The following is a 53,080-nucleotide window of genomic DNA, read 5'->3' on the forward strand; positions in this document are numbered from 1 at the left end:
GTTTTCCGGGGTCGGATCGAGAATGGCGCGGTGTTTCAGCTCATCCGCGTATTTGCGGAATGCCTCGATCTCTTCCGTCGCTGTCATTTCCTTTGGCTCTTCGGGATCCTGCGGTTGCTTCTTGGCTTCCGGTTCAGGCGGCGGTGGCGCGGGTTCCGGCTCCTTGGCAGGTTCGGGGTCGCAGTAAAAATGCCAGCCGTCCACTTCGGCCCCATTGCAGGTAAGCCGGGCTTGTACCGGGGCTGCGACGGAGGCCAGCAGGAGGGCAAGAGTTGCAGGCTTGAGCATTATCCCTGCCCCCCTGCAGCTGCGAGAATGGCCGCTTTGACGGACTGCGCATAATGGCGCGCGTTGCGGTAGCCCGAGATCTGTCCCGTCACGGTTCCGGCCTCCTGCGAATAGATCATGGTTGTGGGAAGCGCCTTGATTTGCGAGGCGATGGGATGCGTGCGGGCATCCACCATTTCCGCAAAGGGCGGGATGGGGCGGGCGTCATGCGAGGCCACAAGAACCGGAATACCCGCCGGTTGCGTCATGGCGGCCAGAACCGGGGCGGCAGATTTGCAGAACGCGCACCAGGATGCGCCCACGAAGATGACCCCAACATTTCCCTGCGCCACGACCAGCGCAGGCATTGTCACCAAGGAGAAGGAAGACAGGAGGAATATGCGCCGGTTCATTGGCCAACCTCCTCGAATGCGCCAGACGCATCGCCCTCGGCATCAGGAAAGCGATCTTCGAAGAAGTCCTGAATGCCCTCAGACACCGGGAGCTGGATGGTCCCCATGATGTCGCCAAACACCTCGGACAGATCCATCTCTTCAATGTCCACATTGCCGAAATCTTCGATGGTGACAGAGCCACAATCCGAAGCATGAGGCGTGCCCCAGCCTTCCTCGACCTGCTTCTTGAACTCTTCGACGAAGACGCGACCAAACTTCGAGTTGAAGGTGCAGTAGTGGTAGCGCTTCTTGACGCAGTGGCCCAAAACCTTCTGCTGACAGGTTACACCGACATAGTGGGTCGATCCGGCAGCCCGCTTGTCTCGAAGAATGGCCGCCGACTCCGGACAGGTGCTGCCGAAGATACCACCCGTCGAACAGCAGTTCCGGCCGGGGGCCTTACTGCAGGTCATTTTGGTGCCTGTGAAGAAACGAACATCGTTCGGATCGGTCGCAGCCTGCGCGCGGTAGTCGCGCTGCATCTGTGCCAGTACGTTCAGCCAGGCGGCGGAGCTGCCGAAGTCACTGGAGGTTTCCTGCTCGATGCCCATGCAGTTGTCACCGACACAGACGTTGATCGGCTCGCAGCTGGTCTCAAGATCCCCGGACTGGACGCCGCAGGTGTAGTGGAACTCGCGGTTGCTGCAGACGCCGTTGGCATTCTCGACCAGACAGGTTGCGCCTTGCAGGGTGCAGGTCGGATCGCTCTCAAGCGGCCCACAGGTGTTGTCCCCTTCACCCGGAGCCAGACAGGAATACGTCCGCTCACGTTTCCACCAGCTGCGCGAGAAATCCTTGCGATTGATGTCGCGGATCTCTGCGCCCTCAGTGGTTCTGGTGTTAACAAGCTCACACTCACTTCGCCCCTCGTACTCGGAGCATTGGTTGATGATATTCTCTTGTGTCGGCCCAAACTCGGTGCCGGTCAGCACCGCAGGAGCTATATTCTCATTCTCGTTGAGACAGCTAAAGCGTTCACGCCACTGGCGGCAGGCCCCGTTCTTGTAATCGACGCATTCGCGGTTGGTCCGCTCACATTTTGCGCTGGCTTGGAGCGCCGTACATTGGTTGATGGGATCGCTGTCTACGCAGTCTTGCCGCCCAGCATAGCGCGCGCAGTGGCGCCCAATGTTGATGCCGCCCACCAGCTCACCATCAGACCATTCAACACAGTCATAAGTTGGATCCGTGCAGGTGATTGCAGCGACAGCCGGGCTGACCCAGACCTGAAACAGGCTCAGAAGCAGGGAAAGGGTGCAAATCACTCGCATGTTTCGCCCCCCGTATCCGTGAAACTGTCACAGCACGCCCCCTCAAACTCGAAAGTGAGCTGTGCCGCGCCATTTGCCGGGGTCGCGTTGTTGTAGACGACGCGGGCCGTCATCCGGTTTTCGCGGAAGCGCTCGGCCCCTGCTGGGTTGGTTTCCGTGAAGTGCTCTAGTTCCAGAAAGCGCAGGACGTTTCTGGTAACTGAGGTGTTGTGAACGACATTCGCATAGACCGAGTAGTTCGTGACCCACCGCAATGCCCATTCCACGGGGGCATCCCTGCCAATGTCCCAGCCAGATTCAAAGACATTTGATGTGGCGTTGTAGTCGATCCGATGGTTGCAGTAGGGGTCAAACTGGCAATCCACTGACAGTGGGAATTTTACAATCCAGGCTTCCAACCACGCTTGTACGCCGCTTCCCCTATCGTGCCATGCAGTCATGGGCACGAGCAGGCCATCTTCTGAGTTCACGGGAAAATATTGGCTCCACATCCCGGTGGGATTTCCGAACGTGCTGATGATTGATGAGGCGACGGTGGTAATCGGGCGCCCGTCGTCACCAATGATCTGGACCGGGCCACCGGCAGTCACGGTCTTCAACATTACACTGGACGGCTGAAACCTGTCGGAGAAACTAATCGAGAACTCGTGCTTCGCGAGCGTTGCATAAGCTGTAAGGTCTGGGCTTTGCCAGTGGATCGGAGCGGCAGGCTTTTGATCTGGCTCTGGCAGTGAAATCGTTGCCTCATTGCCGTTCCATGTCACATCCCCACCTTCAAACCGTACCTTGCGGGAGATGCAGGCGTTTGCATTGGTGTTGACGTTGCAGGAGTAGCTGGAGACTTTTTCGCAGACCTTCACGAAGTTGGCCGCGCGCTTGTCGCATCTGTAGCGGTCGGTGCGATCCACCCAGATATTGCGGATCAACTCACAGGTATGGTTCTGGCGGCGCGGCAGACTCTCGCAGAACTCATCGCGAATGTTCGAAACCGGCACGTCCGGCGTTGTGCAGCTGCCGCTCTCGCTGGTGAAGTATTGGCTGGCGATGTCGTCGGCGTTTTCATGCGCCCAATTTGCGTCATCGAACAACTCACCCTGCCCGTCGATGTCAACGTCCGGACGGATCTCGGCACTGTCCTCAGTGGCGCGCAGAACCCGCCCCTGATTGTTGTCCGCGTCCCGCATCTGAAGGATCCGATCCTCAAAGCTGGTATGGCTCATGCCAGCCTCGTTTGGATTTGAGGTTTCAAAGGGCGTGACCACCTCGTTGATCTTGCCATCCTGAAACGTGCTGTCCGTATCCACCGCGGCGCCGGCCGCCGCGGCCGCACGATCCATGGCGGATTGCGCAACTGCCATCGGAGCAAGAACGCAAAGCAGGGTGGAGGCGGTGATAAGCTTACTGCGCATCGTGAGCCTCCTGCAGCAGTCGGGCCGCTTCAGCTGCCGCCACATCGCCCTGGTCCGCGATCATGCGCAGGGCAAACTCCACAGGTACGTTGCCGCCCACTCGGTCGTGCGGAGGCACAGGATCGTTTTCGCAACCGGGTGTTTCGCAAACATCCACGGCCTCCCCCATGGCGATCACTTGCGGTACAGAGGTGACGCCAAAGCGGGCAAAGACAGTCGGGTCGATGGAAAAGCCAACCGCGTCATCCATCGAGCCGAAGGTTTCTTCCAGCGCGGCCCGCGTTTCATAGACCGAGTTGTTGACGAAGCCACGGAACACGATGGGAAGCCCATAGGTGCTGGCTTCTTCCATCATCTGCCGCAGGGAGGCTTTGGGCATCGAGAAGGAGGCCAGCAGGAACACAGTGGACCCGTCATAGCGCACCTCCTCTCCTTCAGCGCCCGACACCCCTGCCACATTGGCTCCAAGAAGCGCCTTCACCCGAGGGTGCGAGAGTGCCTTGGTCCGGAGACCTTCGAAGTCCACACCGGAAAATGCACCCTCTGCCGCATCTTGCGGGATCAGGGTCTCGCGCAGGGCTTCGCCCTGACGCTTGGCGTCATCCACGATGGTGGCCAGCGGGGCTGTGATGCGCCCGGTGCTGCCGGGTGCATATTCGATCACCTTGTCCTCATCATCCTGTGCCAGGACCGGAGACGTCAGAGCGGCGCTTGCCGCCAATGCAAAGCTCAGAGTGCGCAGCAATTTCTTTTCCTCCACAGCAGCCAGCCGAAGGATTCCCCTTTGAAGGGGAACTCCCGCAGGGTGTCGACAAATTGAGATGAGAAGCCGATGGGGCCGCAGCCATAGCGTCCCGAGGTTTTGGGGCGCGGGCGGGTGATCTGTATCCGGTACTGGCTTTTCTTGATCACCGGCTGCGACCGCGTTTGACACAAGGCCCGGTCGGAGGCCGTCTGGCGGGCGATCAGAAGGCGATGCATCCGCGCAACCATCTTGGTGGCAACAACCTGACTGGCCATCACCCCACCGACATGCGCGCTGACATCGCCTTGAATAGGATAGATCGAGCCGCCACAGCCGGTGCACCAGAACAGGCTGTCCATCGGCAACCGGCCCGAGGATGACTGGACGCAATCTGCAGAACACGCGGCCTGCGCGATCGGATTGGCAAAGAGAATGGCTTCCGGGTTGATCAGGTTATTCAACTCGGCGTCCTGCCAGAGCGGGTCGATTTCCGAGATATAGGCGACGTCAAACTGCGCATTCTGCATGCAGAGGCCGTCCACGATCACACCGAGCCATGAGATCAGCGGATAGAAGTAATAGTGAGCCTGCCAGCTCGATCCGGTGCTGCCGCCGTTCTGTTGGCTCGCGCTGGATTTCCCGAGCGAAAGCAGCCCGAAATCCATGTCAAAACCCATATTCACAAAGCAGCCGGGTTCATTGGCTACATCGACGAGCCGAGCCGGTTCCCACAAGCCAATGGCCAGTCCAGGGCGCGGAGGGACGCCCGGGCAGATGCAAAGAGGAAAGGACTGATTGTCCGTATCGGGGCGGCTGGCGCCGATGCTCAGGCTCAACCCGCCGATGGAGATCGGAAAGATGCAGTCCCAGCAGATTTCTGTGATCGGGTTCAAGAACCGCTTGTTGCAGATGGCGGCCGCCTGCGTTGCAACGAGGCTGAACGTCAGGACGAAGAGCAAGGAACGGAATGTCATTGTGCAATCTCCCCGCCCTTCCCGAGGGCGATTTCTTCCACTTGCATGAAGGGATCGGCGCGCTGGACGACAGCCGGCACGTTCTGAACGCCGAAGCGTTTCACAAGCACAGCGTCCTGATCGAAATAGAACCGGCGACCATGTTCCCGCATCAGCCCGAGAGGATCCCCGTTCACCAGCACAAGAAGCGTGTCCAGCTCATCGCCATCTGAGAGGGCAAAGGAAACCTGATCTGGATCGTCGCCGTCCAGCAGCACGATCCGCTTGTTGAACCGTGAATAGGCCATTGGGTTCACGACGGTGCCCGCATGCGCGAAGATCTGTCCTTGGTGGTCGGCCAGATCCTCGGTGAGCGTGATCGACATATCGGCTTCCCAAATCGCGTAGTCTTCAGCCTTGCCGAGGCCCTGCACCGGGCGCGGACGATTGACATAGGCGCGGGTGGTGTCCTGCATTTCTTGACGCATCGCATCCAGCTCACCCGCCGCCTCCATGTCCTTGAGGCGCGCTTTGATGGTGTCCAGAAGCGAGGGTTCTGCGACCTCGAATAGAGGTCCATGGGTGCCGAGATCCTTGGCCACCCCCTGCCCTGCAGCAGCAAGCGAGCACAGGAGAACGGTATGGAAGAGACGATGTGCGATCATTTCCAGCGCTCCGCGAGTTCAGTCCAATGGGGAAAAGCAATCTCGATGCCGGTGGCGATCACGTCTTCAACTGGACGGGGCCCGATCACCGCATAGCGACTGTCGAGGCTGTCAGCGCTGTCACCGAATATTGCGATCATGCCGTCCGGAACCACGTCACCCTGCCAGAGCGGAGACACGAGTTTGCCGTCCTTCAGCTGGCCCTCTACACAGGTGGCGTTGACGCAGAAGGTGTTGCCTTTGACCGAAACAGGATCTCCGGCGATGCCGACAATACGCTTGGTCAGGTAAAGCTCGTGCCCGTCAAATTTGTCGCGCAGCACCTCTGGGAGTTTGATTGCAGCGATGGTGCCGGGCCGAATATCCAAGGGCCAAGTGACCATGGCGTAAGCGTTGCCCTGCAGGCTGTCTGACGCATTAAGGGTCAGGCGACCAAACGCCAGCCCGTAGTAACCTGCAGCGCAAAACGCCAGAGAAGGCACGATCCAGAGAAGATTAGAACGCCGCATCGGTCAGCACCTTTTGCATGATGGTTTCGGTGACATCGACGGAGGCCGCGCGGCTTTGCGACAGGATGGCGTCCTTGCGCACGACCAACTGACCTGTCTCGGCCGTCAGGCGGTTGATTTCCATCTGGACCGACTGCTGGAACACCGGCAGGGTTTGCTGGAATTTCGCGTCATCCACCCGCCCATTGGACCAGATGACAAACATCGTCAGGCTGCGCTCGGGATCGAAGACAGCCACGGATGGCTCTGAGCGAAAAAGATCCGGCAACACCATGACGGCAAGGGCAGTCAGCTGAAGGGCAAAAACCGCACAAAGCGCGAAGAGAACTTTCTTGGTCCAGCTCATGACACTTCTCCCCGTTCAACGAGGGTCTTGATGGCTTCGACCGTGGTCATGCCTTGGGCCTTGTAGTGGTTCATCCGCTCCACCGTGCTGCCTTTGGAGGAGAACACCGCCAGCGAGAACGGATCGAGCAGCAGCCGGCCATACGCAAAGCCTTCGGGCATTTGGATCGCAAGTTCAGAGAACCGCCCAGGAACCGACGTGATGGACTTGAGAAGCATCTTCACAGGTGGGTCGATACTGCCCAGAGCGTCGATGCTTTCTGGCTTCTGCGCGAGAAAGATCCGAAAGTCCGAGTTTTCCAGACAGACGTTTGCGGCCGGGTTGGCCTTGTAGTCCTGCATCGACTGCGTGCCGGTGATCAGGGCACCGGTGTATTTCCGGGCCCGGCGCACAACGCCCTCGATAAACTTGGCGGTTGCCTCGCCTTTCAGCAGATCCCAGGCCTCGTCGATCACGATAGCGACCGGGACCGAGCGCGGCGTCTTGTACATAAGCTCAGTGCCCAGGAACATGACGATCTGCAGGATGGTGGCCTCAAGGCCCGCCTGCCCTTTGATGTCGCTCAGTTCCACCACGGTGAAGGGAGCATCGAGCGCGATATTGGCTTCGCCCTCGAAATACGGCCCATATGCACCGCCTCTGGAATATGCATCGAGCTTGCGCACCACATCCGGCAGGCGCGACTCTTCTTTTGCCGCTTCTTTCAGGTGATCCCGAACATCGGTGATTTCTCCCGCACTGCCTTTCTCATCCCAGACTTTTGAAATGGCGGCACGAATGTAATCCTCTTCCACGCCCTCGACGCGGCCTGAACTGTTGCTGCCCAGATCCGCCATGGTCGCAACCACACGGGTCACAAGCTCGATAGCGTCAGTCCGATAATCGTCACTGACCATTGAATCCACGTCCAGCAGCGAGAACGGGTTGAGCCGATTGCGGGTCTGGCCATCAAAGGCGATGAACTTGCCCCCGAGGATTTCCGCAGTGGTCTTGAACGAGTAGCCGTCGTCGATCACCAGGACGCGGCCACCAGCAGTGTAGATGCCAACGGACAGCTCCTGCATGAACACCGATTTACCGGCACCGGACTTGCCGACCACTGCGACATTGTAGTTGCCAGCAGATACAAAGTTGTTCCACTGGAACATCTGTCCCTGACGACCAGCCAGAAGCATGCCTTGGCCGCGACCGTTGCCCATCCACTCACCGTGCAGAGGCAGGAATGACATCGAGGCGGCGGATTTCATCAACCGCATCCGCATCTGGCGCCCGAAATCAGACATCATCTTGTCCGAGCAGCCAAAGGGAAGACTGGCCATGAAGAGCGGCAGCTGAAGATAGGTATCTTTGGAGAGCTTGACCCGCTGGCGACGATAGATTGACTCTACCTCGCTTGAGGCCATCTGCGCATCGGTCGCGCCACCTTTGGCGTAGGAAACCACCGTGTACAGGGTTTCGAACAGGCGTTCCCCGGCGTTGATTTCCCCGGCGAGGTTATCAATTTCCCGCTTCTTGTCGGCAAAGTTGGGAATGAACTTCCCAAAGGAGGTCGTTGACGCATGCTCGGCGGCACCGCGCTTTTTCACGATGTAAGCCCCGGCCTTCTGCACCGACATCGCTTTCAGGGTGAAGGACGTCAGAACAGGACCAACGGGCCGATCCATCAGGCGTGCGGGATCACCATTGAGCGCCATGCCAAGACCAAAGACCCATTCCGGCGGGTAGGCATTGACCGAGGCAACCGTGGCCGACATTTCCGGGGTGCCGGAAAAGGTCAGCGCATCACTGCTGACGCGCAGGGTCGCGCCCGGCATCTGATAGTTGAGCGGCATATGTTCGTCATAGGCTTCTTCGTTCCAATCTCCGTCGCTCCCGGCCGGCCGTGCGGTGTGGAACAGCTCGCGAAGAAAGGCGAGGAAGCGGCGTGGTTCCACATCCTCGGCCCAGCTCACCGTATTGAAGACGTTGCGCAGACCGGACCGCATGGAACTCAGTCGCTTTTCGTCTGCAATGCTCAGATCATCATTTTCCAGCCAGACTGCGATGAAGATATGGCGATCAAAGGGGATCGCCCGAGCGCCATCCTCTTCCATGCCAAAGCGCAGGTTTTTCAGATGGGCTTCTCGCTGGCGCACCATTTCATCCACCAGGGGCGTGCGACCAAGACGGGCCTTCTTCCAATGTCCTGTGATGGGATCAATGGCGGGAGAGGTCCAGTTCAGCACCTGAAACGTGGCATCAGACGGTAGGTTGGCCGCAATGACGCCACCGACGTTTTCCGCCATATCGCTTTGACCAATGGCGGCACCCACCTCAATGAGGAAGCCGTTTCCATGCTGAAAGTGATAGATCTTCTTTTCCGGATCATAGACCCGCCACGGCAGGATGTCGGAAAGCACATCCCCGCCCATCAAATCCGGAACATCTTCGGTCCAGGGCACATCCCCAAAGAGACCGGACATTACATCACGAAAGAACATCATTTCTTGCTCCTTTGACGGCTATGCTGGCCATCTGGTGCGCGGTGCGGAAAGCTGCGCCCGCAGGCTTCCACCGCCTGCCAAGCAAGGTCACGGAAGGTGCGCACCTCTTCTTTTGGCACCCAGATCGTGACCTCGTTAAAGCCTGCATCGCGCCGCGCTTTACGGATTTCGGCCATGCGGGAGGCGATCTTGCTCAACAATTTGTCGGCCATCACTGACGCCAATGGCCTTCTTGAATTACAAAATGGACGAAGCGTGCCTCATGCATGATCCCTCCCTCGTCGAGGATCGGGGCGATCCAGAGCGTGCCGACCACTTCAGGAGAGCGATAGGCGGCTGCGTTATAGGGAAAACCACCATCTGGCGCGCCAGTGACGTTCCCTTTGCCTGCGAACAGCGGGTTTTGGGCCAGGCTTTTGACTGCCGTATCTTCGGGGCGTTCCTGCACTGAGGTCACGCCAGCAGCACCAGTGCCATCGACAGCAGAAATCGTGGTGCACGGCGATCCGGCCTGCGCTTCACAGAGGAAATCTTTGTCTGTGTTGGACGCGACGCATCCGGTGACAAATGTTGCGAACATCAAAATTGCAATGGATCTCATTGGCCCAGCTCCACCCCTTCAAGAAACACGAGCTCGACCTTGGTGCCGCCGTAAAGGGAGACCACCGGCTGATATTGTTCGGCTCGTTTGATGTAATAATCGGCCAGTGTCGTGGCCGCGTTCTCTGCGCCACCGGCCAGTGTTCCGACACCAGCACCCCGCAGGATTTGGTCTACAGAAGCGTTTTCCTGAGAGATCGAGGCATTGCCTGCAGCACTGATGCCTTTGCCAAGTCCGCCAAGCGCACCTGCGATCATCGCATTGGTCACGGCTGGACCTTCGCGGCTTACAACTTTGCCGCGCACGCCTTCCTTGCCAGAGCCCGCCATATAGCCCGCAACTTTGGTTTCCAGAATATCGCCCTGCCCGTTCACACAGGTCATCGAGATGAGGCGGACCTTGACCCGCTCAGACGACAGATCTCCGGTTGCAGATCCTTGCACCGTGCAGCCCTTGAGGTTCACCCGAGCGGGGCGGCTCTTTCCGAGTGCAGCGGTGACGGCCGAGCCGGTGATCCGGAATAGAACCGGGATCGGATTGTCCCGGTTTGAAACATTGGTGGCGGCGTCAGCACCAGACAGCACAACCGCTGGCGCGTAGCTCCCTGCAGGCAGGTAGTTTCCGAGGCGGCGGATTTCGCGTTCGTCAGTTTCTGGCTGCTCAAGTGCGGCGAGCGTGAAGCTTTGGCCAAAGTTGCCGCCAGTGCTGGCCGGTGCTTCGCTTGTGCCACCCTGTGACGACGGCGTGCTGGTGCGGGACAGAGGTCGGCGCTGAACGAAATCGCTACCCGGGCCAGATGCGCGCGGTGGTGTGAGGTCCGCTCCTGGTCGTTCAGCAGCCGCGTTGAATGTTTCTTCAGGCCCGGTGCTGGATGCAGGCGCGCTTGTATTGGCCCGTTCCGCTTCTAGTGCGGCGATCTTTGCAGTCTGTTGGATCAGAAGTTCGTCATATTCCTGTCGAATGGTCTCCGACTGGTTTTGTGCTTCCTTGCGGGCCTGATCGAGCAGCTGGCGCAGCTCTTCGGTTTCTTTCGTCAGCCGTTCCATCTGCAGACGGCCAGACGTGATCCACGACATTTCCGGAGAGGCCGCAGCGGTGCGATCAGAGATGATAGTTTCATCGACCGTAGGAGATGAGCGGCTAGGAAGCCCCCCAGTTGGATCGCTGTTGTTCAGCAGCGCCCCCATCAGGATAAAGCCAACGAGGACGACACCACCGACGAGACCAATTGCGATGATCTGGTTTTTCTTGCGATCTGACTGCGCCATCACTTCGACCTCACAACAACAACCCAAGAGCGCTCGCCAGCCGCGAGGCTCTTTTTCTGAACCCAAACCGAGAGAACACCCGAGCGATAGAACTCCTGTTCCCGTACCTGCCGTGCGTCTTTGCCGGCCGCTGCAACGCGCACCTCGCCGACCAGCTCACCTAACCGATGGGTCGTAATCAGCGCTCCGTTGCGACCACTGCGTGGCAGCGAGCTTTTGATTTTCGTGCGAATGGTGTCGCGGGTGGCAGAGGTCAGCTGGTCAGCCAGTCCGTCGCCTCCCCCGAAAGAGGTTTCTGCAAAACCGCCACTGGCGGTGCCGCCGGATGGTGCGTCTGCTTCCGGCGCGTTGCCGCGAACCGTGATCAGCGCGGTTTGGGTTTCGGAGCGGATCGGCAGGATCTCGTAGGCCACTGTGCGGCCTTTTTCGGTGACGATATATCCGCCCTCTTTGGACGGCATTTCATCCGGTCCGGCATATTTGAGGAAGAGATCACCGGTCTTTTCGTCGTTGCGGACCTGGTAGACCGAGGACTCGTTGTCATTGATAATCGAGGCAATTCGGTCCCCGACCACGCTCACACGGGTGATGCCGGTGGTCGATGCTTTGAAGCGGACCAGACCATCTTCTTTGACAGTAAATCGCTGCTCTACGGCATACGCTGGGCAAGCCACGGCCAGCCCGGCTGCGAGGACCGCAGCCAGCTTCATAGACTTCAGCATGGTAAGGTTCACTCCTGCGCTGAGATTTTCCCGATAGCGGCGAGCCGGACAGAACCAGCTTGCGGCTTGAACCGGATCAAAATCCGGCGATCTTCGCGGGTGACTTGAGTTGTTTCGAGGTAAGTGGCGAGGTCGCCTTCAACCACAACTTCATACTTGGCGAAGTTGTGTTCGATCTTGCGAGGGAAGAAGACAGTCGAGATCTTCCGTTCGGTGATGTCCTTGGAAATACGGTCGTAGGTATCAAGGATGGATGCACGTTCCGCAGGGCCGCTCAGTCGCTCAAGGACACTGCGACCATAGAGGATGGTGCGGGGCGAGCTGTTATACATTGCGTAGACTGCATCCAACGCCAGTGCCTCGACATATCCTTTGTCCACCGAGCCGCGCGCAACCATGCCATCGCTGACCACCGTAGGCACAAGTACCACCTGATTGGATTGCGAGTACATCTTTGCGGCCATCAGGACGTTTGAGCCAACAAGCGCGACAGCAGAAACACCGACGACCATCAGGGCACGGCGGGATTTGCGGAGCGCTTTATCCATGTTCTGGAAGTTCATCACGCCCTCCAGGCGCATACGGCGCTATCTGGGAAAGAGCGATACACGGACATCTCTTTCGGCGTGATCCAATAGATGAGTGCCAGCAAGCCTTGCAGTCCGCGCTCACCTTTAACTCGTTTCCAGATGAAATAGAACACCACGCCGGCGATGATCCCCGGGATCGCATGCTGCGTAAACAACCCCATCAGCATCGGAAATGCCCCTGCGATTGCCTCGTCAGCGGGCACGATGAAGAACATCGGTGGATCTTGCAGCCTCTGTTCGATTTTGATGACTTTGCTCATAAAAATTCCCTACAGACGATCCTCCCGCGCCTAGCGGCGCGGGAGGAAGTGGCGCTTAGTGAGTGGTGGATTCCACTGCCGCAATATCGACAGTGGACTGCGCCAGCAGGTCGGTGCTCGCCGTTACGCCGCCGAGGCTCGCAAGGGTATCAACACCGTAGCCAAGGAAGATCGAGACGCCAAAGGCAACGGCCACATGGGTCCAGCGCCCCGAGACGGCAAGAGTAATGCCGCCAATGACAACGGCCATGATCATCAGAAGATAACCACCCGCGCCGGACAGGATGGTGGAGATATCCGCCGCAATCGCGAAGAAGCCAGCTTCAACGCCAGTGTCCGTGCCTGCAGCCATGGCGCCAGTTGCGCTCATCGCGAGTGCAGCGGTCGCCAATGCAACTTTGGCCCCCCGCTTCAGGTTGTTCGAAAAGTGCATGTCCCTCGTTCCTTCTATTGATGTAGATGCACAAAATTGCCCCGCGGTCCCTCAACCGCAGGGTTTTCACCCCATCACGGGGCGAAACTCGGAATTCTCAAATGATCGGCGTGCTGTCGTCCCGATAAAGGGGCGCACGCGATAGTGGCCTAGTTCGCGATGCGAGCTGGCCTCTGGTGAATAAACTTGATCGTGGCTTAGCGGATGATCACAAAGAAAGTAGCAATCAGACCTCTGTAAGGTTCTTCCCTTGAGTATGAAGCGCAGCCGTTCCGTCTGGAAGCAGCCGCCAAGTCGCAATTGTCTGAGCTTCCGGATCGAGAACAAGCATAGTGCCATCACCGTATTGATGATGATGCCTGTGCACACCGGGCCAGAGGCTAATTTTGCGATCTTCAATGAAGCCTGTAGGGCGCGCATTTGTGGCGACAAGAACAAACTCTTGGTCATCCACGATGTATACGCAGTTGTAGGACGGATCACCGCTCTTAATCCCTAGTTTCACTAGGTCATACCTGACTCGAAAGAGTTGTCCTTTTGCCTTCCAGCTAGTGACACCAGCTACAGTGACCAAGGATTGATATCTTTCTATCGGCATGTGTCGTCCCCATCAGGTGACGACTTCCTAGCAAGTTGACTGACACACGAAAAGTGGACGCTTCCCGTAACTCATATTTGACACGAATATGATTTTTGTGTCAATCACGAAATCGGTTTAGGGGTGTTATCGGCTTTTCTGGCGCGTCTGGATTCGTTCAATAGCGTTACAGAAGGGGTTCATTGCAGCCAGAGCGCGTACCGCGCGTCTCAAACCGTTGCGCTGTCATTGCCTACAGGTTCTGGTCAATGGTTGGGCTCTGCGACTGTCTGTAGGCTGAGCATTCGTCAGTTTTAGAAGGAGAGACAAAAAGAAAGACGCTAAAAAGCAAAACCCCCGCAAGGCGGAGCCTTTACGGGGGTGCATAGAAAAATAGTTGACACCCTTTTTCTACTGCATTCCCCACATCGCAGGCAAGAAAAAAACGCATTTGTGCGAACACAGAATTCTTGTTTGCAGATTAGGATCAAATCCGCCTTGCTTCACACGACATGGAGCAAGACCTTGAGCAGTATTTCCCATGCCTACCGCGAGGAGGCATATTCATTCCCTGTACTACCAGGAAACATGCAGCGCAGTGATGTGCAGAGACTTATGAGGCGTATAGCGCCGGCAATCGGCATTAACGACGGGCAGTTGACCGTCATGCTCGCAATGATTGATGAAACGCGACCCTCGGACTGGGTTGATCCAACCATCGAACCGGTCTGCTTCGCGATGCAGTCCAACATCGCAGCGCTCACCGGAAAAGATGAACGCACAGTACGCCGCGTGGAAGCAGTCCTTGCAGGCGTGTTCAACTTCATCCGCAAAGATGTGGCGATGAATGGGCGGCGTTGCAGGTTTCGGCGGTCCGATGGTTCAGAGTACCGTCAGGGGATCGTGTTCTCCCCACTGATCGAAGCGATGCCTCGTTTGATCAAGCTGGAAGCCGACCTGAACTCAGGACGCATTGATCGCTCAATCTTGAAGCAAAAGATCAGTGCTGCGAAGCGACTGGTTAAAAGCAAGCTAATGGATCTTCAGCCTCGGTTCCCTGAAGACGGCTTTCTTAGAGCGGCTGCAGATACTTTCCTGTCATGGCCAACTCGCTTCTACGCGTCGGTATCTGTGGATGAGTTGCGTGAACATCTGACCGAGGTTTCAGAGGTTGTGGATAAGATGGAGGCTTTTTCTCAATCTAAGCAAAAAATGTCCGCTCGACCGGGCACAGGTGACCTCCAATATATACAAGATACAACTCAAGAGACTTCTGTATTCTGTAACAAACCGGTGGATATGCAGGCTGCCCGCAAGCGGGCAGACATAAATCATGTGACTGTACAGCCTAACGGCTGCACAGTGAGCAGAGAAAAAGGTGATCGTGATCCGCAACCGGTGGACAAGACCGATTTTGGCGACCACCTGACGCCAATGCGCTTGTTCTACCTCTGCACGGAGGAAATGCAGCTCCAGGTCCAGATCTCGCAAGGAGATCGTCCCTATCCTGATGGGCGCGATTTCGAAAACGCTGCAATAGATCGACTGCATCCGTTGGGAATTCATCATTCAGCATTTAACGATGCCGTCGATCAGATGGGTAGTATGGCAGCAAGCCTTTGCATCTTGATTATTGACCGAAACCGCTTCCATCCAGTCACGCCGATCAAAAACCCAGGCGGGGTGCTCAGAGCCATGACCAAGAGGCAGGCAAGTGGGCAACTAAACCTCAATCGTAGCATCTTTGGGCTGATCAAACGGATGGATGATGCTTAGGTGCTTCGAACCACTATCGTATCCCCATTGTTCCACCGATAGACTGTTCCGATAGGCACGCCGTTTTCAACCAATGCGCATATCGGCGAAGCCACCTCCCAAGATAAGGGGTGGGCCTCTGTCTCATTTCCAAATGGACAACAGGCTGGCAGTTGGCCTGTTGAATGGATTGAAGACGGTAGCACTTTGCCTCGTTCATCGCTTGTGAGCTGGACATTGATAGGATTTTGACAGTCAAATTTCGAAGAATCAAATCTATCAGGTGTCATGTTAAAGGTGATTTTCTTGGAAGGTATCATGGGGCGAAACACCCTAAAGTTGCGTTCGCGTGTTTATGGTGTTAGTCCTAATGCCCAGCACGAAGCGAAACGAAGCAGAACGAAGCAAGGCCTTGCAGTATTTTGATTATAAACCGTAAATATTTTGTCCCTCCACCCTGTGCAGATGAGACAATTAAAGAAATTCTTAAATTGGAAGCTATGAAAGGGGCTGGACAACCTGTTGACCATGACGGAATGTCGCCTGGACCTTGGTCTCCGGATCTACTTACGGATGCAATTTCTTAAATGGATAGGAATGGCGTGGGTGTCAATCTTCGAACGGTGCAGCTTTGGTTTCAGGAGAACGACAAGGGTATCAGCATGGACAACATTCGTTGGTTGGCAAGAGTTTTCGGCTGCGGCGACGTCTCGGCTACTTCTTCGGAAGGGCAAGTGGCTGTTCTCGGCGCGGTTATTGAGCCCTTTGTGGGACCAAATGATCAAGGCCAGGCGCGACCTCGCGCTTGGCGGCCCCATATGAGCGCAGTTTGTCCGTAATGATCCTTCTCGGCATGAAACCCCAACGTTTCATGAGCTTGAACAGAAGCCGCTTTGCAGCGCGCTTGTTTCGCCTCGATTGAAGGATTGCTTCAAGAACGACGCCGTTTTGGTCGACCGCGCGCCAAAGCCAGTATGACCGCCCCGCGATATTCACAACGACTTCGTCCAGATGCCAGACATCACCGGGGTGCGGCTGTCGCCGCCGCAGAACGTGGGTAATCAAGGGGCCGAACTTGACAGTCCAGCGTCGGATCGTCTCGTACGAAACATCAACCCCACGTTCGAGCATCATCTCCTCAACCTCGCGCAGGCCCAAGTTGAACCGGGCGTAGAGCCAGACAACGTGAGCGATGGTTTGCGGCGGAAACCGGTGGCGTTTGTAGCTGACGTTCTGTGTTTGCATCAGCACCGCCTACGCCCAGAGAAATGAACCAGCAACCTCAAGCCCGGTAACGTGACAACACCTATTTGGCGCCTTGTCACCAACGTATAGCTAGGGTGGCATCGACGGAATTCTCTTCACCGTGGCTGTTCCACGTTCGGGCAAGACCGATGCCGAAAGTGGTGCTGTCATTGATATAGCCAGTTCCGCCCAGCCCCAAGGTCAGGCTCTGTGCGCCGCGGTTTTTCCCCACTTGAACGAACTTTCCGAAAAACGGATTGGAAAACGAAATTTCGTGCTCGCTGTTTCGATCAGCGAATACGTCATAGTGATAACGGGCCAGTCCAAGCAACGTGAAACTACCGTTTCGGGCGTAGATATCGTGTTCCACTTCTACGCCTACAGAGGCCACAAGGGCTTCTGCCTGTGCCTGCGCAACATCGAAATTCAGGTCTGTAGCGCCGATTTCTCTGAATTCGTCCTGGTGCAGATACGAATAGGAGAGGCCGCCGGACAGGTTTAGCTCTGTTCTCGCCGAAAGGGCGACATTCCTCGACGCGACAACGCCAGCGTAGACACCATAGCTATCGAAATCCGCTCGTGCCACTCCCCCTGTGAAAGCCCCGACACTATTGGCAACACGCGTCGACACATTCTGACCGAACATGTAGCCGCCCACAGCAGAAACCTGCCAATTGGATTCCAAATGCCACGTCCCATAGAGGCCGAGATGGACTACATCGGACGCCAATTCGTGGTCTATGCTGTCATGCTCGTTGAGCTCCGATGTTCCATATCCGAAATACCCGCCAACCCTACGGCCTTGATCTGCCAACACATCGACACCCGCGACAAAACCGGTAAGATCGTACTGGAACCCCCCAAGGTCCGCTTGTCCTTCTACATCGCCGCGCGCATAGGCGACATCGACCCAAGTATTGGGTCCGCTGGTTTCGGCAATGTCGTCTGACGCGGAAAACCTTGACGCGATCAAAGTATCGGGCGCACGGAATGCTTCTTTTACCGCTACGGACGATAGGTCAAGTCCACCAACGGTGCCCGATACGTGACGCTGGACCATATCGAATACCAATTCCATATGCTCTAATCCGACAGTCAAAAACGAACTATAGGCCTCGCCGTGCAGAAAGCTAAACTGAGAGAGTTGCTGCGGTGTCAAACTGTTAAGCGCCGTACCGAGACTTGTTCCGTTGGTCAGGTACGGGCCGCCAGCCGGTGTCCCGTTCCCAGCAACACCTACTGTCGACGTCAGTATGCTCTGGGGATTGCGGCCTGTTGGTCCCAAACTTGGCAATACCGCGACAGGTTGGGTGCTTGCGACGAGCGTGATGTCATCATGCCCGTTTGTGCGCCGATCAACCACTGTGAAACCCACAAGTGCAGGGACGCTGAATGGATCCACTACGATATCGACACTTTGACCGTTCAAAAAAATGCCGCCGGCTGCGGCTGCGTCTTGAGAGCGAACTATCGTGAATTCCCGACCGGACAGCTCTGCAGCGGTTGCTTGGTCAAGTACCCTAACGTATACGTCCTCCATGAGCGACAGATCCACTTCACCGTCTCCGTAGGCTAGAACGTCGTTGCTCGGGGTCCCACCCGAGACGCTGATATCCGCGATATAGCGAGAGCCATCAAAGAGCCCAGTAGATGCAAGGATCGGGTCGCGCGTATAAACGTCTCCGTAAAGGGAGAGATCGCCATTGGCTGTAATTTCTCCAATTTGGTCGGCAGACCTTGAACCCCGGTCAACGCCAGGAGAAATCGCGGCTTGAAACTGATTCCGACTTGGTGTGTTCAGCTGCGTGATCGCCTCGCCAAGATCACCTGTTCCAGACACCTGCCCCTGCACCTCGAGAACCGAATTCTCCGCAAATCCGAGGTTGAGCAAAGGGTTCAACGTGAGATCTGTATTCTGGCTTACAAACATCGCACCACCTTCGGCGAGGTTGATTGTTCCCTCGAGAGATGGGTTGTCGATCTGAGAGAAAAAGGACAGCGTGCTGCCGGCGTTAACATTAACCGTAGCACCATCAAATATTGTGATCGACCGCTCTGGAAAAACCAGCGTGCTCTCGTCAAGTTCTACAGTCAGGTTGGATCGACCGATAAAGCTCGTGATGTCGAGGCGGCTCACCCCATCCAGCGTAAATACTGTTGGGTCAGAATTTGCGGTGTCAAAAAGATCGACCGACATGTTCTCACCACCGCCGGTTCCTCCGATGATTGTACCTATGTCCTCGATCTGCAACCTGTTGACTCTCAGGCGCGATGTCGACGAAAGGTTGACCGATCCGCTGTCCAGTTGAAGCGAGCCCACAACAATCTCGCTACCTGATGACCCGACGGCGAGCGTCGATCCATCCTCGACTACGACATTGGGCAAAATCAAATAACTATCCGCCCCCGTGGCTGTCAATCTGCCACCATTTCGGATAGTGGTCGTGCCATTGCCAACCTGCACATGGCTGCGGTCAAACGTTAGTGACCCGCCATCGATATCTATTGTAGTCGGCCCTCGGAACCAAAGCGCATCGTTCGGATCCGTCGACTGCCGCGAGCCGGAAAGCTCAAATGTAGCACTGGCACCGGATCGCACGGAAATCGACGTTGCGCCTGCAAACGAGGTATTAAAATTGGTAACTGTACTGTCCCCACTGTCAAAGGACAGAGCCATCGGTGCCGTTGATAGGATCAACGGGTCGGTGCCCAGCCGCAGCGATGCGTTGTCAAAGGAAAGACGGTTGTCTCCCCCTCTGAAGAACAGCTGAACTCTTTCCGACCGAAAGTCGACATTGGACAGGTTCAGGTTTTCTAGTGAAAAACGATACTCGGCCTCGTCGATTGCGAACCCCGTGCTGAGATCAAGGGTCTGAAGGTTGAGAACCGGTCGCGCGTTTGCCCCGGCTGGTCCGGCGATACGCGTCGTTCTCCAGGCCGAGTGGAACGTCTCCGAGAACGAGTCTATATCACCTTCCATGGTGGCACGGCTATCGCCGGTGATCCGTATGTCCACCGAGTCAAAACGGGGATCAAAGCTTCCCACGCTGCTCCAAAATGACCCCGCCAAAAGCGGGTCTGCGACACTAGGTGTCACAATCATGGCACTCCACGCCGCGCCTGAAAGGAACGCAAGAGTCGCTTTCTTCACAGCTGACCGCGAATGACATGTACCATGCATTTCTCCAATTCTTGTGAGGCGAAATTGAAAAAAGGAAAGAGCGACTAAGATATCAACGCTCAAACCACTAAAAGTCCGGTTTTTGCACAGCTTAAAGACGAGTATCACTTCGAAATGTTAAGAAACGGTAATTCGCTCGTGCGTCAGGGCTTTGATGGGTGGTGTCACGTTACCGGGCTTGAGGTCGCTGGTTCATTTCTCTGGGCGTAGGCGGTGCTGATGCAAACACAGAACGTCAGCTACAAACGCCACCGGTTTTCGCCGCAGATCATCGCTCACGTTGTCTGGCTCTACGCCCGGTTCAACTTGGGCCTGCGCGAGGTTGAGGAGATGATGCTCGAACGTGGGGTTGATGTTTCGTACGAGACGATCCGACGCTGGGCTGTCAAGTTCGGCCCCTTGATTACCCACGTTCTGCGGCGGCGACAGCCGCACCCCGGCGATGTCTGGCATCTGGACGAAGTCGTTGTGAATATCGCGGGGCGGTCATACTGGCTTTGGCGCGCGGTCGACCAAAACGGCGTCGTTCTTGAAGCAATCCTTCAATCGAGGCGAAACAAGCGCGCTGCAAAGCGGCTTCTGTTCAAGCTCATGAAACGTTGGGGTTTCATGCCGAGAAGGATCATTACGGACAAACTGCGCTCATATGGGGCCGCCAAGCGCGAGGTCGCGCCTGGCCTTGATCATTGGTCCCACAAAGGGCTCAATAACCGCGCCGAGAACAGCCACTTGCCCTTCCGAAAACGAGAGCGGGTGATGCAAGGCTTCCGATCGCCGGGTGGATTGCAGCGCTTCGTATCTATGCAGTCTGCAACCCGCAATCGTTTCTCCGTTCCAGCCCGTCGCCGCTCCGCCCTCACCATCCGTTACCACCGACTGGAGGCACTCGAAGCATAGAAAAACGCGGCAAACGTCGCTTGATGTATGATCGGTGCCCTAAATTGCATCCTGGGCTAGTTAAAGTGACAACACCCTCGAAGGCGAATGGCCATACCTGTGGCTCGATGCCAATTACATCAAGGTGCGTCGCAGCGGTCGGATCGTCAGCGTTGCTGCCATAGTGGCCGTGGCGGTCAACCTGGATGGCCGCCGCGAGGTTCTCGGCATCGCCGTCCAGCCCAGCGAGGCAGAGGTTTTCTGGGATGAGTTTCTTCGCTCGCTCGCAGATCGCGGGCTTTGCGGAACCCGTCTGATCATAGCCGACGATCACAAGGGCCTGAAGGCTGCCGCGGCCAAGGTGCTCGGAGCGACCGTCCAGCGCTGCCGCGTTCATTTCATGCGCAACGCGCTCGCCTGCGTCGGCAAGAAGGACCGCCCGACAGTCACCGCGGCGCGCAGAACCGCCTTCGATCAGGACACGCCCGCGGCATCGAAAGACCACTGGGCAAAGCTGATCGACGCGTTCGAACCGCGCCATTCCAGGCTCGCGGAACTGATGCGCCGCGCCGAGGATGACGTGTTGGTGTACAAGAGCTTTCCGCGCGACCACTGGGCGATAATCCACAGCACGAACCCACTGGAGCGCCTGAACAAGGAGATCAAGCGCCGGACCAACGTGGTCGAGATCTTCCCCAACGAAGCTGCGTTCACGCGCCTCGTCGGCGCCCTGATGCTGGAGCAGAATGATGAATGGGCGATCACGCGGCGCTACATGACACTGGAAACCGTCGCCGCCATTTACGACACTGCCCCCATGTACCCGGCGGAAATCGCCGCCCTGTGACTGCGGCCCAGCCAAGGCCGAAGAGCAAAGTTCAACCAGTTTCTGGGACACTATCCGTCGAAAGCTTTGGGTAAAGACGCCATCCATTCCATCCGCATCTTGACTATTCCAGCACCGGGCAGCGAAATTGCGTTTTCGATTTGAAGTCATGGGCCTATGTTGAGTGACCGCCTCGGCAACATGAGGTGCAATACGGCGATATGCATGCCGCAAGCGCGAAGTGATGCTGCGTCTGCGGGATGAGAAAAAAACGAATGACCGCAACGTTCGCATCTCACCTGTTCAAACAACGCGTAGCGAATGGTCACGGCACCGTGTGTTCTTCTTGTGTTCCTCATAACCCCCATCTGTGCACGTTCGGGGCGGTTGGGCCAACTAAAAGATCAAGAATTCCAAACCACAGAAGTTTCTCCGTTGTTCCAACGATAGGCGGTTCCTAAGCGTTCTTTATCATCACAAACCCTTGCATAAGGTACTGCAATATCACGAGAAGTGCCCGCTTCGAACAGAGATGATGAGGCCAAATCAGACCCAAGGAGATCGAGAATTTTAAAGCGCGGATGATTTTCAAAATTGCACATTTGTGCAAACCCCTTCTCTTTCCAAATCAAAGGTCGCCGGGATGTGAGGCGAACTCGTTAGGAATCGATCTGCCTTAGGTAGAGTGCTCAAATCTAGGGACAAGTTGTCCCTTACCGAGGGGAAACTGTACTTTTTTGTCCCATCAAGGGCGGGCTAACGGTTTCGTTCTCAAGAGGTAAGACGATTTCAACGCAAGTTCCTTGACCACCGACACGTGCAGAGATGCGGATCGTTCCGCGCATCGCTTCTACCATTGATTTGATACTGGTAAGCCCAAGGCCGGCGTGTCCCTCGCCTGAGGTTGAAAAGAACGGATCAAGAACCATTGGAATGTTCTGAGAGGGTATCCCAATGCCATTATCGGCTATCGTTATCCGCAAATCAGCTTTACCAGTCACCTCTGCATCGATCCAAACATTTGGTGGTACATGGCGAGAAGCATGGTGCTTAGAATTACTAAGAAGCTCTGAAATGATCGTAGAAACAGCTAGTTGAGGTACAAGTATACCCGATACGTCATGTGAAACACCAAGGTGATAAGTCACTGGATGGTCAGGATCGCTCGGATGATCAACGCTTGCATTGATCGTTTCCCCTAGCGGCGCAAGTGAATCGTTAATGGGATGGCCTCGCGCTATGAGCGAGAGGTTGATGTTGAGGCTACGCATTCGTTCAATTCCTATTTCGAACTGATCGAAGGCAGCAAGATCCCTCGGGTTTCTCTGACTAACTCTTAGGCTATCTAAGATAATTTGTAGACCACCGATGATCGACGAGATCGCGTGACTATATCCCGCAGCCAAGGCACCCAAAGCCTCCAACTTTGTTTGCTTTGCCCGCTCCTCTTGAATGATTCCGTGCCTATAAATAGCGATAGCACTGATAGCCAGAATGAACAGAAAGCTGAGGAAAAAGAGGGAACGAACCATCAAGTCACGCTTGATCGGAGCCTGAAGGCTCGATGGACCAAAATAAACATACTGAAATGTACCGAGGCTGGCAGTGAGAGCGATGACTTCCTTCTTGATGCTATCAGCTTCATCTCGAATTTCCGCTGTGATGGAGCCGACTTCATTGATTTTGTTATGTAGTGCTTCGGTTCTCTCTAACACAGCTCCAAGCTGGTCCAGGGCTACTTGAGCAATCTCGATCACATCCCCTTCCAAGGCCAGTGCATCATTCAGGTTCTGCTTGAAAAATTGATACTGGAGCGAGAAGTCAACCTCAGATGCATCGGTGTCAGTCAAATAGCTTATATGAACCTGATGATTGTATTCGAGCCACCAGCGGCGAGCTGATGTCACCCGCCACATAACCTCACCATAGGACCGGCCGAGCTCAGCGATCTGGTCTTGTTGATCGTCGATTTGATTGAGCTGACGATACCAGTCGTGACCGATCAACCACAGCAGAGCTAGCGCAGAAGCTACGACACCATATAGAGCAAGCCGTAGATAACTCTGCATATACACCTCAATCAGCAGTGATTGAGATCAAGTACCACAACCAGTACCCATCTTGCGCTGCGCCGATTTCGTCTGGATACTTTGATCTCGGCCATACCATTCGAGCAGGGCCTTTTTCTGAAAAGCCAATTCGTTTCCCATCAACACGTATCGCGATGATTGTATTAAACTTTTCAGCCTCGTATCTCGGAACAGTGACGGCATATTCGTCTGCCGATGTAAGCTTCAAACCAGTCAGGTTTCCAAGCCCTGAGCGATCCGCAACTTCAAGCAATGAAGGCCCCGAGTATTGGATCACTTCATCCTGCGTCCAGGTCGAAACCGTATGTATAGTAACTTGCTCGAAGTCGCTTTCTAGTTGATCGACGGTGTAGCTTGTGTCACCGACTGTCAATGCAAAGGATGTCTCTGAAGCATACAAAGTATTCAATGGTAGCAATGTGATAGCGGATACAAAAGCAAGTCTCAGCATGGAACACATGACCTTCGAGAAGAAACTAAGTTGGAAGAATCGTACAATGCGTTGTCCGGTTTGTTCAAGTCTGAGTTGTCCGATACTCGCCAGATCATCAAATCACTCATGTGGTGTCCGATTCGGTGGACGATCTAGTTCTGATCCTGGCGAACAAGCGGTTTATGGAGAGTGTAAGGTATGTGGGCACGTAGCCACTGACTATTTCGATGGTTGGCCAGATCGCCGATTTAAAGAACAGATCTATAACGCCGACTATCACATACATGATCCAGGGTATGTTGCCCGTAGGCCAAAATCTACTGCCGACGCCGTTACTCGATTTTACTCCACCTCGACGAGAGTCCTTGACTATGGATCTGGTTCCGGACTTCTTCCTGAGCATCTTTCGGAAGTTGGTGTCGATGCTGTAGCGTTCGATCCAATGACACTCGAACTAACTGCCATCAGTGGGCAGTACGATTTGCTTCTCTGCATCGAGGTTCTTGAACATGTCCCCAACCCTCAGGCGGCTGCAGAAACACTTTTGCGTCTAGCAGCGGACGAAGCAGACATAGTAGTGACAACGCTACTTCTTCCAGAGGCATCGGAGCACGACTATTGGTGGTTAGGACCACGAAACGGACATATTCACGCGTTCTCACCTAATTCATTAGCGAAACTATTTCCGGGCATCCGTTCATTCAGTCCAGGCGTTCATTATCTGGGAAATCCGTCGCACCAATTCCTCGAACAGATGGAAGCTGCAGTGTTGTGCGAGCGAGTATGAAGTTTCTATTGCGGACCAGGACTATTGATCAGGTCACGTTCGCGTTTTTTAGCTCTTGTCACATATCGACGAATGCTCTCCACATCCAAATCAAGAGCTCTTGAAACTAAATTCTCATCATACATTTTTTGATGGACAGCTAGGCCAATTCTTTCTTTTTCAGTTAGGCCACTGAAAAATCGTTCAGTCCTCATTTCTGTATCCGGTCCAACAGCTTGTGGAGACCCTGAAGCTGTATCTATGTGATTACGCAGTTGCATGAGATCGAGGCTGTCTTTCGATAAATATTTGGAAACTCCCATTTGCAACATTACTTTGGATTCTGCCTCACTGTACGAGCCAGTCAGAACAAGAACGCTACAATCGTTTCGTAAAGCGGATATTATCGTCGAGATCATATCTATTCGCTCTTCACGGCTCGATGATGGCGAGACTGGAGGAACACCCGGATCCAGCAAAGCTACATCAAAATCCGTCATCGCGATTTCGCCGTCATTTTTGATAGTGGACTGCAAACCATCGTATCGGTTGAAGCTAAATATCTCGGCTTCTCCGAACAGCGTATGAACATTCATCGCAATTGCGTGACGAAGGATGCCCTCGTCCTCTAATAGAAGTACCCTTATCAATGTATTGCGCCTTAGTTAGTTTTACCTTAATCAGTTCGACTTTAATGTTCCGGGCCTCGTGTGTCGTTAAGGCGACATGATGGCCGATCAGATCCAATAGCTTGGGTCAGTCATCAAGCCAACTCCTTGCTTAGGTGTTTAGTCCCGGCATTTTGTGGATCGGATTTAGGATGAATCGATCTGGCTCTGAAGTCCAGATTTTGCAGATGTATTCGTAGGGTGTGAGGCCGTTGAGCGTCTTGAGGCGGCGTGCGAAGTTGTAGGCTGCCATGAAGTCCGCGAGGTGCGTGTGCAACTGGTCGTGACTGCCGTAGTGGTATCGTTTGACGGTCGCCTCCTTGATCGTGCGGTTCATCCGCTCGACCTGGCCATTGGTCCAGGGGTGGTTGGGCTTGGTAAGCCGATGCTCAATCTCATTTGCCTCGCAGATCATGTCGAAGCGCATCTGCCGGGAATAGGCTGTGTTCCGGTTGCGAGGCTGCTCGGCGAACTGGATGCCGTTGTCGGTGAGGATCGTGTGGATGCGATAGGGGACGGCCTTGAGCAGGTGTTCGAGGAACTCCCAGGCGATCTTGCGGTCTGCCTTATCCACGAGTTGTGCGACTGCGAACTTGCTGGTGCGGTCAATCCCCACGAAGAGGTAGAGCTTGCCCTCCGCTGTCTGAACCTCGGCGATGTCGATATGAAAAAAGCCAATGGGATAGCGCTTGAACTTCTGACGCTTCGGCTTGTCGCCTTCGATTTCAGGTAGCCGAGAAATATCATGCCGCTGCAGGCTGCGGTGCAATGCCGATCGCGTCAGTTGCGGAATCGATGGCTGAAGAGCGTAGAGGCAATCATCCAGCGGCAGCAGCGTATGCCGTCGGAATGCGACGATCATCGCCTCCTCAGCTTCAGTGAGAACGGTCGAACGCGGCTCCCTCGGCCCAGTCTTCAAGTCCTCCACCGTCGCCCGCTTGCGCCACTTCGCGACAGTCTTGGGATTGATGCCCAATTCCTTGCTCAACTGCGTGAGCGAAGCTTGCGATCGCTGTATTGCAGCTCTGACGGCGTGCGTTGTCGTGGCGCTCCCGTGACGAACTTGTCCCATAATGCTTCCTTCCAAGCCTGAGAAAGGATCGCACCATTAAACCGTGGGATCAAACAGTCTCCGGCGAGATGGCCGAGCGGATGAAGGCGCCGGAACGCGAGAACCGCCAACTGCGCCTGGCGAACGAAATCCTTCGTAAGGCGTCAGCGTCGATCACGCCACTAGAACCAGTGGCGTGACGTGCTCGACTTTACGATGGCGGAGCTCTACCGCCGGTCAAAGTGATGGTGGGTTTCATCGACGCGCAACGAGATGCGCACGGGGTCGAGCCGATCTGCAAGGTGCTGCTGATCGCCCCTTCCACCTACTACGATCACTTGGCGAAGCGGGCCGATCCGGCGCGGCCGTCGGACCGTGCCCGTCGTGATCGCGCCCTACAGTCCGAGATCGAACGCGTCTGGGAGTAAAACTACAAGGTCTATGGTGCCCGCAAGGTCTGGCGACAGCTCGTCCGGGAAGGCTTCTCTGTCGCGCGCTGCACTGTGCAAGGCTGATGAAAGACTAGGACATTCAGGGCATCATCCGCGGCAAGCTGCACCGGACAACGATCCCAGACAAGAAGGCCCCGTGCCCCTTGGGCAAGATGAACCGTGAGTTCCGCTTTCCGGCGCCAAACGTGCTTTGGGTCAGCGACTTCACCTACGTCGCCACGTGGAAGGGCTTGGTCTATGTTGTCGCTCGACCATTGTTTTCGAACCAATGGCGAACAAGACTTCGCTCATCGATGTCTATGCGCGCAAGATCGTCGGCTGGCGCGCCAGCACTCCGGCACAGACCGGTTTCGTCCTTGATGCGCAGGAGCAGGCTATCCATGATAGGAGCCCCACGAAGGCCATGGGGCTGGTGCATCACAGCGACCGCGGCTCGCAATATCTGTCCGTTCGCTACACCGAGAGACTGGGCGAAGCTGATATCAAACCTTCGGTCGGTAGGTTGGTGACAGTTACGACAACGTTTTGGCCGAGACCATCAACGGTCTCTACAGGGCTGAGGTTATCCATCGTCGCGGTCCATGGCGCAGCTTCGAAGCTGTGGAGTACGCTACGCTGGAATGGGTGGACTGGTTCAACAACCGCCGCCTGCTCGAGCCCATAGAGAACATCCCGTCGGCGGAAGCAGAGGCAAACTTCCACGCAGCTTTGGAAGCTGAAGACATGGTCGCGTAACTAAGACAAATCAGCCTCCGGCAAACCCGATGCGGTTCAACTGGCGATCACGCGTCCAGGCTCTCGAGGATGGCCTTCGTCCCAGGCATTCGCTTCAGCGAGTTGTCGATATGAGCTCGCCAGCGCGGTCCGACCGCCATGGCGGTGGCATAGGCACGATCCAGGTCATCGGGTCGGTCATCCGCCATCGCCTGTATCAGGAACGCTGCCTGCTCCCTGTCCTTCGCGGATTTGAGGCTGCCTGCTCCGTCACGGCGCCGGTCTGCAATGATCAGTTTGTGGATCGCATAACGTTCCGGGCGCGGGATCTGCACCAGAATGCCAGATCGGTAGATCGCCGCTGCGTGGATTGGTTCGGCGATCAAGAAGTTGAGATAATTCAATCCTTGGGCGTTCACGCCCAATGCTGGCAGATCACGAATGGTTTCATCTCCGAAGGCCGGTGTGAGAAATTCGACCAACTGGCCGCTACCACCCTGAGCCCATCGCCACGTCCGACCTTGGTCAAGAGCCGGCAAGGGATCGAATTTTAGTGCCGAGAAGGTCTGAGCGAGACCCGGATCGACCTGATCCTGCAAGGCCACGCTTAGCTTTTCGAACTGCGCAATGTCGATGTCGCCGGTATTGGCCATGCCGCCCAAGGGAAGGCGAATGCCAAGCTCGCCTTCGTAAAGCCGGAAAGCATTCGTTCCAACGATGGTGCCCCCCAACCGGAAGGTCCCGGCTGCAGCCATAGCCGACAGGATGGAACCGGTCGCGCGATCAGTGGGCGTCATGCCTTCAGCGCGTAAAAGCCGAACAAGCCGCGACCGTTCCGCCTGCCTTTCCTTAGCCGTTGCGCGCAGCTCTTCTATCTGGTCGATGCGCGCGCGCGTCTCGTCGCTGTCTTCGCCCATATAGATGAACCGCATTTCAGTTCCGACGCGTCGCGCGACATACCAATAGGCCTTATCGGCACGCTCCTTGAGCGTCGGCTTACCTTCTACGCTAGACAGCGCGTCATCCTTGAGGAACCGCACGAGATCGGTGTAAGCGCTCAACGCGATGCTGCTGAGTGGGGTCATGCCAATCATTTCCAAGTTTTGCTTGGCACGTATACCTATCAAAATATGAAATTGCTAGGCATATCCCTCTAGACGGTGTTGTCACGTTAACGGTCCTGAGGTTGTTGTTTTAGTGACCTGGGCGTAGGCGGTATCGATGCAAACAGAGAAAACCAGCTATAAGGGCCACCGCTTTCCGCCTCCGATCATTGCTCATGTTGTCTGGCTCTACGCCCGGTTCAACTTGAGCCGGCGCGAGGTCGAGGAACTTATGTTGGAAAGGGGCGTGGACGTTTCGTATGAAACGATCCGACGCTGGACCGTTAAGTTCGGCCCTTTGATCGCCCACGTTCTGCGGCGGCGGCAGCCGCGCCCTGGTGATGTCTGGCATCTGGACGAAGTCGTGGTGAAGATCGCGCGTCGGTCATACTGGCTGTGGCGTGCCGTCGACCGACACGGTGTCGTTCTTGAGGAAATTCCTCAATCGAGGCGAGACAAGCGCGCCGCAAAGCGGCTTTTGATCAAGCTGATGAAACGTTGGAGCTTCGTGCCCAAAAGGATCATTACGGACAAATTGCGATCCTATGGTGCCGCAAAACGTGAGGTCGCGTCCGGCCTTGATCAATGGTCCCACACGGGCCTCAACAACCGCGCTGAAAACAGCCATCTGCCATTTCGAAAACGAGAGCGAGCAATGCAGGGATTCCGATCACCGGGCGGCTTGCAGCGTTTCGTATTCATGCAGTCCGCAACCCGCAATCATTTCTCTGTCCCAGCCCGCCGCGGCTCCGCCCTCACCATTCGCTACCATCGGCTCGAAGCTTTCGAGATGTGGAAATCCGCGGCGAATGTCGCTTGATATACCATCGGTACCACGAATTGCCGAATGCGCTAGCAAACGTGACAACACCCGCTGGAGATGGCGGCCATTGATAGGGAAATCCTCGGACTACGTTGGGAAACATATCCGTTCTTAGAGAGAGGTAACCCGTATCGAATTTGGTCAGGCGGTAACCAATCCGCAGATGAGAGCATGACAATCATCGGTTCGGCCACCGTCTTCAGCGCCTGCACAGTCTACATCTTTGACGAACCCGTGTCAGCGGGGTAGCTTAATAGAGACAGGAAACCTGAAAACGCTCATGAGAGCGTAGGTTTCTGCCCCGTCCGGCATTAGACTCCAAAATAACCGGAACCACCCCGTGGGGCAGTTCCGGCTGCGGGTGGGAAATTCCACCTTCGGGCATTACAGGCGGCGCTTGCGGGCCGCGTTTATTAAGATCGGCTCAGCGCAGCGCGGCGGTTTGCGGGTCCAGCCGTTTCAGATCCGCCGCATTGCGCGACAGGCCAGCAGCCAGCGGGAACAGCGCCGCCTGCACCGAATGATAGATGTCAGGCTTGCCCATAAACTGGTTCGACACGGTCTTGTTGTTGGCGTCCAGTTCCGGGAACCAGCCGCCGCAGTCGTGGTCAATCAGATGTGCATGGGCAAAGCCCCACAGGCGGCGGTACCAGGCCTCGTCCTCGGGGCGGGCGTCCAGTTTCACCAGCGCTGCCATGCCTCCGATTGCCTCGGTCACCGGCCACCAATAGCGATCCGCAATCGCCACCGTGCCGCCGTCGCCCAGCGTATAGGCAAAGCCGCCGCGCTCCGTGTTCCAGGAATCCGTCAGCGCCTGTTCGATCAACCGGCGGGCATTTTGCGGCGCATCACCTTCGGGACGGCCCCGCAGATCCCAATATTGCAACAGCAGCCGACCCAGCTCAAACGAATGGCCCGGCGTGCTGCCAGCGGGACGGAACATCGGGTTGCCGCTATAGGCGCGGTCAACCTGCCAGTTGGCGTCGTAATGTTCCGGCAGCCGCCAGCCCTCAGCCGGGGCAATGCGGTTCACAAAGAAATCCAAGATCCGCCCGGCGCGCTCCAAGAACACGGCCCGGCCGGTGGCCTCATAAGCGGTCAGCAGCGCCTCGATGGAATGCATGTTGGCATTCATGCCGCGGTAGGTAGAAAATGGTGTCCAGTCCCGGTTCCACTCATCGGCAAACAGCCCGTGGTCCTCTTCCCAGTATTGTTCATCCAGCACCTGCCAGACCTCATCTAGCAACGCCTCGGCGTGCGCATGCCCGGCCTGAATTGCGCTGGCCGCCGCCAGCAGCACAAAGGCATGCCCATAGGCCAGTTTGCGATCATCCGCTGGGGCGTCGCCCTGAACCCCCCAGACAAATCCGCCATGCACCGGGTCGCGGTGGTGGCTGAGCAGATAGCTCAGCCCGTGATCGACGATCTGCTCCGCGTCCTCAATACCGGCCATCTGCGCCAACGCATAAGAATGCACCATCCGCGTAACCGTGTGGATTTCGCGCAGCTGACCGGGCAGTGGCTTGCCGTCAAAATCCAGCGTATCAAACCCGCCTTTGGGGTCCACACTGGCGGCAAAGAAGTCAAACTGCCGCCGCGCCTCATACAGCAGAGCCGCGCGGTGGCCGGGGTCGGTGATCCACAGCGTGCCGGTCTCAGCGGTGCTGTCGGTCAGAATATCAGGCATCAATCTCTCCAAATCGGCGTCTTTTCAATACAATAGGCAGTCATCAGCCTGCCAGCGGCAGCGCGTACCGCTTGCCCCGTCCCGACCGCAGCGCCGCCGCCGCATGCAGGATCGCGTTACAGTCGATCCCATGCAACCGGTAGACATCCTCTACCGTGCCGGCCTGACCAAAATGTTCCACCCCCAGCGATTTCACCCGGTGGCCTTCGACCCCGCCCAACCAGCTGAGCCCGGCCGGATGGCCATCGGTCACCGTCACCATCCCGGCATCACGCGGCATCTGCGCCAGCAGGCGCTCGGCATGCGACAGCGCCGTGTCCTGGCCGCGCTGGCGCGCCCGTTCTGCTGCCTGCCAGCCCGCATTCAACCGATCAGCGCTGGTGACTGCCAGCACGCCTACGCCGCGCAGATCCTCGGCCAGCAGCCCGGCCGCGCGGATCGCCTCAGGCGCGACAACGCCGCTATAGGCAATCACCACCGAGATTCCCGGTTCAGGGGCGCGCAGCCAGTAACCGCCATCAATCACCTGCCGCGCCAAACCCGCATCCATCTGCCGCTGCGGCTGCTCCAACGGCACCGTCGACAGCCGCAGATACACCGCGCCGCCGCGCTCATCATGCAGCCAGCTTTGTTCTTCAACCGCACCGGAGCCATCGCGCTGCATGTAATCAAACCCCCAGTGCATGATCGCCGCCAGCTCGTCGGCAAAGGCGGGTTCAAACGTCGCCAGCCCATCCTGCGCCATGCCAATCAGCGGGGTCGAGATCGACTGATGCGCACCGCCTTCATGGCTCAGCGACACGCCCGACGGCGTTGCCGCCAGCATGAACCGCGCATCCTGATAACAGGCATAGTTCAGCGCATCCAAACCGCGGCAGATAAACGGGTCATAGACCGTGCCCACCGGCAGCAGACGCTGACCAAACAGCGAATGCGACAGCCCGAGCGCGCCAAGGAACGTGAACAGGTTGTTCTCGGCAATGCCCAGCTCCACATGCCGCCCCTCGGGGCTGCGCTGCCATTTTTGCAGGCTGGCAATCGCCTGATCCTTGAACACATCCGCCACGCCGGTCTTGGCAAACAGCCCAGTCTTGTTGATCCACCCCCCCAGATTGGTCGAGACCGACACATCGGGCGAGGTGGTGACAATCCGCTCTGCCAGCTCCGGCGCGTCTGAGGCCAGCGCCGCCAGCACCTGCCCGAATGTTTCCTGCGTGGAAATCACATCCTTCAGCCGCGGCTCTACCTGTTTGTCGGCGGGCAAGGTGGCCGCCTGATACCGCCGGCTGCCGCCCTGATTGAACGGCACTGCCTTCAGGAATTCCTCCACCGCGTCGGGGTCGCTCACCCCTGCCAGCCGGTCCCACTCTGCGCCTGCATCAATGTTCATCTCACGGCGCAAGCCCTCGATCTGACCGCCGGTCAGCACCCCCGCATGGTTGTCCTTGTGTCCGGCCAACGGCAGCCCGTGCCCCTTGACCGTGTAGCAGATGAAACACACCGGGCGGTCATGGTCGATGCCGTTCATGGTGTCGGCCAGCAGGGCCGCATCATGGCCCGCCAGATTGCCCATCAACGCGGCCAAGGCAGCATCATCATGATCCGCGACCAGCGCCAGCGCATCCGTATTGCTTGCCAGATCCCGCTCCAGCTGCGCCCGCCACGCGGCACCGCCCTTGAAGGTCAGCGCCGAATACAACCCGTTGTCACATTGGTCGATCCAGTTGCGCAGCCCCTGCCCGCCGGGGCGTTCAAACGCAGCCTGCATCAACCGGCCATATTTCAGCTCAATCACCTGCCAGCCGCAGGCGGTGAAAATATCGCGGAACCGCGCGTTCAGCCCGTCCGAGACAACCCCGTCCAGCGATTGGCGGTTGTAATCGATGATCCACCAGCAATTGCGCAGGTCGTGTTTGGCGCCTTCCAGAAGCGCCTCATAGATATTGCCCTCATCCAGCTCAGCATCACCCACCAGCGCAATCATCCGCCCCTTGGGCTGCTGCAACCAGCCATGGCCCGCCAGATAATCCTGCGTCAGGCTGGCGAAGGCGGTCATCGCCACTCCCATGCCCACCGACCCGGTGGAGAAATCCACGTCATCCGCGTCCTTGGTGCGCGACGGATACGGCTGAGCCCCACCCAACCGGCGGAAATCCTCCAGCTGCGCCTGGCTTTGGTTGCCCAGCAAATATTGGATGGCATGGAACACTGGGCTGGCGTGTGGTTTCACCGCCACCCGGTCCTCGGGGCGCAACACGTCAAAATACAGCGCGTTCAGAATGGCATTCATCGAGGCAGAAGACGCCTGATGCCCGCCCACCTTGATGCTGCCCTTTTCGCGGAGATTGTTGGCGTGGTGGATCATCCATGCGGACAGCCACAAGGTTTTGCGCTCCAGATCGGCGCGGATTTGATCAGTCTGTGTCATTGAATGAGGCCTTAGGCAGCAATCGCGTCGGCACGGCGCAGGGCGGTACCATCAGCAGCAAAGATATGGGCGTTCAGCGGCTGGATGTTCAGCCCCAGCGGATCACCGGACCGGGCCGGGATATTGCCATGCACCCGCACCATCATAGGGCCGATGCCTTCAACGCGGGCATAGATGTTGGTATCCGATCCCAGATGTTCGATCACATCGGCAACCGCTTTCAGCATACCCTGATCCGGGGCCACTACATCGATATGTTCGGGGCGAATGCCCAGTTCCACAGCGGCAGAGGTATCGCCCAGATGCGGCAGCGCCAGTTTGCTGTCAGCCAGGGTGATGCCCCCTGCCCCGCCTTCAACCGGAACCACATTCATGGTGGGGGATCCAATGAACTGCGCCACAAATTTGTTTGCCGGGCGTTCATACAGCTCCAGCGGGCTGCCAACCTGTTGGATGTCGCCGCCCTCCAGCACCACAATTCGGTCGGCCAGGGTCAGTGCTTCAACCTGATCGTGGGTTACATAAATCATGGTTGCGCCCAGTTTCTGGTGCAGCCGGGCGATTTCCAGCCGCATTTCCACCCGCAGCGCGGCATCCAGATTGGACAGCGGTTCGTCAAACAGGAACGCGCGCGGGTCGCGGATGATGGCACGGCCCATGGCCACCCGTTGCCGCTGGCCGCCAGACAGGGCCTTGGGCAGGCGGTTGGTCAGTTTCGACAGGCCCAGGGTTTCGGCGGCGGCGGCCACCTTGGATTTGCGCTCCTCTGCGGCATCGCCTCGGATCTCCATCGAGAACCCCATGTTGCGCGCCACATCCATATGCGGGTAGAGCGCATAAGATTGGAACACCATGGCAATGTCGCGATCTCGCGGGCGCACATCGTTCATGCGTTCCCCGTCGATCATGAAATCGCCGCCGCTGATCGGCTCCAGCCCGGCGATCATCCGCAATAGGGTGGATTTGCCACAGCCCGACGGGCCGACCAGAACGATGAATTCACCGTCTTGGATGTCCAAGTTGATATCGCGCAGGACGTTGACATCACCATAGCTTTTCTTGACGTCGTTCAGTTGGATACGTGCCATTTTGGCCTCCCTAGCCTTTGACCGCGCCGGACGTCAGCCCTTGCACGAGGTAACGTTGAATGAAGATGAAGAACAGGCAGCTGGGCACCAGCGCCAGAACGCCCGCCGCCATCATCTGCCCCCAGTCGACAGAGAATTTGGACACAAAGGTCAGCAGCCCCACCGGGAAGGTCATCGCGTCGTTCTTGGAGATCAGCATCAAGGCAAACAGCAGCTCTGACCAAGCGGCGGTGAACACAAACCCCAGCGTCGCGCCCAGTCCCGGCAGCGTCAACGGGAACACCACCTTGTACAGGGCCTGAAACCGGGTACTGCCGTCCATCATCGCCGCTTCTTCCAGATCTTTCGGAATGCCGTCAAAGAACGATTGCATCAGGAAGGTGGCAAAGGGGATGTTGAAGGCGGTGTAGACCACAATCAGGCTGGTGAGCGAGTTCAGCATGCCCATCTGCGAGATGATCTTGTAGATCGGCGCGATGATCATCAGCAGCGGAAACATCTGGGTGATCAGCATCACCGCAATCAACAGCTTCTTGCCCGCAAAGTCGAACCGAGAGAACGCATACCCTGCCGCAGCCGCCACCAGCGTGGTCACCGCCGCGGTGCCCAGCGACACATACAGCGAATTGCCAAAGTAGGACAGAAAGTCGGTTTGCAGCAGCACGGTGCGGAAGTTGTCCAGCGTCACCGCGCTGGGGATCACCTGGGTGCCTTCGGTAAAGACCAGCGCATCCGGGGTCACGGCGATCTTGATCAGCCAGTACAGCGGGAACAGCGCAAACACGAGATAGCACAGCAGCGCGGCATATTTGGCAACAATGGCAGCAGGGCTGCGACGAAGAGCGGCAGGCATGGCGTGTCCTTAGATCTTGATGAGTTTCTTGCGCAGCCACAGCACGATTAGCGAATAGATCAGCAGGATCAGCAGCAACGCCACCGCGATCGTCGAGGCATAGCCAAAGTCCAGTTTGCGGAACGCGGTTGTGAAGATATAGGTCGACAGGATCTGCGTCGAATTGGCGGGTCCACCGCCGGTCATGACAAAGATCAGATCGGCGAAATTGGCAATCCAGATGGTGCGCAGCATCACGGTGATGGCAATCATCGGCGCCAGGAACGGCAGGGTGATCTTGCTAAAGGTCTGCCACGCGCTGGCACCGTCGATTTCGGCGGCTTCATACAGCTCACCGGGGATCGATTGCAGCGCGGCCAGCAGGGTGATGGCAAAGAACGGCACCCCAAACCAGATGTTGGCCATGATCGGCCCCCAGATCGCCAGCTCCGGGTCGCCCAGAATGTTATAAGGCTCGCTCAGGATACCCAGATCCGCCAGCCAATGCGGCAACGGGCCGATCACCGGGTTGAACAGCCAGGCCCAGGTCAGTGCGGAGAGGAACGTTGGCACCGCCCAGGGCAGGAACACCAGCGCCTGAAACAGCCGCTTGCCAAAGAACTGCGTGTTCAGGAGCAAGGCCAGCCCCAGCCCCAGCAGAAACTGCAAGCTCACCGACCAGAAGGTCCAGAAAAACGTATTCTCCAACGCGATCCAGAATTTCCTGTCGCTCCACAGCGCCGCATAGTTTTCAAACCCAACCCAGCCGCTGTCGAATGGGCGCAGAAGTTCAATCGACTGAAAAGAGTAGGAAATTCCGATGATCAGCGGGATCAGGATCACCGTGCCGATCAACACGATCGCAGGCGACAGATAGGCAAAAGGCTCCACCAGATACTGAAGATACAGGGAGCGTCGTGCCCGGGGTCTCCGGGGCACGACTGTTTTTGTGGCGCGGGCAATCACTGCGCGGCCTTCCATGTGGCATATTCATTGGTCAGGAACTCGGCCCATTCATCGGCAATGTCCTGCGCGCTGCGCTGACCCAGCAGGGCTTCCTGGCTGGAATCCAGCGCGATGCTGTCCGCGAAATAACCAAACTGCTCCAGATAGACCGGCATCACGGTCGGCACATATTCGTCGCCGTTTAGCGTGTCGAACCAGCCTTTGAACTGCTCGGTCTTAAAGTGCGGATCCTGATCGGCGCCCTTGTGTACAGGGATCACACCAATGCGCTTGGCCCAGGTAGCGTTGGCCTCAGGGGCCGAAAGATGCGCAATCAGATCAAAGCTCTCGTCTTTGTGCTCGCTGGCTTCAAACATCGACCAGCCGACAAACCCAATGGTCGGGAACGCCTTGCCCGCCGGACCAACCGGCATCGGGATCACGGCAAAATCTTCGGCTGGCATCCGCTCTGCCACCGCAATCAGCGCATCCGGGTCTTGGTCCAGGAAGGCACAGGTGCCGGAATAGAAGCCCGCCACGATCTCGTTAAAGCCCCAGCTGACGCTGTCCTTGGGGGCATAGCCCTTTTGGTACATGTCGATCAGATACTGGATGCCCGCTACAGAGCCCGGTTCGTTGATCCGCGACTTGCCGTCCTCGGTGAAGAACTCATTGGTGCCGTTCATCGCGGCCGCCATCATCACCCAAGCGTTCAGACCACCGGGACCACCGCGCAGGCAGTAACCGGACTTGCCGTCCAGCTCAGACACCGCAGCCGAGGCCGCCATGAACTCTTCCATGGTGGCAGGCGGGCCATCAACGCCGGCCTCAGCCAGCAGTGTCTTGTTGTAGAACATCGCCCGCAGATAGAACCCATAAGGCAGCATATGCATCTCGCCGGTCTGGCGACCCATCTGCACGGTCTTTTCGGTCAGCGTGCTGCCATGGTCCCAGCCGGCAACATAATCATCCAGCGCCACCAGCTGATCCGACCCGGCATACAGCGCCGCCCAGCGTTCCGGCATCTCGACGATGTCCGGCACATCCCCGCCCGCAACCATGGTTGCCAGCTTTTCAAACGCACTGCCCCAGGGCAGCGACACGATCTCGACGTTGACGCCTTCATTGGCGGCCTCGAACTCATCGACCAGCGTTTGCAGCACTTTGGTGCGCTCGGGGCTGGTGATGACCTCAACCAGTTTGAGGTTTCTTTCCGCATAAGCTGCCGAACACATCAGCATGCCCGCCGCGGCGATCCCTTTCAGAAGATGTTTCATGAGTTCCTTCCCTGTTGTTGGTATTGGTTGGTCGTCTTGTCTGCGCGGTCAGCGCTGGCTTGCGGCCAGTGCCGTGGCAAAGTCCGCCCATAGATCCTCGGCTTCCTCCAGGCCCAGGTTCAGCCGCACAAGATTTGGCGAGACGCCAAATTTCTGCATCGAGTTCTGTTCCCCGGCCTGCGCCAGTCCAATCCGGGCCGGCATCACCAGGCTCTCGAACCCACCCCAGCTGACCCCCAGCTTGAAATGGGTCAGCGCGTCGCAGAACGTCGGAACATCCACACTGTCGTCGAACTCCACGCCCATCAGGCCGGACCGTCCGGTCAGGCCCGGCACGTCATTGGGGCCGGGGCTGCGGATTTTGCGCACCTGTGGCAGCACGCTCAGCCGATCCACAAACAGATTTGCGGTGGCCTCGTGCTGGCGCATCCGCGCCACCAGCGTGCGCAGCCCGCGGGTGAGCAAAAACGCCTCGAACGGGGCCAGTTTGGCGCCCAGCAAGGGAACGGTCAGATCACGGATGCGGGCAATATGATCGTGGGAGGAAACAACCACGCCCGCAACCGTGTCCGAATGGCCCGAAATATACTTCGAGGCCGAATGCAGCACGATATCCACGCCCAGCGTCAGAGGGCGTTGGAACAGCGTGCCTGCCCAGGAATTATCAATCATCGTCACCGCGCCATGGCGTTTGGCATGTTCCGTCACCCGCGGCAGGTTCATCACCTCAAAGGTGTTGGAACTGGGGCTCTCCAGATAGGCGATGGTGACACCCGCCAGCAGTTCTGGATCGTTCTCAAAGGCGCTGACCGGGTGGTACTCCACCTCCACCCCAAAGGGGCGCAGCAGCCGTTCCATCAATCGGAACGTATCCGGGTAGACATGTTCCACACAGGCGATCCGGTCGCCGGGTTTCACATAGGCCAGCAGGGTCGACGAAATCGCCGCCATGCCAGAGGCAAAGCCAATGGCCGCCTCGCCCCGTTCTGCCTTGGCCATCAAGTCCTCGAATGCAGCCACGGTGGGGTTCTGCACACGGGTATAGATCGGGGAGCTGGTTTTGCCTGACATGCGGTCTGCAAAGGCCTGATAGCTGTCAAATGTGAACAGCGAACTTTGCACGATGGGGGGGGTCACCGACCCGCCTGCCCCAGCCTGCCCCGACTGCCCTGTCTGCCCGAATGGGGCATCTGCTCCGTGAGTGGCGGCAAGCAGCGTTGCAAGGGCGGTTTCATCAATCATTCTTGGTCTCCAGAACCTGGCGGATTTCGGCCTCGACGATGGCCAGGATCTCGTCCATCAGCCGCGTGGCTTCTGCTTCGTTGCCCTCTGCAATCGCCTGTGCCAGTGGCGGGTGCAGCGGGATGGTTTCGTGGCCCAGATGGGGCTTGCCCAGCGGGGCTTCATAGACTTCCTTGAACCCTTGTTGGATCTGCTGGATCAGCTGACCAAACAGCGGGTTGCCGCAGGCTTCATAGATGGCCCGGTGAAACAGGTCGTCGGCCGGGCGCCAGTCGGTGTTGCTGCCATAGACCTGCATCAACTCGCTGACGCGGGTGGTGATGATGGCGGCGTCCTGGGGGCTGCGATTGCGTGCGGCCAGCCGCACCGCTTCTACTTCCAGTGGCCGCCGCACCGCATGGGTCCGCAGCAGGCTTTCGGCTTCCAGTTTCATGGTCACCGGCAGATGGATGGCGTTTGCCGCCACTTCAGCTGCCAGCCTGGTGCCGGCCTTTTTGTTGCGCACCACAATGCCCATGCTCTGCCAGGACGTCAGCGCCTCACGCACCTTGGCCCGCCCGATCCCCAGCCGCCGGGCGATATCCACCTCTGGCGGCAGCCTGTCCCCGATCCGCAGCCCCTCGCGGTCAATCATCCGCGACAGCGCATCCAGCACATCCCGGCTGGTGCTGCCGGGCGGCAGGATCTCAAGCGTTTCGCCTGCGGCCTGCGTCTGTGTTTGCTGGTTGGGATTGGTCGGCTGGGTCACGGCGGGTCCTGCTCTGCGTTTGCTGAGACAAGGCTTGCACATAATGTCCGACAAAATCAACAATAATGTCGGACATAACGATTTGCGCGCTTAGCATATTGAAAATAAATAGATTTTGTCGTTGTTTGCGAATTTATCTCGGTGGCGGTTCACACAATCGGCGCAGGTCACAGGGCTCTGTTGATGGCGTGGATGCCCCTCCCGACGGCATCAATGTGCCAGGGTGGGTTTGCAAAATCTCGTTCAAGCAGGAATGACCGCCGGCCAAGCCGCGAAACAATTCGGTAGCGCAAGGTCAACTGGTTACAGGCGGATCAAAGAAGTGGGCAAACACCACCGAGCTGCCTTAGACCAGATGAGCGTTTTGCGGCGGGCGTGGTGCCCGTGGTTTTCTCGGCGAACATGGATTGTTCGACGGAGGAAATGCAAATGAACAAAACGCATTATGTGGGCTTAGACGTCCACAAGGACACGATTGCAATGGCTGTCGCTGAGGATGGACGCGGAGGTGAGATCCGGTTCCATGGGGTCATTGCCAATTCGGCGGATGCAGTGCTGCGGCTGACAAAAACGCTTACCCGGAATGACCACAGGCCATCATTTTGTTATGGAGCAGGTCCATGCGGCTACGGCCTTCACTGGCACTTGGTGAAGCACGGATTTGAGTGTGCCGTTGTCTCTCCCGCGATGATCCCACGTAAAGTGGGGGATCAGATCAAGACAGATCGGCTTAATGCGGAGATGTTGGCCCGGCTCTGGCGCGCTGGAGAACTGACGCCAATCTGGACGCCCGATGAAGAGCAAGAAGCGATGCGAGACCTGAGCCGGACAGGCAAACCGCAGCCCAGAGTGTTGGCCGCAATCGCCCGGGAACTGGCTGGGTTCATTTGGGATATCGCGCGAAAGACACCACTCACAGCTTGATCGCCAACTCAGACTGCCTGTGCAGCACGCTGGAGATGACGGCCATGGATAGGGAAATCCTCGGTCTACGCTTTGGGACAAATATCCGGTCTTAGAGAGAGGTCACCCGTATCGAATTTGGTCAGGCGGTATCCAATCCGCGGATGAGAGAATGACAACCATCGGTTCGGCCTGCCGTCTCCAGCGCCTGTACAGGCCACAGATTTTGACCATCTCGCGCCAGCGGGGTAGTCTTATCGTGCCGGGAAAATCAAAAACGCTCATGAGAGGTGTCATTCTGCCCACAGCGGGAACAGACCCCTATCACAGGTGACGGCAGTCAAGGTAACAGCGCGTCTAGTGGCGCCCCGGCGAGAGTGCGGAGATCAGCTCAGGCTACGCACGGTCTCAAGCAAGGCTGCGTTGACCTCGACGCCGCGCTCCCCGGCGCGTTGGCGATGGGTATTGCGGCCATCGCCTGGAAGCCTCGCGCCCTCCTGCGCGTGGATAGACTCGACAAGGCAGCGCAGCTTGTCGGCGTAGCCACCAGCGGAACTTACCTGCGGATCAATGGCGATGAATACTTGACCGGTGCGCGGCGGCCCGCCTGCGGTGCCGGAGAACGGGCTGGCCTGGGTGCCTAGGTTCGCTCCGGTCATTGCCGCCGCGAGCAGTTCGACCAGCAGCGCGATCCCAACGCCCTTATAGCCCCCCGAGGGCACCATGGACCCCTTGAGCCCGGCTGCCGGATCCGTGGTCGGTTGTCCGGCCTCGTCCAGTACCCAGCCTTCGGGCACCGAGCGGCCTTCTCGGGCGTATTTCATCACCTCGCTTTTGGCGATCGTGCTGGCGGACTGGTCGATCAGAAGGGCGGCGCTGTCGTGCTCACCCGTGCCTGTGGCCGGGGCAGCAATGGAAATCGGATTCGTCCCGACCACCGGCGTGGCCCCGCCCGAGGGCGCGATCGAGGCGGGCGCATTGGTAAAGCCGAGCCCGAGCAGGCCGGCCTCAGCAAGGCGCCGGGTGTGCACGCCCAGAACCCCGCAATTGTAGGAATTGTTTACCGCCAGCAGGGCGATGCCCATGTCTCGGGCCAGCGGGATCAGCTGTTCAAAGCCCTGGTCGATCGCCGCATGGGCAAATCCGGTGGCGGCATCGGCGCAAATGACGGCGGGACGTGGCTGCGACAGGATCGGGATGGCGGTGCCGTCCACCTTGCCGCAGACCACATGCTGCGCGTAGATCGGGATATAGGCCAACCCATGGGAAGCGACGCCATCGGCCTCGGTCATGGCGGTGGCCACGGCCAGCGGCCGGGCGTTCTGCGGTGATGTGCCAGCCTTGACCAGCGCACGAAAGGCAAGGTCTTCGATGGCACCCAAGGAGAGGGTTTCAGTGGCGGTCATTGCGGATCTTTCTTCTGCTAGGGTTTGGGGCGGCGACGGGAGAGAGACACCGGGCGGTCAGTCATTGTCGCTGAGCCCGGCCCCGGCGCCGCGCAGGCGGCTTTCTTCGGTTGCCGGGGCAAAGGTTCGCTGCGCAAAGGTCGACAGCCGTCGCCAGCTCTGGTCGGAGACCTCGGCGCGCAGCACCTGTTCGCGGCGTCCGGTCATCTCTGCCGGGGTCCCAAAGCAGATATGCGCGGTCATCGGCGCTTGGAGCGTGGCGCTTTCACCTTGCAGGCAAAGCTGCCGCCCGTCCGTGGCCACTCGGGCCCCATCCCATTCTGCCATCACTGGATGCTTGAGGCGCAGCGCCGCCCCGGCCATGAATGGCACGGTCAACAACGGGACGCAGATGTTCTCCATCGCGATGGTGCCACGCTCCAACAACCGCATCGCGCAGTCGCTGAGCGATGCACCCGCGATCAGCGGGCTCATGCGACGCGCGGGAGCATGCCAGACGGGCGCGCGCAGGGACACGGGCGAGACATCGATAGGCGGGATGCGGTCGTTCATTTCCAAGAGATCCGCTAACAGGTCGGTGCCGGGAAAACCGAATGCCGACAGCCAGCGGGTGCCTTTGGCCGCCTCTTCCGCGAGACCCCAGGACAGACCTGCACCGCGCGCCGCGCGTTTGCTCATGGCTTCGATTTCATTAAGGGAGTGGCTCATGCGTGGCCCTCCGGTAAAGTGGGGTAGACCCAGAGATCGGCGGTCTCCGGCGACAATTCGCAAGGCAGCGGGGCGTTGCCATACATGCAGATGCGTACCCAGCGATCAGAGCGCGGATCGAATTTGGTCGCACCGAAGAACGCCAGCTTGCACCGCAGCATGTCTATCGGCATCACCCGGTCGGAAATCGTGTTGTCGCGAATTTCCGCATAAGGCGCGCGGCCCACGATTTGGACCCGGCGCAGCACGTGCCGGTGCTCGGGATGGCGCAGGATGAATTCGGCAATTTGCGCCTCGTCCGGCCAGTGTTTCAGCGCCGCATGCAGCAGGGCGGCATCGCGGCCCGGAGCAAGCGGCTGTTCATAGGCTTCGATCGGCTCCTCGAACCGTTCGCCAAGGCGCGGTTCCAGCTTTTCCTCGGACACGTACCAGGCGCGGGCCTTGTTGCCCGGCTCCGACCAGTCTGTCTCTATGGCCCAGGCATAGATCCGGTCCAGCAAGTTGCGCAAATCCCTGATCGACATGGCGCCGGCGATGCGGAACGTGGCAGTGTTGTCGGCAGACATGGTGGCGGCCAGATCATCCACCAGTGTCCCGTAGGGTTCCAGCATCAGAGAGGCGATCCATTCCTGCCCTTCCAGCGACAGGGTGGTCTCGGCCCAGTGGTAGAGTGTATCCCATGGGGTGGGCGCCGACAGATCCGCCCGCTCCAGGTAGCCGCGCAACTGGTCGATGTCGTCCCTCAGCGCCTTTAGTTTGCCCAACTGAACCGGGTGTTCGGAGTGCCAGCTGTTGACCAGCTGCACAGCGCGGTCGAACAGGTCGCGAAACAGGGCAATGTCCACAGGGCTGGCCTGATCGAGGCCGCGCACCCGGCTGAGGGCAGTCTCCCGTGCGGCGATCCAGTTGTTGAACAGCACCGGGTGGTTCAGCAGGAAGGGGGCCATGCCAAGCCCGGTGGAATTGCCGATCCCCATCGAACGCGCCAGTTCGGGTGCAAGGGTCGCGGCGGTCTTGCCCAACCGCGCGGCGCGGCAATCCGCCATATGTTGTACAAGGTCGGTGACGAACCAGCGGGTCAGGTAGACCGAGAGCATCTCGGCCTGAAACGGCACCCGGAATTCGGGGCGGTCGGCGATCATCTCGCGATCTGCCGCGCCCAACTTGCCGGAGCCGTAAACTGCGGTGGTGCGCATCAGGTAGCCGACGGCGTCGATCTGTACCGCGTCGGGCTGCTGTCCGGCGGCCAGCGCGGTCACCACATGCTCCCACAGCCGCACCGAGCGGTTGGCGCGAGAGACCGAAAGCTCGCTGCCGGTGACGCGGCCTGCTTCCTGCAGGGGGATATTCTGTGCCAGCCGCGCGATGTCCTCAGGCGTCGGGATACCGTCAAACAGGGTGAAGGTCGCGTCCCAGGCGTCGGCGATCACCCGGTCGGAGCGTTTCTCCGGCGGCAGGTCATGCGCAAAGGCGATAAGCGAATAAGCGCGGTCAGGTGTGTGGGCAGTATAGACTGCATGGCCCTCACCGCGCTCGTTGATCTCGAACACTGTTTGTTCGAAGCGCCAACCTTCGCGCGCCATGCGGCGGGTTAGGATCCGCATGAACGACAGGCGGAACTGGTGGATCGAGCCGAGGCGCGCGAGGCGCATTACCAGATCTGGATCACGGGCGGGAACGTCGGTCATGCGGTCGAGCCTTTAAAATGGGTGTGCGTCGATAGAGTCCGTGTGTATGTCGACCGGAGCACCTCCAGCCAGGATAGACGCCCGGGCACGCAGGTGCGCCCGGGCAAAGGTTCAGCTTTCTTTGCCTTTAGCTAGCGTGATGCGCAGCGCATCCCAGAGCGAGGGCAGCAGGAGCAGCGACACCGGCACCGCCGTTACCACGATGAAGCTCTGTAGCTTGGAGACACCGCCAGACCCGACGGAGATCAGGATCACCGCCATGACACCCATGGCAACGCCCCAGAACACCCGCACGGCTGTGGGCGGCGTGTCGTCGCGGCTCATGGTGGCGGAGATCACATAGCTCATGGAATCGCCGGTGGTGGCCACAAAGATGGTGGTCAGGATCAGGAAAAGGACCGAGATCACAAAGCCCATCGGCAAGTTGGTGGTGATCGCCAGCAGAGCGGCGGGCAGGTTGAAGCCTTCGAAGGCGGCAGAGATGGTGCCGGGTTCCGCCAGTTCCATCGCGATGCCGGTGCCGCCGACAATGGTGAACCAGAAATTGGTCACGATCGGTGCAATCACCGAGAGCATGAGGATGATCGAGCGGATAGAACGCCCACGGGAGACTCGGGCGATAAACATCGCCATCAGCGGTCCGTAACCCATGAACCAGCCCCAGAAAAACACTGTCCACCAACCAAGCCAGCCGGGATCGCCGAACACGCCCGCTTCACCGCGGAACAGGGCCATCTGGAAGAAATTGCCGACATAGGTGCCAAATCCGGAAAAGAACGAGCCGAAGATGAACGTGGTCGGCCCGGCTACCAGCACGAACAGCAGCAAGAGAGCAGCCAGCACAACGTTGATCTTTGAAAGCATCTGGATGCCACGCGACAAACCGGTCATTGCGGAGATGGTATAGATCGTGACCAATCCGGCGATGACCGCGAACTGAGTGGCAAAGCTGTCGGGCAGACCAAAGAGATCACTAAAACCATAGCTGACTTGCAGACCAAGAAAGCCGATCGGCCCGACGGTCCCGGCCACCACCGCGATGATGGAAGATGCGTCAGCAATCAGCCCGATGGGGCCGTGGATCGCCTTGTCGCCGAACACCGGGTAGAGCAGTGTACGAGGCGCGAGTGGCAGTCCCTTTTCATAGTGGTAATGCATCAGCATCACCGTGGTCAGCGAGCCGAGGATGGCCCAGGCAAGGAACCCCCAGTGCATGAAGCTCTGCGCGATCGCCGGGTTCACCGCGGCCTCTGTCGCGCCTTTGGCGCCATAAAGCGGCGGCGAATAGAGGAAATGGGCAATCGGCTCTCCCGCCGCCCAGAAGACGCCCCCGCCCGCAAGCAGGGTGCACATGATCATCGACCCCCACTGGAAGGTGGTGAATTCCGGTGCCGTAAGCCCGCCCATGATCGCCCGCCCGCCAGGCAGAACGCACAGCACCAGCCCGATCAGGAAGGTCGCCAGCAGCAGCACCTGCCAATACAGCCCAAAGTAGGTGGCCGCGATGTTGAACCCCCAGTCGACCGCTGCCGAGAGCGCGTCGAGGTTGATCAGCGCCGCCAGGCAGAACAGTGCGATAAAACCGCCGGAGATCAGGAACAGCGGCACGTTCACGCGGCTGTCCTTTTTGATTTCGTCTTGTGTTGCGTCGGACATAAGTCCCTCCCGTTGTCCGCCCGTGCCGCGTCTGCCGCGCGGGCAAGTTGTCCTCTTCGACCGGTTATGTTGTTGTTTTGGGGCCAAAGTTTTCAGAAAAGAAGCGATACCAGTTGCCGCCCATGATGCCGCCCACCTCCGCCTCGCTCAGGCCGGTGGCGCGCAAGCCGCGCTCGATATTGGAAAAGTCGCGGTTATCGCGGAACCATTCGGGCATGTCCGGGAAACCAGGCGCGGATTTTGACCCCTCGCCATAGTCGATTTCTTTGGTCCAGCGGCCCACGCGCATCCATTCCACCACGCTGTCGGGCTGGTCCTGACACAGGTCGGTGCCGATCCCGAGATGCGTCGCGCCGAACCGTTCGGCGGTGCGGGCCACCATTTCGCAGAAGTCCTGCAAGCTGCATTCCGATTTGCCCTTCAGGTGATGCGGGTAGACCGAAAAGCCGAACATGCCGCCGTTTTCCGTAACCGCACGGATGACGTCGTCGCGCTTGTTGCGCAGCGCCGGGGCCCAAGCATGCGGGTTGGCATGGGTGATTGCGATGGGCCGGTCGGAATGGTCTGCCGCCGCGATGGTGGAGCGATCGCCGGAATGGCTCATGTCCACCACCAGGCCGACACGATTCATCTCCCGCACCACCTGCTTGCCCATGCGGGTCAGCCCGGTGTCCTCGTCCTCGTAGCAGCCCGAGGCCAGCAGCGACTGGTTGTTGTAGGTCAGCTGCATGAAGCGGGCGCCCAGGGTGTGTACGATCTCCACTAGGCTGATATCATCCTCGATCGGACTTGGGTTCTGGAATCCGAAGAACACGGCCGTGCGTTCGGTGGCTCGGGCGGTGTCGATATCGGCGGCTGTCTGCCCCTTGAGGATCAGATCCGGAAATTGCTCGAACCAGCGGTTCCATTTCTCAAAGTTGAGCACCGCTTCGCGGAAATTCTCGTGGTAGGCGATGGTGACATGGATCGCGTCCACGCCACCTTCGCGCAGCTGCCGGAAGATCTTTTCCGACCAGTTGGCATATTGCAGGCCGTCGATCCGCATTACACAGGCCCGGCGCTGATGTAGGCGGTCTTGACCGTGGTGTAGAACTCTGCCGCGGCCTTGCCCTGTTCGCGCGGCCCGTAAGAGCTGTCACCGCGCCCGCCAAAGGGCACGTGGTAGTCGGTGCCCGCCGTCGGCAGGTTCACGGTCACCACGCCGGTACGTGCGTTGCGGCGGAAATGGGTGGCGCAGGCGAGCGAGCGGGTCACGATGCCCGATGTCAGGCCGAAGTTGGTGTCATTCACCACCGACAGCGCCTCGTCATAGCTTGCGACCTTGATGACCGAGGTCAGCGGCGCGAACATCTCTTCGCGGTTGATGCGCATCTGGTTGGTGGTGTTCAGGAACACGCCCGGCGACATGTAGAAGCCCTCGGTTGCCCTCTCCAGCCGCTGGCCGCCGCAGGCCAGTTCCGCGCCCTCGGAACGGCCAAGATCCACATAGGCGAGGTTGTCGGTCAGTTGCTGCTTGCTCACCACCGGGCCCATCTGGGTGCCGTGCTCCAGCGCATGGCCGACCGTCATCGCTTGGGTGCCGGCTACCAGTTTCTCAACAAAGGCATCGTGCACGGCCTCATGGACCACAAGGCGCGAAGACGCGGTGCATTTCTGACCGGTGCCGCCGAATGCGCCGCCAACGGCCAGCGTCACAGCCAGGTCCAGATCCGCGTCGTCCATCACCGCCAGCGCGTTCTTGGAGCCCATTTCCATCTGCACCTTGGTCAGGTTCTGGATTGCCGCCGCCGCGATGCCCTTGCCCACCGGCACCGAGCCGGTAAAGGAAATCGCGTCGATCTGCGGGCTTTCAACAAGCCTCTGGCCGATGCTGCGGCCAGCGCCCATAACGAGGCTGAACAGCCCCCGGGGAATATCCTGGCGCGCGATAATCTCGGTCAGGGCCACGGCAGAGGCCGGGGTCACATTGGCCGGTTTCCACACCACGGCATTGCCATAGCACAGCGCCGGCGCGATCTTCCACGCGGCGGTGGCGGTGGGGAAATTCCACGGGCTGATGATCGCCACGGTGCCGACGGGTTCGCGGCGCACGTCGATTTCCACACCAGCACGAACGGAGTCGGCGTTCTCGCCCAACTGGCGCAGGCATTCGGCAGCGTAGTAGGTAAAGAACTGACCGGCGCGATAGATCTCGCCCCTGCCCTCGGCCAGCGGTTTGCCTTCTTCGCGCGAGAGCAACGTGCCGAGTTCTTCGGCCCGGGTCATCAGCTCGGTGCCGATCGCCATCAGCACCGCCTGTTTGCGTTCCATCCCGTAAGCGGCCCATTCCTGCTGCGCGCTGCGGGCATGCGCCAGCGTCGCATCAAGCTGATCGCTGCTGGCCTGGGCAAACAGCCCGACCAGATCGGAGAGGTCGGAGGGATTGCGGTTCTCGATCTCGCCTTCGCCAGCCTGCCATTCGCCTGCAATCAGGTTCTTTTGAATCTCTCTCATGGATGTCTTGCCTCGTCAGGAGTCCGTTTTCTCCGGTATGGACTCGCTGATTTCATTCAGGCAAACTTAAAGTTCTTAAGTAAATTTCAGATTTGCTGAAATTCAGGAGCAAAACCATGCTCAAAATTGAGACTTTGCGCGCCTATGTGACCGTGGCCCGCAGCGGCAACCTGAGCGACGCGGCAGAGGTTCTGGGCAGAACTCCCTCGGCCCTGTCGATGATGTTGAAACAGCTAGAGGCGCATCTGGACGAACCGCTGTTCGAGACGGATCGGAAGAACCGGCTGACGGCCTTGGGCGCTTTTGTGCTCGAGCAGGCGGAGCGGGAGGTTCAGCATTTCGACACCACCGTGCGCGCCATCGAGGGATATGCCCGCGCCGTCTACGGGCGGGTGCGGATCGCAACCGTGCCCTCGGTTGCAGGCACCATCATTCCGCAGGTGTTTTCGCGCTACATCAACGACTTCGGGGAGGTGGACGTCGAGGTTCGCGACATGGACTCCAGCTCTATCCGGCATGAGCTGTCGCGCAATCGTATAGACATTGGCATTGCCACCAAGGGCAAACATGATGCGGGGCTTCACAGCGAGTTGCTGTTGTCGGACGAGTTTGGGGTGATCTGCGCACCTGACCATCCACTGGCGCAGCAGGATGGGCCAGTGAGCTGGGCAGAGCTGGCCGAACATCGCCTGATTGCCAACAGCCTCTCGGCCGGGATCGAAGCGGCCGCTGCGCGGGACCTGCATGCGCAGGCGCTACTGACGGCGCAGAACCTGACCTCGATCTTTGGCATGCTGCGCGCGAAAATCGGGGTCACACTGCTGCCGGAAATGGCCATATCGGCTGCAGCTGTGGGTGAACTGGTGTTTCGTCCGCTAGCGGATGCGACGGCGCGGCGCGAAATTCACCTGCTGCGTAAGGCCGATTCGTCTATCTCGCCCGCGGCACGCTTTCTGGAAGAATGCATCAAAGAGACGGTGGCGACGTTGCAGGTCGGGTCGGAGGCCGCTCTTGATGCTGCGCGCCTGTCAGACGCGCCCTGAACCGTGCCTCAACCGCTCTCCTATGTGGATCGTTGCAGACCCACCTTGGCAAATTGATGCCGTCGGGGGCGTTTACATCATCAAAGCCAACACAGCTAGGGTCAGAATTCACTGATTTCGGCCACGCTGCGTGTTTCACGCGCCGGAAAACAGAGCGGTGATTATGAGCGGTTTTTTTTGGCTGTCCGACGAGCAAATGGCACGTCTGGAACCTTTTTATCCGAAGTCTCATGGCAAGCCTCGAGTTGAAGATAAGTGTGTTTTAAGCGGGTATTATCTTCATCAACCGCAATGGGTTAAGGTGGCGCGATGCTCCTAGCGCCTATGGCCCTCACAGTTGAAGGGGACCGTGGCTCCGGAAACATTCTACAGTCGCTGGAAGCGCTGGAGTGAGACATGTGTTTTCGCTTGGATGATGGTGGGGCTGCCCTAGGGTCAGGATGCATTGATTTCTGTTGCGCTGCGTGATTCACGCTTCCGAAAACGGAGCGATGACATGAGCGATCTCTTCTGGCTGACCGACGCGCAGATGGCACGTCTGGCTCCCTTCTTTCCCAAGTCACACGGGAAGCCCCGGGTTGATGACAAGCGGGTGCTGAGCGGGATTATCTTCATCAATCGCAATGGCTTGCGGTGGCGTGACGCTCCTGCTGCATATGGCCCGCACAAGACGCTCTACAGCCGCTGGAAGCGCTGGAGCGAGAAAGGCATCTTCGCGCGGATGATGGCCGGACTGGCGGCGGAACACGGCGAGAAGACGACCGTGATGATCGACGCGACATACCTCAAGGCCCACCGAACAGCGACCAGCATGGCCGCCAAAAAGGGGGGCGTGGTCGCCTGATTGGTCGAACCAAAGGCGGTATGAACACCAAGCTGCATGCCATCTGCGACAGTCAGGGACGACCAATCGACCTGTTCGTCACCGCCGGACAGGTCAGCGATTATATCGGCGCACGCGCGCTGCTCAGTGGTCTGCCAAACGTCAAATGGCTACTCGGGGATCGTGGCTATGACGCCGATTGGTTCAGAGAAGCGTTGCTGGACAAGGGGATACGCGCCTGTATCCCAGGCCGGAAGAAACGCAAGACACCGATCAAATACGACAAAAGGAGACACAAGCGGCGCAACCGCATCGAGATCATGTTCGGCAGGCTCAAGGACTGGCGGCGCGTCGCGACCCGCTATGATCGATGCCCGAAGGTGTTCCTCTCAGCCATCGCCCTCGCGGCTCTCGTCATTTACTGGTTATGAATCCTGACCCTAAGAAGCCCGATATACATCAGGAATCGCGACCTCCGATGTAGAGCCAAAACAGACCGTTGCAATTAGGCGGGGTCCACATACCTCCATACAGGTCATTCGGGTCAGGGACCCGAGGGGTGAGATACCGCGCCCCACTCAAGTGAAAGTGGAGCGCCGATGCTCGGTGTTATTACGCTAGCCCTTTGCCAAATGGAGCGGTGTTGGTGCTGCCATAGTGCGAGCGGAAGACGCTATTTTGCTAACTACATCGTTCAGTCACAGCTGAATTCCACCAAGACGCCGGTATGCGGGAGCCATCGGTGTGTGAAATCTGCGTTTTCAGTTTCTGTGTCACGAAGCGCACACGCTAAATGACGGGATAAATGGCTGAAACACACCGATAGTTAATAACTTTCGTGGAGAAATATCTCAGAGTGTGTTGCTGTAGATTTGCGCTGGTATGGTAGATCTACCTTGATGAGGTGCCTACATGACGTCAGCTAATGTTCAGGAACGTAAGATTTCCTCTCTTCATGTTCTGGTAGTCAGTCTATCCTTGATGATGACCATCGGAGCTTGGTTGTATTCCAAGCAGCAGGTAAATCTTCAGATTGAGTCTCGTTTTGAGGCCTCAAAAAACCGCACAATAGATCTCATTGTAGACCGAATGTCGCGGTACGAGGACGCTCTCTGGTCGGGGGTTGCCCACGTCGATACGTTAGGCGCGGATGTCACCGCAGCAAGCTGGAAGCACTTCGCGTCCTCTCTCAACATTGCGGAAAAATATCCTGGTGTGAATGGCATCGGCCTTATCCAGTTCGTGGATAGACAGAACCTCCAAGCCTATATGACTGCGCGGGAAAGCGAGGAGAGAGACTTCTCAATTTTCCCTGAACATGACCTCGATTTCTTGCTGCCGATCACCTTTATCGAGCCCGAAAACATCAATGCCGCTGCAGTCGGGCTGGACGTTGCCCATGAAACCAACAGACGAACCGGTCTCCTGGCAAGCAGAGACTCTGGTGGAGCACAGATTACTGGTCCGATTTTCCTCGTGCAGGATAGCGGTCATACACCTGGCTTTCTCTTCTACACGCCGTTCTACTCAGGCGCAGCACCAACATCTTTGAGCGAGCGTAGAGACCGTTTTGCAGGCGTGGTCTATGCGCCCTTTGTGGTGCGCAAGCTCGTCGAAGGACTGCTCTCCAAGGACCTCCGCGATGTCCGTTTCAGCCTACGCGATGGCGAACAGCTTATTTACAATGAACATGATCCGGACGAACCCCTTCACGACGACGCTCCATTGTTCACAGATACAGTCGAGTTGGACATGTACGGCCGGATATGGACAGTCGATGTGAGGACCAATCAGGCTTTCAGGGCGCAAAACAGTTTTGATCAGCCGAACTTGATCCTCGCAGGAGGATTGATCATCGAGATTCTGGTGATCTCCATGCTGGTAATGCTAACTCGTTCAAATCAACAGGCACATCGTTATGCCGAGGAGCTCACCAAGGAGCTTCGGACGAAGACCGACCACCTTGAAAAGGCGAATGCCGAAATTGAGCAATTTGTCTATGTTGCCTCTCATGATCTGAAAACGCCAGTGCGAGGGATAGGTTTCCTGGCAGATGTGATAGAAGAAGACCTTGAGGAAATAATTGGCCCGCTTGCGAAACACCCGGAAATCAAATCTCAAATAGACATGATTCGAGAACGAGTTAGTCGAATGAACGACCTCACCAAGGGGATTATGGAGTTCTCGCGCGTTGGGCATCGCGATAGTGACGCTGGAGAGCACTTGTCGGTGAGCAAACTTATCGAAGATTGCGTTGCCGATTTTGAAGTTGATGCCACTACAGTGCAGTGCAGTTCGGATGTAGAGTTTATACGCTATGACAGTCACAACTTTCGGCGTGTCATGGAAAATCTCATTGGCAACGCGCTGAAGTATCACCCTAACCCGCGCATTGCCAGAATAGAGGTTTCGATTGAAGATCTCGGAGAGCACCTGCGCGTCGCTGTCAAAGACGACGGAGATGGAATTCCCGCAGAGTTTCATGAAAAAATATTCGACGTTTTTCAGACCCTTAGGGTGGGATCTGGACCGGAGAGCACGGGGATTGGTCTTGCGATTGTGAAGAAGGCCATTCA

47 protein-coding genes, 4 pseudogenes and 1 other annotated feature (1 of these 52 running past the window's edge) are annotated in these 53,080 nt (G+C 57.9%); of the genes and pseudogenes, 11 read left to right on the forward strand and 40 right to left on the reverse strand.

Annotated features, from left to right (window positions below):
- From R0J92_RS15900 to R0J92_RS15985, 18 genes are all read right to left on the reverse strand, one after another.
- Positions 1-288, reverse strand: partial view of a conjugal transfer protein TraF gene (locus tag R0J92_RS15900; RefSeq protein WP_106165014.1) — the beginning only. 531 nt of this gene lie to the left of the window's left edge; 288 of the gene's 819 nt are visible here — the first part of the coding sequence; it begins with the start codon at positions 286-288; its stop codon lies beyond the left edge, outside the window.
- The gene (locus tag R0J92_RS15905; protein ID WP_411052354.1) at positions 288-680 is read right to left on the reverse strand and encodes a TlpA family protein disulfide reductase; all 393 of its coding nucleotides are present in this window, start codon (positions 678-680) and stop codon (positions 288-290) included. The genes R0J92_RS15900 and R0J92_RS15905 overlap by 1 nt, the downstream gene beginning before the upstream one ends.
- Complete coding sequence (gene traN, locus R0J92_RS15910) at positions 677-1,993, reverse strand: conjugal transfer protein TraN (RefSeq protein ID WP_411052355.1); 1,317 nt, start codon at positions 1,991-1,993, stop codon at positions 677-679. Before traN ends, R0J92_RS15905 begins: the two co-directional genes overlap by 4 nt.
- Positions 1,984-3,402, reverse strand: a complete 1,419-nt coding sequence (locus R0J92_RS15915; RefSeq protein ID WP_411052356.1) for a hypothetical protein — start codon at positions 3,400-3,402, stop codon at positions 1,984-1,986. Before R0J92_RS15915 ends, traN begins: the two co-directional genes overlap by 10 nt.
- On the reverse strand, positions 3,392-4,147 hold the full coding sequence (gene trbC / locus R0J92_RS15920) for a type-F conjugative transfer system pilin assembly protein TrbC (protein WP_411052357.1): 756 nt from the start codon (positions 4,145-4,147) through the stop codon (positions 3,392-3,394). The genes R0J92_RS15915 and trbC overlap by 11 nt, the downstream gene beginning before the upstream one ends.
- Positions 4,132-5,121, reverse strand: coding sequence for a conjugal transfer pilus assembly protein TraU (traU, locus tag R0J92_RS15925; protein ID WP_411052358.1), 990 nt, complete (start codon positions 5,119-5,121; stop codon positions 4,132-4,134). The genes trbC and traU overlap by 16 nt, the downstream gene beginning before the upstream one ends.
- Positions 5,118-5,765: a type-F conjugative transfer system protein TraW gene (gene traW, locus R0J92_RS15930; protein WP_411052359.1), complete on the reverse strand. Its 648-nt coding sequence runs from the start codon at positions 5,763-5,765 to the stop codon at positions 5,118-5,120. Before traW ends, traU begins: the two co-directional genes overlap by 4 nt.
- Positions 5,762-6,274, reverse strand: coding sequence for a S26 family signal peptidase (locus R0J92_RS15935; protein WP_411052360.1), 513 nt, complete (start codon positions 6,272-6,274; stop codon positions 5,762-5,764). Before R0J92_RS15935 ends, traW begins: the two co-directional genes overlap by 4 nt.
- Positions 6,261-6,620 carry a hypothetical protein gene (locus R0J92_RS15940; RefSeq protein WP_411052361.1) on the reverse strand — a complete coding sequence of 120 codons (360 nt, stop codon included), beginning with the start codon at positions 6,618-6,620 and terminating at the stop codon, positions 6,261-6,263. The genes R0J92_RS15935 and R0J92_RS15940 overlap by 14 nt, the downstream gene beginning before the upstream one ends.
- Positions 6,617-9,103: a TraC family protein gene (locus R0J92_RS15945; RefSeq protein WP_411052362.1), complete on the reverse strand. Its 2,487-nt coding sequence runs from the start codon at positions 9,101-9,103 to the stop codon at positions 6,617-6,619. The genes R0J92_RS15940 and R0J92_RS15945 overlap by 4 nt, the downstream gene beginning before the upstream one ends.
- Complete coding sequence (locus R0J92_RS15950; RefSeq protein ID WP_411052363.1) at positions 9,100-9,318, reverse strand: hypothetical protein; 219 nt, start codon at positions 9,316-9,318, stop codon at positions 9,100-9,102. Before R0J92_RS15950 ends, R0J92_RS15945 begins: the two co-directional genes overlap by 4 nt.
- The gene (locus tag R0J92_RS15955) at positions 9,315-9,704 is read right to left on the reverse strand and encodes a TraV family lipoprotein (RefSeq protein WP_106165004.1); all 390 of its coding nucleotides are present in this window, start codon (positions 9,702-9,704) and stop codon (positions 9,315-9,317) included. Before R0J92_RS15955 ends, R0J92_RS15950 begins: the two co-directional genes overlap by 4 nt.
- Positions 9,701-10,972 (reverse strand): TrbI/VirB10 family protein, encoded by a 1,272-nt coding sequence (locus R0J92_RS15960; RefSeq protein WP_411052364.1) that lies wholly within the window; start codon positions 10,970-10,972, stop codon positions 9,701-9,703. The genes R0J92_RS15955 and R0J92_RS15960 overlap by 4 nt, the downstream gene beginning before the upstream one ends.
- Positions 10,972-11,682, reverse strand: a complete 711-nt coding sequence (locus R0J92_RS15965; RefSeq protein WP_411052365.1) for a type-F conjugative transfer system secretin TraK — start codon at positions 11,680-11,682, stop codon at positions 10,972-10,974. The genes R0J92_RS15960 and R0J92_RS15965 overlap by 1 nt, the downstream gene beginning before the upstream one ends.
- Before the next feature lie 20 nt (positions 11,683-11,702).
- Complete coding sequence (locus R0J92_RS15970; protein WP_106165001.1) at positions 11,703-12,275, reverse strand: TraE/TraK family type IV conjugative transfer system protein; 573 nt, start codon at positions 12,273-12,275, stop codon at positions 11,703-11,705.
- Positions 12,257-12,544: a type IV conjugative transfer system protein TraL gene (gene traL / locus R0J92_RS15975; RefSeq protein ID WP_106165000.1), complete on the reverse strand. Its 288-nt coding sequence runs from the start codon at positions 12,542-12,544 to the stop codon at positions 12,257-12,259. The genes R0J92_RS15970 and traL overlap by 19 nt, the downstream gene beginning before the upstream one ends.
- Before the next feature lie 55 nt (positions 12,545-12,599).
- The gene (locus tag R0J92_RS15980) at positions 12,600-12,977 is read right to left on the reverse strand and encodes a hypothetical protein (RefSeq protein ID WP_114963843.1); all 378 of its coding nucleotides are present in this window, start codon (positions 12,975-12,977) and stop codon (positions 12,600-12,602) included.
- Between the two features lie 66 nt (positions 12,978-13,043).
- Complete coding sequence (locus tag R0J92_RS15985) at positions 13,044-13,427, reverse strand: hypothetical protein (RefSeq protein ID WP_411052366.1); 384 nt, start codon at positions 13,425-13,427, stop codon at positions 13,044-13,046.
- A gap of 652 nt (positions 13,428-14,079) precedes the next feature.
- Between R0J92_RS15985 and repC the strand changes: the two genes are divergently transcribed.
- Positions 14,080-15,330, forward strand: a complete 1,251-nt coding sequence (gene repC / locus R0J92_RS15990; protein WP_411052367.1) for a replication initiation protein RepC — start codon at positions 14,080-14,082, stop codon at positions 15,328-15,330.
- 689 nt (positions 15,331-16,019) lie between these two features.
- Here the strand turns inward: repC and R0J92_RS15995 are convergent.
- Together R0J92_RS15995 and R0J92_RS16000 are read right to left on the reverse strand one after the other, a co-directional pair.
- Positions 16,020-16,554 (reverse strand): annotated as a pseudogene (locus tag R0J92_RS15995) (IS6 family transposase); the annotation flags it as partial.
- Positions 16,555-16,630: 76 nt separating this feature from the next.
- Entirely contained in the window at positions 16,631-19,798 is a 3,168-nt protein-coding gene (locus tag R0J92_RS16000; protein WP_411052368.1) for an autotransporter outer membrane beta-barrel domain-containing protein, read from the reverse strand.
- A 156-nt stretch (positions 19,799-19,954) separates the two neighbouring features.
- Between R0J92_RS16000 and R0J92_RS16005 the strand changes: the two genes are divergently transcribed.
- A complete protein-coding gene (locus R0J92_RS16005) occupies positions 19,955-20,632 on the forward strand; it encodes an IS6 family transposase (RefSeq protein ID WP_411052369.1) in 678 nt (225 codons plus the stop codon).
- Positions 20,633-20,708: 76 nt separating this feature from the next.
- A pseudogene (locus R0J92_RS16010) lies at positions 20,709-21,458 on the forward strand (IS256 family transposase); the annotation flags it as partial.
- A 383-nt stretch (positions 21,459-21,841) separates the two neighbouring features.
- Here the strand turns inward: R0J92_RS16010 and R0J92_RS16015 are convergent.
- The 3 genes from R0J92_RS16015 to R0J92_RS16025 form a co-directional block, all read right to left on the reverse strand.
- Positions 21,842-22,039, reverse strand: a complete 198-nt coding sequence (locus tag R0J92_RS16015; RefSeq protein ID WP_411052370.1) for a hypothetical protein — start codon at positions 22,037-22,039, stop codon at positions 21,842-21,844.
- A 111-nt stretch (positions 22,040-22,150) separates the two neighbouring features.
- On the reverse strand, positions 22,151-23,506 hold the full coding sequence (locus R0J92_RS16020) for a sensor histidine kinase (RefSeq protein WP_411052371.1): 1,356 nt from the start codon (positions 23,504-23,506) through the stop codon (positions 22,151-22,153).
- 7 nt (positions 23,507-23,513) lie between these two features.
- Positions 23,514-23,978, reverse strand: coding sequence for a hypothetical protein (locus R0J92_RS16025; protein ID WP_317387165.1), 465 nt, complete (start codon positions 23,976-23,978; stop codon positions 23,514-23,516).
- Between the two features lie 46 nt (positions 23,979-24,024).
- On the opposite strand from R0J92_RS16025, the gene R0J92_RS16030 reads away from it, so the two are divergent.
- Positions 24,025-24,747 (forward strand): class I SAM-dependent methyltransferase, encoded by a 723-nt coding sequence (locus tag R0J92_RS16030; protein WP_411052387.1) that lies wholly within the window; start codon positions 24,025-24,027, stop codon positions 24,745-24,747.
- 5 nt (positions 24,748-24,752) lie between these two features.
- On the opposite strand, the gene R0J92_RS16035 is transcribed toward R0J92_RS16030, so the two are convergent.
- Together R0J92_RS16035 and R0J92_RS16040 are read right to left on the reverse strand one after the other, a co-directional pair.
- Positions 24,753-25,376, reverse strand: coding sequence for a hypothetical protein (locus R0J92_RS16035; RefSeq protein ID WP_317387167.1), 624 nt, complete (start codon positions 25,374-25,376; stop codon positions 24,753-24,755).
- A gap of 130 nt (positions 25,377-25,506) precedes the next feature.
- Positions 25,507-26,466, reverse strand: coding sequence for an IS481 family transposase (locus tag R0J92_RS16040; RefSeq protein WP_411052372.1), 960 nt, complete (start codon positions 26,464-26,466; stop codon positions 25,507-25,509).
- Positions 26,467-26,483: 17 nt separating this feature from the next.
- Between R0J92_RS16040 and R0J92_RS16045 the strand changes: the two are divergent.
- Positions 26,484-27,632 (forward strand): annotated as a pseudogene (locus R0J92_RS16045) (IS3 family transposase).
- Positions 26,648-26,765 (forward strand) — a sequence feature (AL1L pseudoknot). (Overlaps the previous pseudogene by 118 nt.)
- A gap of 47 nt (positions 27,633-27,679) precedes the next feature.
- Here the strand turns inward: R0J92_RS16045 and R0J92_RS16050 are convergent.
- Positions 27,680-28,696, reverse strand: coding sequence for a GSU2403 family nucleotidyltransferase fold protein (locus R0J92_RS16050; protein ID WP_317387193.1), 1,017 nt, complete (start codon positions 28,694-28,696; stop codon positions 27,680-27,682).
- Between the two features lie 136 nt (positions 28,697-28,832).
- On the opposite strand from R0J92_RS16050, the gene R0J92_RS16055 reads away from it, so the two are divergent.
- Positions 28,833-29,534, forward strand: a complete 702-nt coding sequence (locus R0J92_RS16055) for an IS6 family transposase (protein ID WP_411052373.1) — start codon at positions 28,833-28,835, stop codon at positions 29,532-29,534.
- Between the two features lie 427 nt (positions 29,535-29,961).
- Here R0J92_RS16055 and R0J92_RS16060 read toward each other — a convergent pair whose 3' ends face one another.
- From R0J92_RS16060 to R0J92_RS16095, 8 genes are read right to left on the reverse strand one after another with little or no spacing between them, the layout of a single operon-like run.
- Positions 29,962-31,224 (reverse strand): AGE family epimerase/isomerase, encoded by a 1,263-nt coding sequence (locus tag R0J92_RS16060; RefSeq protein ID WP_411052374.1) that lies wholly within the window; start codon positions 31,222-31,224, stop codon positions 29,962-29,964.
- 43 nt (positions 31,225-31,267) lie between these two features.
- On the reverse strand, positions 31,268-33,652 hold the full coding sequence (locus R0J92_RS16065) for a transketolase (RefSeq protein ID WP_411052375.1): 2,385 nt from the start codon (positions 33,650-33,652) through the stop codon (positions 31,268-31,270).
- Positions 33,653-33,663: 11 nt separating this feature from the next.
- On the reverse strand, positions 33,664-34,740 hold the full coding sequence (locus R0J92_RS16070) for a sn-glycerol-3-phosphate ABC transporter ATP-binding protein UgpC (protein WP_317387171.1): 1,077 nt from the start codon (positions 34,738-34,740) through the stop codon (positions 33,664-33,666).
- 10 nt (positions 34,741-34,750) lie between these two features.
- Positions 34,751-35,593: a carbohydrate ABC transporter permease gene (locus tag R0J92_RS16075; RefSeq protein WP_411052376.1), complete on the reverse strand. Its 843-nt coding sequence runs from the start codon at positions 35,591-35,593 to the stop codon at positions 34,751-34,753.
- A 9-nt stretch (positions 35,594-35,602) separates the two neighbouring features.
- Positions 35,603-36,511 (reverse strand): carbohydrate ABC transporter permease, encoded by a 909-nt coding sequence (locus R0J92_RS16080; RefSeq protein ID WP_411052377.1) that lies wholly within the window; start codon positions 36,509-36,511, stop codon positions 35,603-35,605.
- Positions 36,512-36,534: 23 nt separating this feature from the next.
- A complete protein-coding gene (locus tag R0J92_RS16085; protein WP_411052378.1) occupies positions 36,535-37,794 on the reverse strand; it encodes an ABC transporter substrate-binding protein in 1,260 nt (419 codons plus the stop codon).
- 48 nt (positions 37,795-37,842) lie between these two features.
- Positions 37,843-39,036: a PLP-dependent transferase gene (locus R0J92_RS16090; RefSeq protein ID WP_411052379.1), complete on the reverse strand. Its 1,194-nt coding sequence runs from the start codon at positions 39,034-39,036 to the stop codon at positions 37,843-37,845.
- Positions 39,029-39,784 carry a FadR/GntR family transcriptional regulator gene (locus R0J92_RS16095; protein WP_411052380.1) on the reverse strand — a complete coding sequence of 252 codons (756 nt, stop codon included), beginning with the start codon at positions 39,782-39,784 and terminating at the stop codon, positions 39,029-39,031. The genes R0J92_RS16090 and R0J92_RS16095 overlap by 8 nt, the downstream gene beginning before the upstream one ends.
- Positions 39,785-40,213: 429 nt before the next feature.
- On the opposite strand from R0J92_RS16095, the gene R0J92_RS16100 reads away from it, so the two are divergent.
- On the forward strand, positions 40,214-40,708 hold the full coding sequence (locus R0J92_RS16100) for an IS110 family transposase (RefSeq protein ID WP_411052381.1): 495 nt from the start codon (positions 40,214-40,216) through the stop codon (positions 40,706-40,708).
- Positions 40,709-41,073: 365 nt separating this feature from the next.
- Here the strand turns inward: R0J92_RS16100 and R0J92_RS16105 are convergent, their stop codons facing one another.
- The 6 genes from R0J92_RS16105 to R0J92_RS16130 form a co-directional block, all read right to left on the reverse strand.
- Positions 41,074-42,093: an Ldh family oxidoreductase gene (locus tag R0J92_RS16105; protein ID WP_106164984.1), complete on the reverse strand. Its 1,020-nt coding sequence runs from the start codon at positions 42,091-42,093 to the stop codon at positions 41,074-41,076.
- A 57-nt stretch (positions 42,094-42,150) separates the two neighbouring features.
- Positions 42,151-42,801 carry a DUF3726 domain-containing protein gene (locus R0J92_RS16110; protein ID WP_106164983.1) on the reverse strand — a complete coding sequence of 217 codons (651 nt, stop codon included), beginning with the start codon at positions 42,799-42,801 and terminating at the stop codon, positions 42,151-42,153.
- Positions 42,798-44,489 carry a hypothetical protein gene (locus R0J92_RS16115; protein ID WP_411052382.1) on the reverse strand — a complete coding sequence of 564 codons (1,692 nt, stop codon included), beginning with the start codon at positions 44,487-44,489 and terminating at the stop codon, positions 42,798-42,800. Before R0J92_RS16115 ends, R0J92_RS16110 begins: the two co-directional genes overlap by 4 nt.
- Before the next feature lie 111 nt (positions 44,490-44,600).
- Complete coding sequence (locus tag R0J92_RS16120) at positions 44,601-46,145, reverse strand: BCCT family transporter (RefSeq protein ID WP_411052383.1); 1,545 nt, start codon at positions 46,143-46,145, stop codon at positions 44,601-44,603.
- 64 nt (positions 46,146-46,209) lie between these two features.
- Positions 46,210-47,190 (reverse strand): membrane dipeptidase, encoded by a 981-nt coding sequence (locus R0J92_RS16125; protein ID WP_411052384.1) that lies wholly within the window; start codon positions 47,188-47,190, stop codon positions 46,210-46,212.
- Positions 47,190-48,638, reverse strand: a complete 1,449-nt coding sequence (locus R0J92_RS16130; protein ID WP_106164979.1) for an aldehyde dehydrogenase family protein — start codon at positions 48,636-48,638, stop codon at positions 47,190-47,192. Before R0J92_RS16130 ends, R0J92_RS16125 begins: the two co-directional genes overlap by 1 nt.
- 116 nt (positions 48,639-48,754) lie before the next feature.
- Here R0J92_RS16130 and R0J92_RS16135 point away from each other — a divergent pair, with 116 nt between their 5' ends.
- The 4 genes and pseudogenes from R0J92_RS16135 to R0J92_RS16150 all read left to right on the forward strand — a co-directional run.
- Positions 48,755-49,681: a LysR family transcriptional regulator gene (locus R0J92_RS16135; protein WP_106164978.1), complete on the forward strand. Its 927-nt coding sequence runs from the start codon at positions 48,755-48,757 to the stop codon at positions 49,679-49,681.
- Between the two features lie 163 nt (positions 49,682-49,844).
- Positions 49,845-50,108, forward strand: a pseudogene (locus R0J92_RS16140) (transposase); the annotation flags it as partial.
- A gap of 69 nt (positions 50,109-50,177) precedes the next feature.
- Positions 50,178-50,935 (forward strand): IS5-like element ISPso2 family transposase gene (locus tag R0J92_RS16145; RefSeq protein ID WP_411052385.1). Its coding sequence is split into 2 segments (ribosomal slippage): positions 50,178-50,502 and positions 50,502-50,935, totalling 759 coding nucleotides; the frame shifts between segments, so codons are not numbered across the junction.
- Positions 50,936-51,416: 481 nt separating this feature from the next.
- Positions 51,417-53,080: CHASE domain-containing protein (locus tag R0J92_RS16150; RefSeq protein ID WP_411052386.1), on the forward strand; the 1,664-nt coding region annotated here is incomplete at its 3' end.

This window comes from Tritonibacter sp. SIMBA_163, assembly GCF_046535935.1.
GTDB classification, from domain to species: Bacteria; Pseudomonadota; Alphaproteobacteria; order Rhodobacterales; family Rhodobacteraceae; genus Epibacterium; species Epibacterium scottomollicae.

What these genes read in the sequence shown, in the direction of transcription:
- traL (WP_106165000.1), bottom strand. Translation starts at nt 12,544, where the DNA reads ATGAGCAAAGTCATCAAAATCGAACAGAGGCTGCAAGATCCACCGATG.
- R0J92_RS15935 (WP_411052360.1), bottom strand. Translation starts at nt 6,274, where the DNA reads ATGCGGCGTTCTAATCTTCTCTGGATCGTGCCTTCTCTGGCGTTTTGC.
- R0J92_RS16090 (WP_411052379.1), bottom strand. Translation starts at nt 39,036, where the DNA reads ATGATTGATGAAACCGCCCTTGCAACGCTGCTTGCCGCCACTCACGGA.
- R0J92_RS15905 (WP_411052354.1), bottom strand. Translation starts at nt 680, where the DNA reads ATGAACCGGCGCATATTCCTCCTGTCTTCCTTCTCCTTGGTGACAATG.
- R0J92_RS16120 (WP_411052383.1), bottom strand. Translation starts at nt 46,145, where the DNA reads ATGTCCGACGCAACACAAGACGAAATCAAAAAGGACAGCCGCGTGAAC.
- R0J92_RS16125 (WP_411052384.1), bottom strand. Translation starts at nt 47,190, where the DNA reads ATGCGGATCGACGGCCTGCAATATGCCAACTGGTCGGAAAAGATCTTC.
- R0J92_RS15960 (WP_411052364.1), bottom strand. Translation starts at nt 10,972, where the DNA reads ATGGCGCAGTCAGATCGCAAGAAAAACCAGATCATCGCAATTGGTCTC.
- traU (WP_411052358.1), bottom strand. Translation starts at nt 5,121, where the DNA reads ATGACATTCCGTTCCTTGCTCTTCGTCCTGACGTTCAGCCTCGTTGCA.
- traN (WP_411052355.1), bottom strand. Translation starts at nt 1,993, where the DNA reads ATGCGAGTGATTTGCACCCTTTCCCTGCTTCTGAGCCTGTTTCAGGTC.
- R0J92_RS15915 (WP_411052356.1), bottom strand. Translation starts at nt 3,402, where the DNA reads ATGCGCAGTAAGCTTATCACCGCCTCCACCCTGCTTTGCGTTCTTGCT.
- R0J92_RS16110 (WP_106164983.1), bottom strand. Translation starts at nt 42,801, where the DNA reads ATGAGCCACTCCCTTAATGAAATCGAAGCCATGAGCAAACGCGCGGCG.
- R0J92_RS16055 (WP_411052373.1), top strand. Translation starts at nt 28,833, where the DNA reads ATGCAAACAGAGAAAACCAGCTATAAGGGCCACCGCTTTCCGCCTCCG.
- R0J92_RS16065 (WP_411052375.1), bottom strand. Translation starts at nt 33,652, where the DNA reads ATGACACAGACTGATCAAATCCGCGCCGATCTGGAGCGCAAAACCTTG.
- R0J92_RS16050 (WP_317387193.1), bottom strand. Translation starts at nt 28,696, where the DNA reads ATGACCCCACTCAGCAGCATCGCGTTGAGCGCTTACACCGATCTCGTG.
- R0J92_RS16025 (WP_317387165.1), bottom strand. Translation starts at nt 23,978, where the DNA reads ATGCTGAGACTTGCTTTTGTATCCGCTATCACATTGCTACCATTGAAT.
- R0J92_RS15940 (WP_411052361.1), bottom strand. Translation starts at nt 6,620, where the DNA reads ATGAGCTGGACCAAGAAAGTTCTCTTCGCGCTTTGTGCGGTTTTTGCC.
- R0J92_RS16105 (WP_106164984.1), bottom strand. Translation starts at nt 42,093, where the DNA reads ATGACCGCCACTGAAACCCTCTCCTTGGGTGCCATCGAAGACCTTGCC.
- R0J92_RS16100 (WP_411052381.1), top strand. Translation starts at nt 40,214, where the DNA reads ATGAACAAAACGCATTATGTGGGCTTAGACGTCCACAAGGACACGATT.
- R0J92_RS16085 (WP_411052378.1), bottom strand. Translation starts at nt 37,794, where the DNA reads ATGAAACATCTTCTGAAAGGGATCGCCGCGGCGGGCATGCTGATGTGT.
- R0J92_RS15980 (WP_114963843.1), bottom strand. Translation starts at nt 12,977, where the DNA reads ATGCACTTTTCGAACAACCTGAAGCGGGGGGCCAAAGTTGCATTGGCG.
- R0J92_RS16130 (WP_106164979.1), bottom strand. Translation starts at nt 48,638, where the DNA reads ATGAGAGAGATTCAAAAGAACCTGATTGCAGGCGAATGGCAGGCTGGC.
- R0J92_RS15945 (WP_411052362.1), bottom strand. Translation starts at nt 9,103, where the DNA reads ATGATGTTCTTTCGTGATGTAATGTCCGGTCTCTTTGGGGATGTGCCC.
- R0J92_RS16070 (WP_317387171.1), bottom strand. Translation starts at nt 34,740, where the DNA reads ATGGCACGTATCCAACTGAACGACGTCAAGAAAAGCTATGGTGATGTC.
- R0J92_RS16115 (WP_411052382.1), bottom strand. Translation starts at nt 44,489, where the DNA reads ATGACCGACGTTCCCGCCCGTGATCCAGATCTGGTAATGCGCCTCGCG.
- R0J92_RS15970 (WP_106165001.1), bottom strand. Translation starts at nt 12,275, where the DNA reads ATGCGCCTGGAGGGCGTGATGAACTTCCAGAACATGGATAAAGCGCTC.
- R0J92_RS16060 (WP_411052374.1), bottom strand. Translation starts at nt 31,224, where the DNA reads ATGCCTGATATTCTGACCGACAGCACCGCTGAGACCGGCACGCTGTGG.
- R0J92_RS16135 (WP_106164978.1), top strand. Translation starts at nt 48,755, where the DNA reads ATGCTCAAAATTGAGACTTTGCGCGCCTATGTGACCGTGGCCCGCAGC.
- R0J92_RS16015 (WP_411052370.1), bottom strand. Translation starts at nt 22,039, where the DNA reads ATGTGCAATTTTGAAAATCATCCGCGCTTTAAAATTCTCGATCTCCTT.
- R0J92_RS15985 (WP_411052366.1), bottom strand. Translation starts at nt 13,427, where the DNA reads ATGACCAAGAGTTTGTTCTTGTCGCCACAAATGCGCGCCCTACAGGCT.
- R0J92_RS16075 (WP_411052376.1), bottom strand. Translation starts at nt 35,593, where the DNA reads ATGCCTGCCGCTCTTCGTCGCAGCCCTGCTGCCATTGTTGCCAAATAT.
- R0J92_RS16030 (WP_411052387.1), top strand. Translation starts at nt 24,025, where the DNA reads ATGCGTTGTCCGGTTTGTTCAAGTCTGAGTTGTCCGATACTCGCCAGA.
- R0J92_RS15955 (WP_106165004.1), bottom strand. Translation starts at nt 9,704, where the DNA reads ATGAGATCCATTGCAATTTTGATGTTCGCAACATTTGTCACCGGATGC.
- R0J92_RS16040 (WP_411052372.1), bottom strand. Translation starts at nt 26,466, where the DNA reads ATGGGACAAGTTCGTCACGGGAGCGCCACGACAACGCACGCCGTCAGA.
- traW (WP_411052359.1), bottom strand. Translation starts at nt 5,765, where the DNA reads ATGATCGCACATCGTCTCTTCCATACCGTTCTCCTGTGCTCGCTTGCT.
- R0J92_RS15965 (WP_411052365.1), bottom strand. Translation starts at nt 11,682, where the DNA reads ATGAAGCTGGCTGCGGTCCTCGCAGCCGGGCTGGCCGTGGCTTGCCCA.
- R0J92_RS16005 (WP_411052369.1), top strand. Translation starts at nt 19,955, where the DNA reads ATGCAAACACAGAACGTCAGCTACAAACGCCACCGGTTTTCGCCGCAG.
- R0J92_RS16020 (WP_411052371.1), bottom strand. Translation starts at nt 23,506, where the DNA reads ATGCAGAGTTATCTACGGCTTGCTCTATATGGTGTCGTAGCTTCTGCG.